Here is a 57,671-nt window from a genome sequence, read left to right as displayed (position 1 = left end):
GAATCAAATGCGAAATTTCTTAGAAGGGACCCGTAGCGAAGCGGCTAAATATTATTCTATCAAATTTGGTTTTTGGGGAACAGTTATCGGATATGTCATCGCTGCAGTTGGGGTGTTTTTAACCAGACGAAAAAATAGAGACATGCGAGTAGAGGTCCCCACAGCATCTGGATAACATTCTCCGTTTTGTCATTGACATTTGCATGTAATGAACTTCCATAGGTAAAAGCGTGGCGTTACTGCCTGTATCGTGGAGGGAAACTCCCCTATGAAATACATCATCGACTTCATTGAGGCCTCAGATTTCTTCATAGATTGGCTGCTGTCCTGGAGATATCAGGGCGCGTTTTTCTTCTTTCTCGTCGGTAAGTGTGGTCTCGCATTCATTTAACCGCTCCAATTGCTTTTACAGATCGGCGACGTGATTTTCGAGTAAAGCGATTTTCTCTTGTGCTTCAACGTTGGTCCTCTTCACGTTCCTGGGACATGCTACGGTGGGTCAGAGGAATACAAAAACCTAAAGTTATAAAAGTGTTTAACTGCTAATTGCAAGCTGGGGGACACATGAAACTAAAATTAGGTGTTCGTGAAATTGATATGGATAGAATAGCAAGAATTAACAAAAAAGGATATAACATAGCAATAATAACTTTGACAAATGGGGATGAAGTCAAAGTTGTTTGCAATTATTCTGCTGAAAACTCTTTGATTTGTTCCTATGCTGGGACATACGAAGAATTTAAATCGTTTGTTGAAATATTTATTGATCTAACTGGATAACAGGGTTGTGAAGTAACAATCTAATTTTCGCGTATCATTTTATTCGGGCGAGAAAAATGTTCCTGCTTTCTAAGGGATCCTGAAGCGAAACGTGTCGTCCGTGACATCAACGGACAAGACACAGCAAAAACTTTAGCACTTTTTCAGAAAGCCGTTGTCGGTGAGCTGCCATGTCCGTGCATTGGAAAAGTCATCAAATACTCTTTTGCCATCTTCGAGGGCTGTGAAGAGGCGGAGAAGGTATGCATCCGCGTCGCTCTGAGACGCGAAACGTATCTCAAAGGTGTCCGTATTGGAAAAGTCGCCTCTGACATAGAAACAGACAAAAACACCCGCTTTGTGCCACTTCTTTTTTGTCAGTATCTTGTGGCAGTGGTCTAAATTGATCGACCAATCAAGGTCTGTGATAATAAACAAAATGTATTGCCTTACTTTATCTCTCCAGCACGAGGACAATCGACAGTAGCAGTGAGCATGCTAAAATGGGGATGAGCGTGCAGAGAGCACAGAAGGACTTTATCGCATCTTCGGGGGTGGGTTTGACACTGCCACCCCCCGTAGCAACACGTCTTAAAGAACGGGTCGTTGCATCTATTTCAGCGTTTTGGTGAGTGCCGAGATCGCAGCGTCCTCGCTCTTGAAATGTTCAAAAATCGTCACCAGCCGACTTAGGACGAGTAAACTCTTAATGTGTCGCCCAACATTGATAATACCGATACGACTTTTCAGCTGTGCAGCGATAATATGTACATTTACCAGCATACCGAGGGCAGAACTATCTATTTTCTGAACATGCTCGAAATTGATGAGAAAGCAGGGCGTTTCAGAAGCATCCAATAACTCTAAGGCGAGTCGCTCTCGCAATTGCGATACCGCAGGACCGACAATTTTTCCATTGGGTTCCAAAATCGGAATGCCATCTTTCAGACGCATTATCATTTTCATGGGGTTCTCCTTTGTCGCTTTTTTCGGATTCCGTAATACACGCCATATTCGGTAACGCAGCCCCCGCTTCAATGAAAGAACGTGTTGCGAGGGACCCGTCGGCGGTGTTCCGCGTCGATCGCCGGTGTTTCGAGTGTCGGCAGATCCATTGAGAGTGCCGCCACCGCATCTGCTTCGTCGTCGAAACACTCAAAGAGACTCGCCAGGCGACTCAAGACGAGTAGATTGTTGATGTGTCTGCTGGCATGGATCACTGCGATGCGCCCCTGCTTCTGCTTTGTTAGCGTATAGGCTTGCATCAGCACGCTCAGTCCGGAAGAGCTCATCCGCCGTGTGTCTGACAAGTTGATGAGGATGAGAGGCTGATCGAAAGCCTTGACTTCGGGTAAAATGGAGTCCTGAAAATCTCTGATGTTCGGCTCTCTATTGAGTTTCCCCTGGGGTTGAATAATGACGACCCCGTTTTCATATCGGACGTGCGTTTCCATAATACATCTCCTTTTTTCTGCGATGGGTATCGCGTCGCTGCGTCGGCATCAGAGCAAATCTGTCTGCAAACGCTCGTAGGCGTTTTTGAGTTTCGAGATCGCACTTTTCAGAATCTGGCTGACTCTACCTTTCGACACACCGAGTACCTCGGCGATGTCTTCACCGATGTAATCGTCAAAGTATTTCAGACGGACGGCTTTGCGCTCCTTGTCTGTCAGCCGCTTGAGCATGAGCGGAAGGCGTTGCCGGAATTGCTGGATGTGAATTTCATTGATGACCGAATCTTCCATAGATTCAGACTCACACGCAGCGTTGTAGAGTGCCGCTGTGAGAGAGTTAAAGCCGGGTGGCGGATCGGCATCGGGGTTCGACACCGACACATCAACGAGCGGGAAGGTGAGATATTGCAGCTCCTGCCGGCGTTGTGCCCAGAGTTTGGTACACACCTTGGCTTTGATGAACGTGATGAAACTCGCGCGACTCGGATGAGCGGGATCGTACTTCGGGGTCTCTTCAAGAATGGTGAGATAGGCGAGTTGTCGAAAATCGTCTTGGCGGGTTTGCAGGCAAGCATCGCCCCGCGTCGCACACGCAACACAGTGGGCGATGGAAGCCTCTGCTGTTAGCACATCGTCGGGATTGATGTAGAAAGGACACTGCCCATGGTTACCTGGATGGCTATAGGCTCTCATACAGCACCTCCTTGAGATGTTTCTGCGTTCCTGAATGTCTTACGAAAGAGCTTTGTTATAATATATACGCACCGCCGAAAAAAGTTTAGTTTTTTTTTTGAATGCGTCTTTTATCGAACTCACAATGTAAGAGTTGGTTGTGCCTCCTGTCTCTCTTTTTCCTTTGCTTCTTCTTCCAATACTTTATCTATCTCATGCAAAAAATAAAAAAGCTTAATCTCTTGCCGTTCCTGCAAACCCAATTCGCTTATATCCGCAATGAGTTTACTGACTTTCTCACGCACTTGATAGAGCCTTACGCGATTAGAACCCGCTTCGCCACTTCTTTCCAAAATAAATCTAATGCTCTCCACCCATTTTCCATCGAAATATTTTTTACTTAACTCTATGACTGTTTCTTTTTCAGCAGTCGCTGTAATCCAGTCTCCTCTCGCAATTCTCATAAGTTCTTCACCTAAGAGTCTTTCGATTTCACCTTCCTTCAATTCTTCAGGCTTGTGTCGCGAATAAAATCCTCTGAAGGGAATATCAGATGTCCCCTCACGATATAAATATAGGTGAACTCTAACAGCGATACGTTTATCCATGGAATTGTGACAAATCACCTTCAGGGCATACGGTGCTCCATCGTCCACGTAGTATATGAAATTCTGTACCAGAAATTCAATGCGTATACGTGCACCGTATGTGGAGATTTCCATCTTTGCTGCAAGAGATTCTGGCTCAGTAAGGGGTGTCACATGAACAATCCCCTTCGTCTCTCTTTCACTGAACGCCTTGAGTGTCTCCAACACTCGGTCAAGCAAATCATAATGTTGAATAAGGTCATAGCCGAGTATTGCATTTTTAGGTGTAAAGTTTTCCCATACAACCCCTTCATATCGTTTTCTGACGACCTGAATCGGGATACGCACCCCTTTCACAGGATCCACTTCCGCCCCAATATCGACATAACCGTAAGGCTCTCGGACGATGACAGATTTGTATTTATTTATTCCGTTTCCTATCCGAAAATCATGAATCGTGAAAGTGGGAATTAACTGACGCAGTTCACCGATAAATCCGGACCATATTTCCCATTCCCGTCCGTCCCATTTTTTTTCCCCTATCTGTTCCATACATGTCCCTCCGATAGGTCATAGCTGCTATAGTAAAGCCCGAAACCAAAGGAAGGGGTAGTTTCCTTTGGTTTATAATCGGCGAAATGCGAGAAAAATCGTTCAACAGGCGATGAGACGTACCATGTGATCGTCGAACCGAAATGGATGTTGTCGTCAAGAATGCGCCGCATGAGTTGTGAGAACGTGAAGAGTTTGAAACGTTTCGCGCCAGCCGTATAGCCTTCATTGTGCAGAAAGGTGGCGTATTCGGCATCCGATTCAGCGAGAAACCGGTAAATCACACCCTTCAACAGGGGGTATAGTTAATCGGGAGTGTGAGTCGATCAGAAACATCTATGATATTTTTCAGTCGCATATTTTCCTCATTCGCATTGTTGCTCCAGATAAGCCTCACTGCGCACTGCAACTATGAGGACAGCTGCAACGTCTTCAGACAATCCCATGTGCTCTCCAAACTTTTTAGGGGCGTAATTGTGTAGCCATTCAATGATTTTCAGGTGCATAATTTTACAAGGTTTCATTCCTGTTTTTCTGCGCCTGTGAATTGCCATTTTCGACGACCACTATCATCGGTATCAGGTATGACGCGTTCAAGTTTACCATCAGCCTGTAAACGGTAAAGTGAATCCCGAATCGTTTGATACGGAAGGTCTGGATCAAGCGATCGTGGAAGTCCGAGTCTGGCACTGACTTCACCCGGATATAAGGGTTCGTTGGTTCGAGAGAATACTTCTAAAACCGCTTCATCTAATTCATCGAGTGCGGATTGTGCTTTCTCGTGTAAATCGTTAAATATCATAGCAGAGTTTCTGTTTGTGTTTTTAGTTAGAGGTTGCATTGTTTACTTAAGCATTGTTTCCCGATTCCATTCGGTAGTGGTAGGGACAGTCTCAAGCGAGGCAGATGGAATTCCCTACTAAACAATGCTTCTCACATTATACACGTTCTGACGGAAAGGGTCAAGAATTCTCACATGCCCTATTTTTCTAAAAGACCTTTAAAAGAACCGTGGCTATGATACTGCTCAAAGAGCATCTCGAGTGCCTCACCTAAGAGGTCTTGAATGGTGGTGTCGGTTTCAAGTGCGATGCGTTTGAGGCGGTAATGCACCTCTTTGTCAAAGTGCCCGGAGATGAGTTTTTTCCCTTGGCGTGTAGAGGTGCGTTTCTGCGGCTGCGCGGGCGTGTCAATGATGGCGAATGTAATGTCGTGTTCAGCGGCTTTCTCGACGACTTGTGGCAGCCGTGAAGCGTGTGCGGAGATGACGATGGGGTATTCACTGTTCGGGGTGTTGGCGTTCTTGAGAATATCGCCCCAGCCAGCGGCATACCCCTGTAGATCGAGGTCAATCAGGGCGGTGGTATGTCCAGCGAGCGTCGCGGCGACAGCGAGATGGATCGAGAGCGTTGTTTTGCCGATGCCCCTTTCTGTCCGACAATTGCGACTGTGGACATTTGATCTTTCATCGGATACCTCCCTTTGTGTGTATTCAAATATACAAGGCTACAGGTATTATTGTCCGATTATATACACATAGTATTGTATTTATGGATACATATACATTACAGAAAATATACGATGGATTTTCGGGGCGTGTTACAAAAAATAGATTTGACTTTTCGGTGTAAGTGTCGTATCCTATTGTTAATTTGAACTTTGGGCGTTCCTGTCCAAAGCCTCATCCACCTCTTCAAGCAGTTTGACGGCAGTGGTAGTTACCCGAAATATTCTTTTCAAAACCCATTGAGGGGCGTGTTTTTACGTTTCTATGTCCATGCGTATTTCAACGATAGATGCTTACGTTATAGAAGTGAGTGATGACTGGATGACGGTCGCGACGGTCCATCAGCGGGTCCTTGATAAAATTCACTCTATCCACGAAAGAGGTGTCTCGATGCCTTCTTTAGAATTGATCGAAAAGCGTTTGCAGGTCATTGCTGAGACAGACATCTTTGAAAAGAAAAAGATCTGGGGCAAATACGGCGGTTTCTACTATATGTGGCGGAAAAACCGTAGGCATCACGGGTGATTCTCAAGCGGGAACGGCGCGGCACTGCGACTGTTTAAATTCACGGTCGCGCCTGTGAAACATGCTGGCATTTAACGCGATCCACAATCCGGCGTACGGAGTGTATCTCGGTGTCTACATCGTCGATGAAATCATCTTCTAATGCGAGGAGAAGCCCGATCAAAGCATCTTCAGCCTCTTTTTTGCGCGGGTATGTTGAAGGAATGGAGGCACAGAGCTCCACACAGAGTGCTACGGCATTCCAGAAGGTTGAAAGCTGTGTAGATCTTGTTTCCGCTTGTAGATGCCCCACGATGACTTCACCGTAAGCTTCAAGTGTTTTTACAGGTACATCGGCGTGGTAGATTCGCAAAACAGTTTCTCGGGGCGCACCGGCAAAAATATTATATCTTGTTCCTTGTTCGATGGCGAACTTTTGCTCGAAGGCAAGTGCTTGGTCAGGGGAGATGTCTGGCAATAAAAAGAAGTTGTAAAACCCATTGGAATCCTCAGAGAGAACGCGAGCTTCGGCGTAGGTGTAAGTTTTTATCTCGGATGTCTCTTTGAACGTGTGGCTCTGTTGGTGAATTGTGCAGCCACAGAGAATCACAACGAGTAAAAGGCACAAAGTTTTAAACATTGGAATACCCTCCTTTGGGTATTATAGACAAAGAGCAATAATTCTACAAGTAGATAGAAAAAAATGACACGAAGTCTCGGTACGCTCGGAGATATGATGGGCAGTGCGCCGTGAATGTCCAAAAATGAACCGATAACGCTTGAGGCGTTAGCGGGTCGTCTCGAAACGCTCGAAGCCGCGATGCAGACTGTAATCACCGAACTCACGACACTTATTGGGATTCAGATGGATCACAGAAAACGGAAAAACGATTAAGGGACCAACCCATAAAAGAAGGAGTCATCATGCAAAAGTTACATGAAACGCCATTCGTTGTAGATGAACTGAAACTTATTCTCAAAGAAGATTATCCGTATTTGGAATATAGTGAGTCCATGTCTAAACGATTGTCGGAAGATTTTTTGGAGCAAGTCAGGAATGATGCGCTCTATGTAAGGATAAAACCGAGAGAAGAAAATACGAAGCGTAGCCGTAGTGTTGTTGACGATATATGTGAGAAGTTATCTAAAGCCATAAATATCCGACTTATGTCAGAAGTGTGTCCATCGGCACGGTTTTACAAAAGCGGTTTGGAAACATCTCGGCAAAATTTAGATACCGAGTGGACAGCGTTTCGTTTATACAAAGCAATGATATACCAAGACCCTAACATTCACCACGGTGCGACAGTGTTTGACGGCACGCGGGTGCCGATACACACGCTCATTCATCACCTAAAGTCAGGAGCAAGCCTTGATGAGTTTCTTGAAGGGTTTCCTTCTGTGTCGCGAAAGCAGGCTATTGAATTTTTAGAATTCGCATTGACAACCGCAATTGAGGCATACGCTGCACAAAGGAAATCAAAGTAATATGCGTGTTCTACTTGATGAAAACTTAGACTGGCGATTGGTCCGATATTTTGATGACGATTTCCAAGTGACAACTGTTTCTCGACAAGGGTGGGCCGGAAAGCAAAATAGTGAACTTCTTGAGCAAGCCGCCGCAACGTTTGATGTGTTGGTGACAATGGACAAGGGATTTAAACATCAACAGAACATTAGCAACTATGCTATCAGTGTCATTATCATCTCCGCCAGAAGTAATAAACTACAAGACATTGAACCTGTTATGCCCAAAGTGAATCAAGGGATCAGAGACGTGCATCCCGGACAAGTCATCTGCGTCAAAGCCAGAGTTTCATAACCTAACTCATCTATCAAGGGGAATTATGAATCGCTTTTACACATTCACAGTTTCGGCTCTTTTTCTACTAAATGTTACCCTATTCTTCGTAGGATGTGATGAAACACTGGGGAGATACTCACCGAAATCGTCCCGTTAAGAGATACAACCGATACCCTCAGTCCGGAGGCGTGGGAAATCATACTCGGTTTATCGCCGTTGCCACTGATGCCACCCCCCAACCCAACGAACCGTTTTGCGGATGATCCCGCTGCAGCTGTGTTGGGACAGCAGTTTTTTTTCGATTTCCGATTTTCAAAGCACGGCACGATTGCGTGTTCGACCTGCCACTCCCCGTTCTACGCGTTTGCCGACATCGAATCAACGTCATTCGCGACCGGACGCGGCACAAGGAATACACCGACAGTGCTTAACGCGGCTTACAACACATGGCAGCTGTGGGATGGCAGGGCGGAGACGATGTGGGCGCAAGCGTTGTTCGCACTTGAAGGTGAAAGCGAAATGGCTGGCACACGGACGCAGTATGCCCATGTCATAAACGAACACTATCAAGAGGCATATCAGGCGGTGTTCGGTCAGCTTCCTGACCTCGATGATGCCAACCGCTTTCCACCGGAAGGGAAACCGGGGGACCCTGCGTATGAAAATATGGCGGCAGCAGACAAGATCGCTGTGAACGCCATCTTCTCCAACATCGGTAAGGCGGTTGAGGCATATCAACGTCTCCTCATCACACCGGACGCACCGTTTGATCGGTATGTCGCCGGTGATGCAGACGCGATCTCCCCGGAAGCCAAGCGAGGGTTGAAAATATTTGTCGGAAAAGCCGGGTGCGCCGAGTGCCACAATACACCGCTATTTTCGGACAACAAGTTCCATAATATTGGGGTTCCAGAAGGCATCGCTGAAGATAAGGGGCGGTTTCAAGGGATACCGAAACTCTTAAACAATATGTTTAACTCCGCCGGTACCTATTCAGATTCAACAGAGAACGCCGAGCAGATGCTGAGTGTTCTGAAAGCGACACCGAAAGACCAAGGCGCATTCCGAACTTCCCCACTCCGAAACGTCGCGATAACGGCACCTTACTTGCACACCGGTGAATTTCCGACGCTCCGCTCGGTGATTGCCTTTAAGAACGCTGGCGGTTACACGAACGCATTCCCGGATATGCCAGCGGTGCGGATCGAACCCTTGGGTCTCACCGAAGCGGAAATAACGGAACTGATTGCGTTCCTTGAAACATTGACGGGTGAGTTACCGCCCGAACATCTGCTCAACCGCACTCCACCTCGGTGAACTGGAACAGATGGATTGAACACCTGAACTGTTATCTTCAAGGGCAGGAAAATATGTACACACATCCAGCCGAAGAAAAAATAGAAAAAGCGCGTAGAGGACCCCGCTTCATAAGGAGAAAAAAATGAATTTACCTTCCGGTCAAAAACAGAATCAAAGGTATTGGGCTGCATTTTTTGAAAAATTACCCTCTGATAAATTAGGTCTGAAAACACCAAGCGTCTATAATTCTCACTATAGAGATTTTCACATGGGAATAAAAGGATGCTAGATCAGAGCAATTCAACGCGTCAATCCTCAAGGCATCTATGCTGCCTTTGTCATGAAAGGATCTGCACAAGAGTCCCTTCATTCACTGAAAGAACAACAGGTAGCGATTGAAAAGGAGCTGGGTGAAAGACTTTATTGGTATGAGGGGATAAAGGGTGAAACGCAAGGACAGATAAAATTAAAATACTGCGATGTTACCGATGAAACAGACTGGTCGGATCAACATCAATGGTTCGTTAGAAAGTTTGAAAAATTAGTTGAAGTTTTCCGACCACGCATTGAGAAACAATGTACTGCCACCGGAAATTTAGACCCCTCTCTCATATAAGATTGTGCTACAATGATAATCTATGAACCACCGAAACCAAATCCGAAAAATACAAACAGGAAGACATGTCTGCTTGTTGTGGATGCGGTCCCTGGCTGAGTGATGAATATAGCGAAATATCTAAAATGTTAAAAGGAGTCTCTTATGGTCAAAGAATTAGAAGGTATCACTCCTCCCGAAAACGATGATATTCTGTGGCGGTTCATGGACTTTGAAAAATTTGTCAATATTTTGACATCAGATTCCCTGTTTTTCACAAGAGCTGATAAGTTTGAGGATCCGTATGAGGGATATAAGCCGGAAGCAATAAAATTGATTCAAAAAGAGGCAGCTCATCAGGTCAAAAACAGTAACACAAGTGAAGTTAGTGAAATTTTCGATGGAGATTCACAAGAGAAGTTCTTGGAAAATTGGCGTAGATATGTCATGTGTAACTGCTGGTATAATGGCGAAGAACAATCAATAGCTATGTGGAAAATATATGCTGCGCGGAAGAGTGGCATCGCCATCAAAACAACCGTGGGAAATTTGAAAAAAAGTTTGTCCAACAAATCTGATGTATTTATTGGGAAAATGAACTATAGTACCGATGAAGCTTATGAACTTCACTACTTGAAGGACCTAGCATTTAGTCCCCGATCAGCGTCGGTACCCGAACAACTTAAGAAAATTCTATATTTTCCTTATTTCCATAAGAGAAAAGCGTACATAGACGAAAAAGAGATACGTCTCATCATCGACTCTGTGCCATTAGTATTCGATCACTTTCATAGCAATTATCCTGAACCCGCTACCCCGGATGATTTGAACACTTTGATAAATACCGGATTTCCAGAGATATGGAAAATAGGTGAGTCGCTTAAGGTTGATATTGAAACGTTAATTGGTGAAGTCATCATATCACCCTATGCTGACGATTGGTTATGAGTTGAAAATAGCATTGACATCCTCGGAGAAATCCGGTAGAATAAAAGGTATCTGAAACGCAACACTTTTTCTGGCGTGATATGTAGTGGGTAAAAACTGATGAACAGTTTTGATGAGGTACTCTCTTTCCTACAAGAACCCCTCGGTACCTTTCCAGACCGGAGTGCGAGATGGCTGTTATCGAACCCCGATAACCTCCACGGATTGCTTGAAATCATCGGGAACGACCTCGTCGGGTCTCTCGATTTTCGCAGGGTCCGCCGCGTCAATACGACTTTTATTGCCGATAACCAAATCATACTGCCAGTTGGTAGTCCCCCAGGTATCTGGGGAATAGCTGAGATAGGCATAAGAGACAGAGCAGGAAATTTGAATACATACGACTTCACAGAAAATGTCAGATTTGAAGTTGATGAGAATATCGCAGCAGCACCAACAATTGCCAGAAATGCATTGCTGCCTAATTTCCCAAACCCATTCAATCCAGAGACGTGGATACCGTATCAGTTGGCAAACGCATCCGAGGTGAGCATATCCATCTATGCGATCGATGGCCAATTGGTCCGACGGCTCAACTTAGGGTATCAACAGGCGGGTGTTTATCACGCGCGTGGCAGTGCGGCTTATTACGACGGTAAAAACGACATCGGAGAAGCTGTCGTCAGCGGTGTCTATTTTTATACGCTGAGTGTCAAAGGCTTTTCTGCGACCCGCAAAATGCTGATATTGAAATAATAGGAGAAACCTATGCGTCAAATGAAACCCAAACACGCTCTTATATTCACATTACTCATTTCTGCGATGCTTGTGTTTGTACCCAACAGTTTTGCACAAAACGCATCAAATGAAAATATCGTGCACATGATCTATTTTCTACCCAATGATAAACAACCCAGCGCAGATATTCAGACACGACTGGTTACGTTAATCACAGAAGTGCAGCAATTTTTCGCCGATGAGATGGATCGGCATGGATTTGGCAGAAAAACTTTCAAACTTGAGACAGATCCGACCGGTAAATCCATTGTGCATCATATTCTTGGAAAACACACCGATGGATATTCTGCTGATAAAGTGGCCGAAGAAATAAGCAAATATTTTGACGTATCTAAGGGCTTCTATCTCGTCTTTGCAGATGCATCGGTAGAAGAAATAGGCTTTTGCGCCCGGGCTCGCTCCCGAGGGAATCGTGCGGGTATAGCGGTTTTCTCTGCCGAAGGTGGTCAATGTAATAACAGTCGAGTTATTGCCCATGAGTTGGGGCATGTTTTTGGGTTAGGTCATGATTTTCGCGCAGATGCCTATGTAATGTCTTATGGCGTTTTTATCGATCCCCATGGGAGTAGAGAAACCGCGCGTGTAGAACCGCATAGATTGTCAGATTCTGCTGCAAAATGGTTGGATGTCCATAATGCGTTCAACCGTCGTCCCCGAAATGAAATCGACACGCCTTCACAAATTAGTTTGGTCTCCCAACGTTTAATTTCCCCGCCAAATACGCTGTCCTTGCGTTTTCAGATAAACGATCCGGAGGGACTCCATCAGGCACAACTCATGGTACACGATGGGATTGAATATGTATTGGTGAGTCATAAATCGATCGATGGAAGTAAAAACGCCACCGTTGAATTTGTGACCTCCGATTTGATCCGATCCGATGCGGATATTGATATTTCTGTCGCGACTATTGATGTATTCGGGAATTTCGTTGAGTGTTCTGCTTATTTTACACTGGACGAGACAATTTTACGTGAGACTTACCTACGCGCCTTAGCAGATCATGAGGGGTGGGTCAAAAGCATAGCATTCAGTCCAGATGGGAAAAAAATTGCTACAGCAACAAGTACACCCGGTCAAGAAAACGGCATGTTGCGTCTCTATCAGACGGATACGGGTCGGCACCTTCAGACATTAGCACCTTCAGCACCCTATGGAGAAGCCGTGGAGTGCATCGCATTCTCTCCAGATGGAAAGCGCATCGCTGGTGGAATCGGGGAAGGTAAAGTTCATCTGTGGAATGTTAAAGGCAAGCATCTACAGGCATTATCACTTGAGACTTGGTGCACCAGCATCGCATTCTCTCCAGATGGAAAGCGCATCCTGGCAGGCGGCCTCGGAAACGCCCATCTGTGGGACACATCCACTGGCAGACTGATGCAAACACTGCACACAGGTGTACGAACCGGAACTTACGTATCGTTTAGTCCAAATGGCGAGCGAATCGCAGCATTAGGAGAAGGTCTTTCTTCATCTGTTAGTATATGGAATATGAATCTTCGCATACGAACAGTAGAGGATCAGGATAGGGTCAATGACATAGCATTCAGTCCAAATGGTCAGAAAATCGCCACGGTAAATGTATTTGCGGTGCCCACTGTTCGTTTGTGGAATGTCAATACAGGCAAGCACCTACAGACCTTATCGCACCCTGTTGCAATCTGGAGTGTCTCATTCAGCCCAGATGGAAAACGCATCGCTACGGGAGACAATAATGGAACAATTCGTTTGTGGCATACGAACACAGGTAGACACCTACGAACCCTCAGAGGGCATAGAAATTCTGTCCAAGTCCAGAGCTTGGCTTTTTCACCCGACGGGGCTCTACTGGCAAGTGGCGATAACACCGGCAAAGTGCTTCTCTGGGAAATCCCCAAGGCTGCTGCTGCACCTGCGGTTCGCGTGCTATCGACTTCCTACAGACAGACAATGTTGCTCCCAAACTACCCGAACCCGTTCAATCCGGAGACGTGGATACCGTATCAGCTATCAGCCCCCGCAGATGTCACCATAACAATCTCTGCTGTCGATGGCACGCGTGTTCGGACGTTAGCGTTAGGACACAAGCCTATGGGTATCTATCAGAACAGAACGCGTGCTGCCTATTGGGATGGTAAAAATGAAATTGGCGAACAAGTCAGTAGCGGAATTTACTTTTATACGCTTACCGCAAAAGATTTTTCCGCCACTCGCAAAATGCTGATCGTAAAATAGTATCAAAAGAGGGGGCTTTACCAACATGAAAAATATTTGTAATTGTGGATTTCTTGCTATTTTCATATTCGCTTTCGGATGTGCCTCAACGAAATCTGTGCATCTGGAATCAATGATAAAAGAATTCGGTTCACCGGAACAGATATTCATAGAAGAAAGAACTATTTATCGTTATTGGGCAGATGTAAGTATGCGACAAATTAAAAACCGCTTCGGTGAACCAGAGGTTGTTACTAAATGAGAAATTTAACCTCTATATCTTTGACAACAGATTGGTTTTTTCTGATTCCAACGAGGCTAAAGGAGTAATCTATATTACCCCATTGAAATAGAGAATATTTGCCTGCTGACGACAACATTCTTTTCGGCATTTTGCACCGTGTTTTCGAGCCTGAAAACGAATCACCCGCTTTGCCGAGTCTTGTGTGAAGTCTTCTTTTACACGACATTGCTTGTATTGATAGGGCTCAGTATATCCCTATACACATAAAAACGGAGGCGAAAATGCGTAAAACACAGAATATAAAATACTGGACTGAATTTTGCGACTACTTGAAGCGACGAGGGAGCCAACTCCACTCTCCAATGCCAACGTCTAAAGAGATGCACCATATATATTTTAGAATAGGCACTGGGTGCGTCGTGAGAGCAAGGCAGGTCATCAAACCCAGCACTGAAATCACTGTTGCGTTTGTCATGGAAAAAACTGCAAAACTTTACTTCCACTCATTGAAGGCGCAACAAGCAGAAATTGAAGAAGAATTTGGTGAACCCCTTCAATGGTGGTTCTTAGAATGGAAACAGGAATCACACATATCCTTGAAAAGAGTAGATATGGATCCCAGGGATGAACAAGATTGGTCGAATCAACATGAATGGATCGCGAGTAAACTTGAACGACTCAATGACGTGTTCCGTCCACACATTAAGAGGCTCACTCGTTTCAAAGAACAAGGAGAATGAATGAAAACCGGTTAAATTCAGATATTAAGGAGGGAATTTTAGGAATGTATTTAACTATTGGAATAGCCAGAAAAATTATACGCGCGGAATTTGCAGGACAAAGCCGTGTACCCACTTGGCATATCATCAATACTGTAGAACAAGAACATTGTAGGGGTAGCAGAAAACTCTCAGAAAACGAAAAGCAAATTGTACATGATGCGTTGAGATCTCTTCGTGAAAAAAGTGAGGCAAACAACTTTGAAAGAGGTTATTGGTCATTTAGTGAATGTAATACGGGGAAGAATGTAGAGAACAAAACAGCATCTAAGGAAGGTATCATATCTAAATTTAGAAAAAAATTTACAAAATGAAAGCCAAGCAAGATGACGGCACGTGGCGCATAACGGATGAAAAACCGTTCTGAGAAGTAGAAAAACCTATCGCCAACTGAAGACCTGAGTTGATACGCAAATGAAATCCAACGCAGAAGGAGTCTAAAAAATGTTACGTGTTCAGGGCGTTCTCGCGAAACTTCAGTTTTTATTTTTCATATTTCTTTGTCTCTTGATTTTTGGGTGTACGACGAAAGAACTTCCACACGCCGATGCCCTGTAGGGGATTCAGGGGTTTCACTCGACGAAAAGAACCGTCTTGATAAGGTCATCAAGCGGACGACGGCTCTGAATGCCGAGATAGTCGTGCTTCAGGAAAGCGCGGAAAAACATGATACGCAACTCAAGATGTATCGTCAGGAGATACAACGCCTTCGCGAACACCTTGCCCCACAGACGGGTGAAGGCAGAAAAGATTTGAAGGCACATATCCAGATACTCAAAGATCTTGCCAATCAACAAAAGAAAGCGAGAAAGCGAGTACGCCTCATGATTCAGGTTCATACCGAACGTGTTAAAGAGTTGGCTGCCGATTTTTATGCGACCCAAAAAATGCTGATATGGAAGTAGCTTTAAACCTCGCCCTGCGGGGGCGTTTGTAAAATTATTGAAAGTTGACTAAAGGATGAGCTATCAACGCCAGGTTCTCATCGCCTTGATCCTCCTTGTCGGTTTGCTCCTGACAGGGACGATCGGCTACCTGATTATCGAAAAAGATAATCCAGCAGAGAAATGGAATCTGCTCGACGCAATCTATATGACCGTGATTACACTGACAACCGTCGGGTATGAGAACCTCAGTATGAGCGATACAGGGCGCATCTTTACCTTGTTTCTACTCATCGGCGGTTTCGGCGTGTTCACTTATAGCATTACCATCGCAACCAATTTCCTCATTCAAGGACAACTCAACAATTTTTTTCGACGACAAAAGATGATGAGAACCCTCAATAAGTTAGCCAACCATTATGTGATTTGCGGACTCGGTGATACCGGTGTGCATGTGCTTGATGAAATGCGAAAGGCAGCCGTTGATTTCGTTATCATTGAACGCGAAGAAAAACGCATCCGACAGATTTCTGAGACCCGCGATTTTCTGGGTCTCCATGCCGATGCGACAGAGGACGAGTCACTCATACGCGCCGGCATTGAGCGTGCGAAGGGACTTATGACCTGCCTTGGTCGGGACCAAGATAATCTCTACGTCGTGATCTCGGCAAGAAAAATCAATCCGCGGCTGAAAATCATCTCTAAAGGTGTTGAAAACAATTCACCCGAAAAACTCATCACAGCCGGTGCGGATGAGGTTGTATTACCCGACCGGATCGGCGCACTCCGCATCGCCGCGGGACTCCTTCGACCGCATCTCGTCGGCTTATTAGAAAATATCACAGAAAATCAGCAGGGGCCTCAATTCACACAATCCAGGATTCAAGCAGGGTCCGAGTTGGACGGAATGACGCTCAAAGCCGCCAACATCCAAGAAAAAACAGGATTAATTATCATCGCAATACAGGATAAGGCGGATCAGTTTTTCTATAATCCGCCCGGAACGAAAAAACTCCAAGCCGGTGATGCTTTGCTACTCATCGCCGACCAGAAAGAGATACAAACTTTGCACAAACTCACTGGAGACCGAGGATAGTTGAAATCGCTAAACTTTCATAGCCGTACGATCAAAGAGACAATGCGCAGCCTTCGCGAGTTTTGCCAAGCTGCTAACGATCGTATCCGCGAAGATTGAGCGATGACTTCTCAGAGGAGAACCTTATGAACCAAATGGACATTGAAACCGTAAAAACACTTTTTTATCAACAGAAAATGGCTTACTCGCCATCGACACCGCCATCCTATGAAACCCGAATGGATCGGCTCAGTAGAATAGAGGATCTGTGTAAAAACCACATCGCAGAGATCACCGAAGCCTTGCAAACAGATTTCGGTAGCCGAGATCCAGATTTAATCTTTCTCGCCGATATTTTCTCGCCGTTGTCTCATGCGAAATATGTCAAACGGCATTTGAAAAAGTGGATGAAGAAAGAGAAAACGTCATCAGGGGTGTTGGCACTCACAGGTCAACGCTCCTACATCGTCCACGAACCGTTGGGTGTTGTCGGTATCATGTCGCCGTTTAACGCACCTGTAAGTCTGGCATTGGACCCCGCGATTGACGCGCTCGCTGCGGGCAATCGTGTGATCCTGAAGCTTTCGGAAAGCACACCACAGACAGCGACGCTGATAAAATCTCTGGTTACTGAATACTTTCAGGCAGAAGAACTCACAGTTTATCTCAGTTTATCCGAACGATCCCCGATTATCCGAAGCCCGGTATTCTGTTTAAAGACATTACACCGCTTTTAGCAAATGGGGCTGTTTTCAACGGGATTATCGGCGAACTGAAGATATCCCAAACCTATTTGACGGACGGAGAAAAATAAGATGTTTCCAGACATTTTCAAAAACAGCAGCTCTATAGGTCTGTTAGCGTTTTTGGGATTGTGTGCTGCAGGTTTTCTGCTTTACATGCATCACCAAAAACACAAAGGGAACGAGATACCGGAGATATCAGTCCACTATGAAGGCGAGGGGGATACCTCAGGAGTCGTTGACCACGTCGTTGACATCCCGGATCCGAACCTCCGCGCCGCGATTGCCGAAGCACTCCAGAAGGCACCGGAGGAGACCATCACGCGGACGGAGATGGAAACGTTGGCTGAACTTCGGGCTCTGGGCGGGGTGTTCGGTGAACTTCAGGGATCGGGCGGGGAGTGGATACTGGACGCGGAGTTCGGTGGGTTTGAGGCACAGGGCACAGCGATTACCGACTTATGCGGACTTGAGTTCGCAATAAACCTCAAATATCTGTACCTCTGGTCCAACAACATCACGGATATATCGCCAGTGGTAAGTCTAACGCACCTGAGAACGTTGTCTCTCGGCATCAACGCGATCTCGGATATATCGCCCTTGGCAAACCGCACAACCCCATTGCTCATGCTGGAACTCAATGGAAACAAGATCTCAGATATATCAGCGTTGGCAAACCTCGACGTGGGTATGCTGTCTCTCGCTGGCAACGCGATCTCGGATATATCACCCTTGGCAGGTCTAACGCACCTAAGAAGTTTGCATCTCCAGCACAACACGATCTCAGATATATCGCCCTTGGCGAACCTCAAAAACCTGCAGACTCTCGATCTCCGGCACAACACGATCTCGGATATTCAAACGCTTGAAAGGCTTATAGAGCAAGGAACAGTTATCTATTTTTCGGGGAATCCTATTTTTCAGACCCCCGGGACTCAGATAGAAGACGGGTGGGTCTGGCTTATTGTGCCAGCAACGAATGTAAACCATGGTTCCGATGCGGCGCACTCTGGGCGAGATTTTCTTAAAGAAGTTAGTGATGGAGCGGTGAAAGAAACCGATGTTGCCGTCAAGGGTGCGACTGCCGAGACGCAATTTGGAAACAGCGTCTGGACACCTGCACCACTCACGGCAGCGGATCCAGACAATCTTAACGCCATCGTGAATGACTACAACTTGGAGACAGATAGCGACGACCCCCTGGTCGTCTATGGTGTGGTGTCTATCCAGTCGAAAACCCCGCAGCAGACGCGGGTGTATATCTCTGGATGTACTGTCCAGGTCTGGCTCAACGGGACGAGGGTTTACAGAAATTCCAATTACCTGAAGGGAATCGATTACGTAACGGCTGTGCCTGTCACACTCAATGCCGGTGAGAATCTGCTGTTTATCAACGCTTATCGAGACACCATAAACAGTCGCTGGGGTGCGTCTTTCGGATTTCAGGACGGCACGGTCTATACAACTGCCAAGTGAACGTTTCGCCTATCGCTCCTGACCTTTAGAGAAAAACGAACAGAACGGATATGGCAACCGATGAAGCCATCACCTTTGTCTACAATCCGGCGTTGAAGCAGAACGTGCCAATGGCGGTCCAAAAAGCCGCGAAAGCCAAAATCATTACCGGCGAACTGAAGATACCCCAAACCTATTTGACGGACGGAGAAAAATAAGATGTTTCCAGACATTTTCAAAAACAGCAGCTCTATAGGTCTGTTAGCGTTTTTGGGATTGTGTGCTGCAGGTTCTCTGCTTTACATACACTACGAAAAACACAAAGCGAAAGGCGTTGACATCCCGGATCCGAACCTCCGCGCCGCGATTGCCGAAGCACTCCAGAAGGCACCGGAGGAGACCATCACGCGGGCGGAGATGGAAACGTTGCATGAACTTAAGGCACCGGGCATGGAGATTACCAACCTACGCGGCACTGAGTTCGCAATAAACCTCAAAGAGCTGACTCTTTTTAACAACACTATATCAGATATATCGCCCTTGGCACGTCTAACGCACCTGAGAACTCTGTTTCTCAGTGGCAACTTTATCTCGAATATATCGCCGTTAGCAAACCTCAAAAATCTACTTATACTGGTTCTCCCGCGCAACTCGATTTCGGATATATCACCCTTGGCGAACCTCAAAAACCTGAAGAAACTCAATTGCCGTCATAACACGATCTCGGATATTCAAACGCTTGAAAGGCTAATGGAGCAAGGGACAGTTGTCTATTTTTCGGGCAATCCGGCTTTTCAGACCCTCGGACCTCAGCACGTCGTTGACATCCCGGATCCGAACCTACGCGCCGTGATTGCCGAAGCACTCAGTAAGCCACCGGGGGAGACCATCACGCGGGCGGAGATGGAATCGGAGATAGAAAACGTGGTTTACCTATCGCATATTCGGGCACAGGGGAGGGAAATTACCGACCTACGCGGCATCGAATTTGCAATAGACGTATTTAACCTGCATCTCCAGCACAACACGATCTCAGATATATCGCCGTTAGTATACCTCACAAACCTATATATCCTTGAGCTCCAGCACAACACGATCTCGGATATATCACCCTTGGCGAACCTCAAAAACCTGCAGACTCTCAATCTCGGGCACAACACGATCTCGGATATTCAAACGCTTGACAGGCTAATGGAGCAAGGGACAGTTGTCTATTTTCCGGACAATCCGGCTTTTCAGACCCCCGGACCTCAGATAGAGGACGGGTGGATCTGGTTGATTCTGCCAACGATACGAGATGAAATGCCAGGGACGGATATCCCCGAATTAGATGAGGCACCCTCTAAGCACGATATTTTTGAAGCCCATATTGCCGTCAACGGTGCAAGTGCCGGGACGCAAGTGACGCAATTTGGAAACAGCGTTTGGACACCTGCACCACTCACGGCAGCAGATCCAGCCAACCTCGACACTATCGCCCGCGACATTATCGGGAGTGGCTACGACTTGGCGATATACGACCTGCTCGTTTATGGTGTGGTGTCCATCCACTCGGAAAAACCGCAGCGGACGCGGATGTATATCTCTGGATTTCTGGTGGATGTCTGGCTCAACGGGACGAGGGTTTACAGAAATTCCAATTACCTGAAGGGAATCGATTACGTAACGGCTGTGCCTGTCACACTCAATGCCGGTGAGAATCTGCTGTTTATCGACGCTTATCGACACAAAGAGATTTGGGATAGTGGATGGGGTGCGTCTTTCGGATTTCAGAACGGCACGGTCTATACAACTGCTGAGTGAACGTTTCGCTGAGACCTCTTCGGATATTTCGCATTCTGGTAGTCTGGGATTCACCGGTGGTGGCGGACTCTCGTTCCGCGTAGAAAAAGGAGAACGCTGGGCGTTTACGCCGTTTTTAGGTGTCTTCTATTCTAATTGGTGGGATTTTTCTGGTCGCCTTGACCATGTTCCGACAGCCGAAGTTGGGATAGAAATTGACGTTTCATCAAAATTGAGTTTCGTCAGGATGTATACCTATTCTTTTGATCCTAACAGAACCGTTAATGCGTTCCAAAGTGGAAAGGCCCCCGATGCAATACGACAAAAACAGATTTGAAATATGGGCAATCCCTCACCCGTTGATCTTATTCTATATCTTGTTCCCAAGCGCAATATTCAGCGAACTAATTTTCGGACAACGACTCCCTAAAGTCATGTTGGTTGATAAAAAGAGCGATAAACCTTGGATGGAACGCACTCACGTGCCTTGTCCGCACTGTGAAACGCTCAATGATGGGCGTTTGTGGACAAAATGGAATGCTTTCGGGCATTGGTTTGGTTTGGTTTGTCCGAGTTGCCATCAAGTGATTCCGTGTTTATGGAACATTTTCAGTCTCGTCGTATTGGCGATGACTTGCCCGCTATGGTATTTCCCTGCACGGTTCTTCCGCCAAAAGTGGCTTGAGTTAGAAAAATCAAGATTGGCGAATGTTCTTAAACGTCCCTTAATTCAAGCGGCGCGCATCAATTGGATTTTTATAGGCATCTTCTATTGGGGTGGATCCACATGGATGACTTTCAACGTTCTGTGGACAGTTTTCAATGGAAGCGAATGGGATTTGATAAGGATGATCGGTAATTTACCCATTTGGTTGGTAGCAGGCTTTGTGTGGGGCGTATGGATGCGTTCTTGGATGAATCGAAAGCGGTAAAGTTGAATCAATTTAAAGGATCGCTTCTGAAGTGGGGTCTTTCAGAAGTGTTAAGTCCTTGACGTGTCTTGGGAGTCGGGGTGCCTATATTGAACAAGCACGGTGAGGTGATCGGTGTTGCGGTGGCAACACTGAAGGTGGGTCAGAATCTCGATTTTGCGATTCCCGTGAAGTATCTGCGGGGTTTATTGGATAAGGTTAGTCGGTGAAGGGTAGCACTTCCACTTCAAAAGTGTATTTTCTGCCGTTGATAATCGCTGTATAGGATCCGGTGGAGAATGTGCCGAGGTCTATGTCTATGTGCTTGTGTTCATATTGATCTGCTGTTATGCCCGAAGGGTCCAGTATAATCTGGCCGTTTTTCTTTGGGATAACTTGCCATGCTTCAATATTGATAACGTCTTGCGTGCGTTCTACGTCTATTTTGAAGATAGGTTCATAACCGATTTCGTAGTATCCTTCCAGATGCATCCTCACTTTGACTTGATAAGTGTTTCGTTTTGGTTCGTCATTGTTGAGGTCTATTGGATCCACCATAAAAACCGGAGTATAGGAGGCAATAAACATATAACCCGTGTCCGGTTCAATACGAAACCGTCCTAATTCTCTGTTATCGTAGATCTCCTTAATTATGTATTCGCCTACTTCCAAGTTTTTTACGGTAACTTTACCCCAAATCTGTCTTGATCCATCATCACAGTCCGCGGAACCGGTGTATCCTTCTCCGTTTATCGTGAGGTAGATGTTATTACTGTTTCGTTCGGCAGTCGCCCCACTGACGTTGTCACAGCCAAAGACCATATACATCCAGCCAATTGTCACTTCAGCGGGTCTACTATCAGATATGGATAGAATATATGCCTCGTGCGGAGATCCCGAGTATTCTTCGTAGTCGTCAAGAAAACCGCAGCCTGTGTAGCAGAAAATGAAAAATGAAATGATAACCGTGTTTGTTGTTGATACAGTGTGTTTCATAAGTGTTATGAGGATTAAGTTGTGATTAGGGGGCGTTTTCTTCAAACAAAATCTTCGTTCAGGATTGTCTCCATATTTCGCTCGGCTAAAGCGGCGATTGTTAGGGATGGGTTTGCAGTGGCACAAGAACCGGGTAATAAGGAGCCGTCTACGACATACAGATTGGGGTAATTATGGACTCTGCCGTGGAAGTCGCAGGCTGTCCCGATGACCATTCCGCCTAATGGATGGTATGTGAAATCGGATGTTACGTCGGGCAGTATGGCGGATATACCGGATTCAGGAGGTCCGAGTGTCCCGCCGTTTGCGGTGTTCAAACGGTCTGCGACATCTACCGCTGCCCGGACTGCTTGCTGGTTACCGTCCGCTGGCCATTCTAATTTGACGGTGTTTGTGCCGGGGTCATAGAAAAATTCCCCGCGTTCTGTATCTAAAGCCAATAAGAGGTGGAGTAAACAGTTGCAATCTTGCCCTATAGGAAAGAAGACGGATTCAATACTATTTGGCGTTTCTGAATTCTGATAATCTAAGATTGTTTTGATAACGGGGCCGCCTTGCATTTTTCCTGTCGCCTCTTTTACGGAACGTGTGAACATGACATTGCCGTTTGTTCCCCATCCTTGTCCGACGGTTTCACTGAGATGGGGCAGTGTGCCTGAATCCCGCGCCTTCACCAATAACTCGGGGGTCCCCACGGCACCTGCTGCTAAAAATAGGGATGTCGTGGTAATCTTTTTGATTTTAATAACTTTACCGGTTTCATCTATATTCTCGACGGTTAATTCGTATTTACCGTTGTTTTTCTGAGATATATCGACCACCCTATGTAACGGATGGATCGTCACATAGCCGGTCGCTTCTGCCATGGGTAGATAGTTTTGGTCCAGGCTGTTTTTACACCCGCTATTGTTGCCATAGATAACCTCTCCTATGATGGCAGATGGTTCTACGGTGCCAGCGATTTCTGAACGGATTATATCCCAGTCTGTCGCCTGCTCAACGGGCGCGATGTCTAAACCTGCTGCACCGGCATGCTTGGTAAACACGCGAACATAGTCATAATATAATTGTGCTTCAATATCGGGGGGTGCTGTTGAGACTCCAAGGATCTGTTTTACGCGTTCGTAGTAGGTAGCCATTGCGGGGTAGGATATTTCACGGGGAAAAATTTGGTAAAATAGATTTTCAGGTGGAGCCACAGAGATGCCGCCGTAGACGATAGAGCCGCCGCCAACCGCTGTGCCTCTGTAGACTTTGATGTTATCATAGTCTATGCGGTCTAATACACCTGTGTATTTTGTGATAGGAAACGCTGGACCGAAAGGCATAACAGTTTTTGTCCGTAGCCACGTTGAACGTCCGTCAGGCGGTATAAAACGGCTAAAGGGTATTTGTGCGATTGGCCACCGTCTGCCTTGTTCTAAGAGCATTGTTTGTATACCGGCTTGTCCTAATCTCAAGGCGGCGACTGCCCCGCCAAATCCGCTTCCGATGATAAGTGCGCGGACTTCATCCGCGGTTTCTACAGGTGTTGGGGGTGCGATAACTGTTTCCAAGGGATCACACCCTGAGAGTGCGGCTCCAGTGCCTATAGAGAGTCCAGTTAAAGCAGTGCGTTGTATAAATTGCCTGCGTGTCAGTTTTAAAGTCATATCTGCATCCCGTGAAAATATTGAAGACGAAACACATTTGGGGGTACGCATCCATTGCGTCTACTGAGTCCTTGAACGTTCTCTGTCGGAACAACCATCTCGCACTTTTATCGGCGAAATGCCCGACCTTTGTATCAAAGAGATCTCGTATTATTGTTAACCTATAGCATAACATATCCGACAAGTATTATCAATATCAACATTTTCCGCGTGGCAGCGAAATCCCTTGCAATTTCGCATGAGTGGACTCATACGCGGTTGCGTGGTTTCTGATATAATCACGCAATGCCGGAGCATCATGATGCCATTCACCTTTATGGCACAAATCTTTAAAATGAGCGTGCAACTTTTTCTCTTGGGTTTTTGCTTCAGATTCAGATGGAAACTCGATAAAGGCGATGACCTCCAACTTAAAAGGATTACCGCGCTGTAACTCACCCACACAATTATTTATTAGTTGTTTTCCGATATTTACCAAAGTTATGCTTTCTACAGCGACCTATTTTGATGAAACCTTTACAGGCAATAAAATAGACGACCGTAGGGATATTATTCATAAATAGTCTCTTTTGTGACTTGGAGGTTCATATTCAGTTCGGTGCTGACGCTTTATCTTTACTTCCGTATCAACATCCTACGCGTTGCAGAGAAATCGCCTGCTCTGAGTGTGTAGAAATAGACACCACTCGCGACAGGTTCACCTACCTCGTTTCTTCCATCCCAGTAAGCCGCACGACTCCGGCTGTGATACATCCCCGCAGCTTGATGTCCTAAAGCAAATGTGCGAACGACTGCCCCGTTTGCTGCATAGAAGGTCAATGTCACCTCTGCCGGCTTCGCTAACTGGTAAGGGATCCATGTCTCCGGGTTGAACGGGTTTGGGTAGTTGGCAAGTAAAGCCATTTCCTCTGGAATCAACACTGCCAAGAGCCGTTGAAGATTCGCGATGCCTTGTTGGAAGGCAAGCGACCCGTCGTTTTCAAGATGGGCTTTTTCTATCCAAGTCTCTATTATCGCAGGTGTTAGTTCACCATTGTTTATTGCTGTGATAACGGCAGGTGCTGCAGCGTCGGTTGATTCACCAAGGTGTTGTGCAACGACGATGAGGTCTTGGATGTTGATAATGCCATCGTTGTTTACGTCTGCCTGCGGGCTCGCAGCTGCGTCTTCACCGAGGTGTCGAGAGACCAGGATCAGATCCAGGACGCTCACCTGTCCGTCTCGGTTTACGTCTCCGGTCGCGAGTTGTCCGTCTATAGTGAAAACAAATTCGTGGGGTCCCGCGTTGATGGCTTCACCCGTGACAGAACCCAATTGGAAGTTGTTGAGCGATAGTCGGGTTTCGCCTGCTGCTTTTGCTGTGAATGTTACAGAGAGTAGTGTGCCTGTGCCGGCAACACCATCTTCGTTGAGCCTCGCTGAACTGAGTTTGATAATCTTGCCTGTCGCGTTATCAATGGTGCCTTTTTGGAAGAAGGTCGTTCCGCTGCTTTCCTTGAGAAAATCGCCTTCGTTGACTTCAATGGCTTCAAGCACTGCTGGATCAAACGCAATATCAAATTGCCATCCGGCTAAATCAAATACGTTCTCTGCACTCAGGTCAAGGGTAAATGTATCGCCGACATGGATTTTAGAATCAGAGAAGCTGTACCCGACACTGGGGTTGAATATCTTATATTCGGTGTCAGGTTCTAATCCGAAAAAGAGAGACAATATATCATTATCCCACTCATCACCAAGTTTTATCAACAACACATTTTTCCCCGGTTGCAGTGTGATCGGAAAAAATGTTTGGTAATCATAAGCCCAGGATCTGGCGTTATGGTCTGCATCGTCTTCATGAACTAACTTGCCATTAAGATAGACTTTTCGAGGCTCACTGGCACCTATGAATATTTTCGTCTGCTGTGTTCTTGGAGCATACAAAGTGATAGAACCGTAGACAACAAAATCCTCGCCGTCACTAAGTTCAATAGCACCTTGAGCGTCTAATAGTCTTTTAAGGTTCTTCACATTGCTCCATTTGCCATCCGCTTTATAAGGCTCAAGTGTTCCAACCGACCACACACTTTCTCCTATAGCAGCTCCGTCCAAGGCACCGAAGGTAGCGATCTGTTGTTCTGTAATTTTACTATTGGATGCTTTTGCTAAGTAATCCGTAAGAAGGATATCCTCACCTCTGTTTGCTGGCAAGGTTAGCCAGAGCCAAGGCCCTGCAATTTTTGGACCGCCTTGTGGAAACCCCGGGTTGCTGTACCAAGTGAAGACTTCTATCGTCTCGCGTATGGGATCCAAGGGTGAGAAGTCTGATATGTTATTCACGTGAAGTTCTAACGTTTTTAGGTTACGCAGAGATGCCAGGGGCGAGACATCTACGATTCGGTTTTCACTAAGTATCAACGTTTCCAAATTAACCAATCCTGATAACGGAGAAACATCCACAATATGAGTATTGAACAGATCAAGATGCCTCAACTCTGTTAATCTTGACAAGGGTAAGAAGTCAGTGATATGGTCGTTATGCGTAAGACCCAGCCATTTCAGTTTTGTCAAGCCTTTTAAGGGAGAGAGGTCGGTTGCTTTGATAGCATAGAGGCGAAGTCTCGTTAGTTTTGTCAATCCTGCCAAGGGGGAAAGATCGGTAATATCAGCACCTACAGTGTCTAATTTTTGTAAATTTTTGAGGCCTGCTAAGGGAGCAAGACTCCTTATACGCGTTTCTGAGACATCTATGATTTCAAGTTCAAGCAATCCCGATAGAGGCGAAAGGTCTGCAACTTCAGTGTCATGAAAATGTAACTCGCGCAATTTTGTCAGCGAAGCAAGAGGCGAAAGGTCTGATAAAGGATTGTCACCGATACCTAATACTATTAAATTCTTTGCGAATTCAAGCCCTGTTAAATCGCTAATGTTCTTGTCCCCAGCGAACAGATATTGCAAAGTGGCCATTTCTTCTGTGGTAATTGGGTCTCTCTGTGTTTTGTTGAGTTCTTCTGCGATTGCGGCGCGGAGGTTCGGATCGGTGAAATAGACTTCAGTCGTAAATATCTCTATATTTGGGTTTTTGAAGAGTTCTTCTAAATGAGAAAGATCTGAGACCGGGTTATCCCGCAAATCCAATTTTCCTAAGTTATTAAGGCCTGCTAAGGGAGATATATCTGAGATTAAGTTGTCTTGTAAATTGAGTTCTTGCAGGTTGGTTAATCTTGCAAGCGGCGATATGTCGAATATTTTGTTATTTTGAAGACGCAGCTCTCTTAAATTTGTTAATCTTGCAAGGGATGATATGTCCGATATTTCGTTTTTCTCAAGGTATAACTTTTCCAAATGTGTGAGTTCTGCCAAAGGTGATATATCCACTAATGGTTCTTGGGTAATCGCTAATCTTTTCAGACGCGTTAAGCCTGCTAAAGGCGTAAGATCTGATACCCGTCCACCGCAAATTTCTACCCACTCCAGTTTTGTTAATTCCGCTAAAGGAGATAAGTCAGATACTGCGTGCCCCCACATCCTAAACCATTCAAGATTGCTGAGTTCTACAAGTATTGATAGGTCGGATACCGAAGTCCAATTAAACTCTAAGTGGGTGAGATTTATTAATCCCTTTATCGGTGAGAGATCAGAGACGCTGTTACTTGAAAAATGCAATTTTTCGAGATTCGTTAATCTTGTAAGTGGTGATATATCAGATACTTGACGGCTTCCTTCAAACCATAAGAATGTGAGGTTCGTTAATTTTGCTATTGGTGAGAGATCCGAAACTGTATTGTGACTGAAAGCTAACCAACGGAGGTTCATCGCAGACTCAAGCCCTGTTAGATCGCTAATATCCTTGTTATTCGCGTCAAGGCGTTTTAGTGTTGCTATCTCCGCCACTGTAATCGGGTCCCCCGGTGCTTTGCCGAGTGCGTCTGCTATTGCGGCGCGTAGGTTCGGATCGGGAAATTGGACAGTGCGACCCGGTGTGGGTGGAATCGGGCGGACGGTGTCAGGTGTCGTCGTGACCGGCGTGTCGGGGGACTGGAGTGCCGTGATGATCTCGGAGAAGTTTTGCGTCCATGCGTCGCGTTTGACGCTCCCGCCGCCTGTCAGTGCCGTGAGACCAAGATTTTGGAGGCTCGACTTCTGGCTAATCTGTGTGAGGAAGACATCGGTTTGTAGACCCACGGCTCCTGCCGCATCCGGTGCCTCTAAAGCATCTTGGAACGCCTCGTAGAACCGGTGGACAGGTTCAATGCCACCGAACACGCCGCCTGTCTCTTCTAATGCGGTCTTGTACCGAGCGGTATCTTCGGCGAGCAGTGCGTCTATCCGCTCTTGTGGCACATACAAAAGCAGGGCGTAATCTTTATCGAACGGGGGGTTCACCGTCTGTTCAATAACCGTTCGGACTTGGTCTGTAATGGTTTTCATGCCTTCCGTATGGCACCCGATGCAGGACAAGCCGTTGTGAACCGCGGGGTCGCTCGCCGCCGGATTAGAGACGATCTCGGTCGGCGCAACGTCTATCCGGTTCCCGGATTTATCTGCGATGTAGTATCCCTGGAGACCGTTAGGCAGGTTGAAGATGACTTCGCCACCGTCACGTTGAAAGTCAAGTGGGTTTGTGAAGATGTTCTGTGTGGCTGCGCTGCCTGCGAAGTCGTGGCTCTTCCAATAGGCACCGTAGCGCGAGGTATGCCGTTCTACGACGCGGTTGTGATTCGAGACACCGGAGTCGTTTGTGCCGGCACGCCAGACGCGGCGACCTGGGTCTCTCAACAGATTCCGTTCGGCATCCACGCCTAAGGCGCGTTCAAGTTCGGGCTCCGTTTCGGGGAGTTGCAAGATGTTGTGGTAGAGCGGCGGTAGCGAGGCGGTGGCGAGAAACCAGTCTACATGGACGAACGGCACCTCTGCGTTCATTGTCTGTTGGAGGGTAGCGAGTTTTGTATGCAGTCCAGCTTGCGTCTGTTCATCGAAGGTGATGGCGTAGGGGTAGACGTTTTCGATCTGTGTCCATGCGTCTCGGATGTCCCATTCGTAGTTGCGGAGGTCGATGTAGAAGATCGTCTCGGCATCATCAATAGGGATCGGATTGTGTATATCAAACCCCCAGGAGAGGCTGTTGACGAGTTTTGCGAGTGCGATTTGATAGGCGTTGTGTGCTTCAAGGGTTTCGCCGGCATTATAGAGATGCGTCATCGTGAAGTAGCGCGCGAAGGGTTGGTCAAAGATGTTCAGCGTCTGGAGGTGTTGTTGGATTTCAGAGAGCAGAGCGTCTGTCGGTATGAACGTCACGTCGTGTTGCGTCTGCCAGTTGGGCGCGCCTGCTGCGATCCAGTCGCTGATGATCTGAAGGGCTGCGTCATCGAGGGGTGGTTGTCCGAGTGGCATGCGTTTTGCTGTGTCTGTTGTGATGAGCCGTGTGTAGAGATTAGAGGTGAGGGGTTGCCCTGGGACGATGGCACCTGTATCGACGAGTCCTGTGGCGGAGTCGATAACGAGGTTTTCTGTGAAGGCACCGTTGGGGCCGTGGCAGTCGAGGCATCTGTTTTCTAAGATGAGATATGCCTGTTGTGCGAGTTCCTGTTGTGCGGATGCTGAGAGTGCGGTTGCGATGAGTATGAAAATGCTGAAAATGGGTTTGATGCCCTTCATTGTTCGTCTCCTATTCTCGTTTAACTGTGTGTTTACCCGTTTTTTTCGGGTCGTTTCGGTGTGAGTCGTTGATTCTACTTTCTTATCAGCATTCTTAGGAAACACTCCTTCTTGAATGATAGAGGCGTGTCTTATTAGTCACGCCTCGTATAAGAGAAATTACTTCCGTTGTGTGTGGACAGAATACTACTCTTTCAATCCAACCAATTTATAACTGAGATCAACTAATTTTTTCGCGGTATCCATGTTTTTGGCATTTGGATTTGGCGATGTCATAGGCCAACCGCCATTTTTGCATTCTTTGTCCCTGTAAAGCACACTTCTTTGGCTAAAATACGCGCCTGAATGTTTTGGCACATCGTCAGAGAGCAGACAGTGAAGTGATGTTTGGGAGGCCTCCTCATTGCTTTCGGTGATAAAAGGGTTCAGTGGTAGCATCACCACTCTCATGATTCTCGTTATCAAACCTTTACCACCAAAGTTTGATCGCGCCCACCCTGGGTGAACGGAAACAGTTGTGACACCTGTGCCTTCAAGTCTCTTTGCGAGTTCCATTGCATACAGTGTAACCGCAACTTTCGCTTCGGCATACGCAGCAAAATTATTGAATTTCCGGGTGTTAAAATTGAGGTCTTCCAAATGCACATCGGGCCGGTTTTTTTCGCTTCCGGCGTGCATAACGGATGAAAGAATCACCATTCTCGATGGTGTACTTTTCTTCAATAGGTCAAGGAGTAATTCGGTAAGAAGGAAATGACCGAAATAACTCACGCCTATTGCGATCTCAAATCCATCTTTGGTGCGTTCTACTTTGTTGCCCATGGTCATGAGTCCTGCGTTGCAGACTAACCCATCGAGTTTATCATATTGCTTTAGGAATTGGGTAACAAAATCCCTAACGGACTGGAGGTCGGCGAGGTCTAATTTCATGATTTCATAAGTGCCGTTTAATCCGTTAAAAGTGTTAGCGACTTCCTGTGCAGCTTCTGGCCTTCTGCAAGCCATTATGACGTGTCCACCTTGCGTGACCAATTGTCTTGTGGTTTCAAGACCGACACCAGAATTAGCACCTGTTACGATATAAACGTTTCCGCTAATGTCTTTTGAGAGGGTCTCTTTGTCAACCCGCAATATATTCTTTTTACCCATTTTTATTTCTCCTTGTAATCGGTATGGATGGTGATTATGCGGTCACCTGTCCCCACGGATAGAGATGGCTCCAGTCTCGGCTGAAGATGGCACGGACGGGTTGATACGCTTCTGTTTGTAGCCTCAAGGAAACGGCATACACCAGTGCCCTATGGTTCCCGTCTTCAAGGTAAAACCTGATTGTCGGTGGATGTGCGGGTTTCTCATAAGCCGTTAAGGGTCTAATCAACAGTTCTCCCAGCAAGCGCGGGTCAAATCTCGCACTAATAATGAAACACCCCTCAAACCACGGTTCATCCGCAGAGAGGTGCTTGAAGACTTGAATCGGACGCTTATAGGGGTATGCCTCCAGAACCCTGTCTACGACCTCTTTCAGCGTGCGGGACTGCCCTGCCGGTGTGAGCCTGTCTACCAATGCTTGATTGTCTGCCCATACATTATCATTCGCTTCCATGAAAACGAGGTCATTAAAGTCTGACTCGCTTAGCATGAGGGTTTGATACACCGCAGCATCTCTCTGCTGTCGGGTGGCTGCATGGTCAACTGGAGATGCGAACAGCCGATTGGCATCCGCTAATAGTAATGTCTTCACGTGTGCCTCCGAGTGTTAGGGCTGGTAACGCCTTTGTATTAACGTCGTCTACAAGATACCACATCCGTTTGTCAAAATCAACCGAAAACTGAATGGCTCTGTGTTAACAGCGGAAACATTGGTTTTTCCGCCTGTCATACTCCATAGGAAGCACCAATACAGCCACTCAGGATTTGACCTAATCCTTGTTTTGAGGTATAATAACACTATGATTCAAGTAAAATCTTAACCGAATTATAGACAGAAATATGAACAAGAAACGCATACTGCCAATACGTTTACTCAACGCAATGGATTTGGATCTAATAGACGCTCGAAAAACACTCGGTCTGATTGAAAAGTTTAGGAGATGGTTATGAACAAATTTGAAGAAAATTATCTATCGTTGCTCGCAGATTTCTATAATGAAGTGCCTGTGTCGATGATGGCGAAAACGTATGATGTTTCGTCTCGACATATTTATCGCTGGCAAGAGGAACTTCAGCCTGTCTTGTCAGCGATCACGCCTGAGATTGCTGAGGCGTGTCTACATTCAGATGCCCGGACACTAAATTATGATCCGGAGCAGTTGGAAGATGGCAGTTATACACTTCGGTGGCGGACACAGATCAAAAGACGGGATACAGATTTACGGAGGGTTATACGGCTGGCGGAACGCTTTGAAAAGAAAACTGTATCTGTCGCGTTGTCAGCGTCGGACCTACCAGATTATCTTGTGCTTGTTGATTTTAAGGACGGTGTTCACTATGTCGCCGCTATGATTGATGAAATCCCTAATGCTATGAAAAAGGTTGATAAAGAGAACTCGTTTATCTCCCTTGATGCGATTTTTGAAGTTCCTGCTGAGACACCCAAGGCGGATGACGGGATTTTACGAGAATTTTTCAGACGTTTGCTGATTGATGCGAGAAAGACTATTTCTGATGGACTGTCCTATTTTGTGCCGACGGTGGTGACGGAGCGGGAAATCCAACTCACCGAGGAAGACTATCAGGATTTTTCTGTCAAGTCTGATGCACTTCAGTTTCAGGCACTTCAAGACTTTGCGAAAAGTGAAGCGTGTCGCGCTTTACCGGAGCGGAAAACTCTACAAGAAAAATACATTTCCGAAATCGATATTCAGCGACTTGAGGCGTATCTCGATAAAGTATTGTCTGAGGATGAAGATGAAGCTTCAGAACCCGAAGATCGTGTGGTGAATGTCTCATCTCAGATCTGTATTGTGGCGTTTACCGATAGAGAGACGTGGTTCTATGCTGAGGAAGGGGGGGCGGAAAAGTCTCTAAGGCAGCAAAAGTCCCGGAGTCAAGAGTGGCGTAAAAGTGAGAACTTGCAGCGCGTCCGTCTTAGTGATGTTGGCTTTTATTATATCCCGCGAGGTAATATCAAAAAGTCTTGGGAATGCTTCGATCGTGAACAACTTCTTCGAGGCGGACGGAACACAGGGAAAACGTTATCAAATGCATGGCGTGGACATATCGCAGCGTGTCAGTACCCAGGGACGCGTATTATTGTCTTTCGGGAGAAACTCTCGACTGTCCATGATTCTTTTGGGAAAACTTTTGAACGAAAAATTGCAGGACTTGATTCTGAGTCAAACTTAACTGAGAATCTATTCATTAGGCGAGTGGGTAAACGCGATGATGATGGCTTTGTGTATTGGAACGGGTCCACAATTACCTATGCCGGTGTACAAGATCGTGGTGATGTGCTTTCGATGGAGTATGATCTCGCGATCAATCCGCAGTCAGAACAGATTCAACTGATGGATTGGGTCTATGTTCTCACAAGTATCGGGCGCGGTGTCGGGAACAATACGCCGTATCATTTCCTTCTCGGGGATTGTAACCCACCTGAAATTGAAGGGGATTTTCATTGGCTGTTTAAAAGACCAGAGATCACAGTCCATGATACGGATCATACGGATAACCCTGAACTTTATGATAGCGAAGGTCAAGTAACTCGACTGGGGCAGAGTTATGTCGGAACATTGGAGTCTTTGCCGACAGATGCAAAGACGCGTTTTCTTGAAGGACGCTCAGCGAACTCTGAGATAAAAGTATTCTCGCAGTTTTCAAAACGGCATATTATTTCGTTAGATGAATTTCATTCTCGACTGGAGATGTTGAGAGTTGAGCGGTGTTTCCTTGGCTTTGATGCTGGCTATAGCCCAAACCCCGGGGTGCTTCTCTTGGGTATTGAAACGGATGGCGGGTTCTTTGTCCTTCGTGGGACTTGCCGAATTGGGTGGCTTGATGAGCAATGGGTTGGACGTGCTCAAGATTACTATCAATTTGTCCTTGAGTCTTTCGATCAACGGATCTATGCGCTTTATTCGGAACATGATCCACAAATCATAGATCGCTTTATCGCGAAAGGGTTCTACGTCACGAAAGCCGAGAAGAGAGATAAACTTCAATCTATCCGGCAACTTCAAGGGTTGATAGCACAACCAGATCAATTCTTTATCGTTCGTGAACATGTCGATGATCCAGATGAACTGATGGCGGTGAAAAATGTGCCACAAGATTTGATCGCTGAACTTATCGCTTATCGATGGACAGACGCACATTTGAGAACTGGCAGTGATCCAGTCCCCCAAGATGGCAACGATCATTGGATAGATGCTTTGCTTTATATTATTCGGACAGCAAAGATCGGCGGTGAGATGCCTCAGGTTATTTTTCAGTCACAGCACATCACGCGGGAACAAGTGTTGGCACAGAAAGAGGGGCGTTGGGAATCAGGTGATAGTGAGATCCTCCCACGTACACCCCGGCATCGGTATCAAGATTCAGTTGATAAGCATAACGATGTTTTGTCGGTATCAGGGTATAGAGACCCTTGGGATGTCGTCTTAGAGCGAGGGGAACGAGGACCGGGTCGATATTTACATTATATCCAGCAAGAAGAATCTCAATTGGGATCGGGCGATGAGGAAGATGATGAGTAATTATGACAAAATGAAAAAAAAGGGTGACATTTATCCCCCTTATTTGTGACATGGAACCCCTAAATTGTCTTTTTTATGCCCATTTTTGTGACATTAACCCCCATTTTTGTGACATGTAAAGTTCGAGAAAGGTTTTCTTGATTTTTTTGGAATTCAACTGGGACGCGGTTTTTCATGTTTTGACCCTATCTGAATTCCGAGCGCGCGCAGAGATTTTACACTCTTTTTGAGAAAGCTTTTTAGAATTTCTTTACTCGTTGTTAAAAAGATTACCGGCGTGCCGAGCGCAGCGAAGGCACGCTTAAGGGGCTAATACATAGACCAAGCCCAAGCGAAGCCTGACCGAATAAGCCTGCTTGCGTACTCGCATGTAGGCGTTTCGTGGCAGGCGTAGCGAAGGGCGTAGTAGCGTAGCCGTCTGCGTTGCGTGGCGTTGCCTGCGTACCCGTAGGCATAAGTCCGCATAAGTAGGTGGCGAAGCGGTGTTCTAACCAGAACACTTTACTTTCACCGATGCTTCCCGCCTCTTTGGATTTAGGCGGGTTCTCTTGCGGGTGTATCCTTTCTTCGCCCGCCTAAGCGTACTCGCTTAACACAACACGGTGCTGTCAGTTGTTAGCCGTCAGATGTCAGCGATCAGCCGTTAGCGATCAGCCATCGATTATTACTGTCAGCGGACTGGGTGCCGTGGGTGTAGCACTGACTGAAAGGTTTGTGCTTATGGAAGCGTGGCAGTTGGGTGGGGACCGCAGCGGAAACGTCAAAACACGCTGGAATAAGCATATTGTTTTCACGAGATGCCCTTTATTGGGTAAGGGTTCCTTCATTGACATCGGAAGTAAACTGTGATAACGCTAACTCTGTTCACTTCCGAGACCATTGACCTTACTAAGGAGATTAAGAATTACCTTTGATGGGTCAGGCGGCTTGAACAAGCCGATGTTCGCAAAGACTTTGGATCCCGTCAAGATTTCCAAGAGATCATCGAGGTGGTCAATGATCTCCGACGGCTTCTCCATTTTCGCCGCGGCAAGCGCAATCTCTAAGGCTTTTTTCTGCGCGCACTCGAGCGTATTCATCGTGTTATCTCCAAAAGATGTTTTTTTGAGACGCTACCGTGTTCTCACAATAGACACACCTAAAAACTTTATGGGGTAGGCGTTGTGATACCATATCAAAGAGGGTTCTCCACAGGGGGGGGGCGTCTCAAATGCGTTGTAGGGCATTCTGTGCAGTTTTTCATTTCGCGTGGCTGTAGCCTTGACTGGAAACTTTTTGTCTGTGTAGCAGTGGAAAATGGGGTGAAGCTGATCAAAAACGTGAATCCACTGCGGAACAGACAAATCATTTACACGAGATGCCCTTTATACTGTAAAAGCCATTACTCGACGAAATAGAGCCTTTCATCCGGATCCGTATTTCCATTATTCTTAACTTTCTTACGAATTCTTCTAAACATGCCTTTCGAGATATCTAACGCTTCTCTAATCTCATCTTCGGTGCACCGCTTCCCATCAGAAAGGTAGGCTTTGAGGCGTTCAAGTGCTTCGGCATTTGCCTGGGCAGAAGCAGATTTTTCTGATTGCACCTTTTGGGGCGGGTTCGCATTCGTATCTCCGGTCGGTTCAGCCCGTTTTGGCTTCATCTTCGGCTTCGGATACAAGGATGATAGATTTAGGTACTTTTTTTTGATCCCATTGCGACGCACCTGATTCCGTTTTCCTTGTATGAATGGATCTAACTGGCGCATCACATCGTTGAGCAGCAGATGTTGGACCCTTACCTTTTTCTTGAGAACCTTGACCTCGGTCTCGAGTGCCTCAATCTTGGCTTGGGCATCGAAAGGCGGTCGCTCTGGGCTGAAGTGTCTCGAGTTATCGTTGTTACGGGACACTTCAGCCGGTGTACTGGAGTCGTCCAATTGTCTGAGTTCCCTATAAATTCGTTGAAAAACGTTAAGTTTAGTGAGAAAATTTAACATAGAGTAATGAATTTCGCCTGAATTGCAGTTATTTGAGGACGGTCTCCTACAGGTGCATTTCATAGAGGGAGACACCAAGCCTGTGCTTCTCCCAGCAAAGCATTCTGTGTGAGCGTTTTATCCGATCTTGACGATTTCCGCGGTGGTGTTTTCTCTCGGGATGGTGACGTTGTATCCGCGTTTTTCGAGTTCACTCCGGAGTGTTTCATCGTCAATGTCTGTGAGTGAGTCTGACGAAAGGTGGTTTCTGTCAGACTCGGTAATTAATGAGATTGCTTCTACGGCTGCCCTCGCATCTGCATAGTTGACACCCAAGTATTTTTGGGTTGTGCTGATATTTCGATGTCCGAGCAGCTCTTGCACCATATAGATGTCGCCGGTCTTGTCGTATAGTCTCTGGGCGAAAGACTTCCGCAGTGAATGCGTCGCTATGTGTCCGTTCAGCCCCGCCTCGATGAAAGCTGTCTTGAGTATCTCGTGCGCGGTTTGGCGGTGCAGTGCCACAGTGCCGGAGTTGTGTCGCGAGGGAAATAACGGTCGTTTTGCGGCGATGGATCGGTAATGCTCCCGGTGCCAATCAACGAGGTCCCGAATTGCGCGCCTGCCATCAGCGTTTACTGGGACACTACGGCTAACCTCGCTACCTTTGACAATCCGTTTCGTGTAGAGCAGATCGGTCACCGGCTTCTTGTTCTGGTACACATCACCGACGCGTAGGCTAAGCAGCTCAGAGATGCGTCCTCCTGTGGAGACTCCGAGCATGAACAGACCTCGGTTGCGTACTTCAAAAATGCCGGTGAAACATCCGGATACCCGGCGGATCTCGTCGTTATCAAGGGGTCTTGTACCTTTCATAGTGTGCTCTCTAATTTTTCTGCTAAATGCTTGTATATAAGCCCATCTTTACGCAGCTTATAGACGACACAGGGGTGTAGTAGTTTCGTGCTTATGCCGTTTTCTGTAATGATTCGTTGCTTGCACTTTTAACGCAATTATTCCGTTTTTAAAGTTTTGTTTATATCATCTTGTAATTTTGTTTGCATATATTCAAAGAATCCATTAATAGGTTTGGTTTCGCAAATTTGGCAAAGTTCAAATCCAACTTTCGTTAATGTTACACTTCCAAGATTAACACGAGCTTTGCCATCATCATAAAGATATTCACCTTTAGGAACTTTTAATATTAGTTTTTGACCGTGATATGTAATAGATAAACTTTCTATTGGTTCTGCCAAAATCCTATAATTGTGAAATGCACCCAGGAGATAACGAAACTCTATTAATCCAATATCGTTTTGAATATGATTCAACATATTGTGGTGAATTCCATGTTGTGCATATATTTTATCGTTCGGATTAAGTACAATTGGGACAAAATCCGAAAATGAGCCCTCTCTGTCTATTCTTACGATAAAGTTGCATAACCTTGTAAAATATTCGGCCTCTTTTTTATCAATAGATTTTAAAGCGTTAAGCGTTCTGATAGAAAAACCACCAGGGTTATTAGCTTCGCTGGCTAAAATATTTGCCCATATATTTTGCACTTCATCATCAGATATTAATCGGGTTATATCAAAAAATTGGGCAATCCAGTCGTTGTCTATGGCATGAGGATCGGCATCTTCGTTTAACTGATGGGTTGCTTTTTCAGTGATGTCTTCCATGTTCTTCTGATATTGTGCTTCTTCTTCAATCCATCGGTGTATTGCTCGTCTGTGTAAGTCGGTTATCTCAATTCGGGATTCCGCTTCAATTACTGCCGCCTCCGCTTTCGCTTTTGCGACCTGTTTGATCCGGTAAGATTCACCAAAAAGGATATATCCAGCATCTGCTATCTTCTCAATTAGAGTAGTAGCAGGTTTTGCTAAGTCCCCGATGTTCATGATAGGATTATCTGACATACTTTACCTCTCATCCTTACGATATTATGATTGCGGGCATCTAAATTATCTCTTTTTCCTTAAGTCGTTGTATTGTGTACTGCCATCGGAAATTCGGGGCACCCTCTAAACCAAGATTCTGATACACTGCTCGGCGTTAGGTGTTTTGAAACCCGTTGAATGCGACCAACAACACTTGTCTTAACTTTGCTAATATTCGGTCTGAATAAACGTTGGCACTTCAGATGCTGGCATCAACAACTTCTTTAACTGCCCGTCTAACTTCCTTTCTTGAGATATTTCCTTGCTTGGGAGGGTATTTGACTGTCCTCTGTTTTGTCTGCTTCGCCATTCTAACTATTTCCTTGAACTCCGACTTCTCCGAGGATTCTTGCCTTTTCGTCTTCATACACAGCAACAACTGGTACCAGCAGGTCTTGACAGAACTCTTCAGCGAGGATGCCATCAATTTCTGCTTTTATCATACCGCCCTTCTGATATGCCTCTATAGCAGAATCATGTTCAAGGAGGCGGTCCCGGACCATATAAGATTGTATTCTTTCCGCGGCACGCTCAATGAGTTCGGGCTGTGCGTGGACGGCTTGGCGAAGGATATTATCGCGTTTGACTTTGAATTCTGCCGTCAAGTCTTCGAGTTCTTTTTCTTTGGCTTTTTCGGCGCGCAGTTCGCGTTCCTTCTGCACGGCGGGATCAATATAGTTTTCACGGATCGCCTCAACGATGAACCCGCCACGATTCTTGACATCTGCGGCATTAAGCGAGATCTCAACCTTCTCAGCGACATACTCCAGAAAATCCGAGTAGGTACCGGGAGGCGGCAACTTTTGGGAGTTGATGAAGTCCCATTCGTGGTTGGCAATGTTCAAGGCGACTTTCCGATCAACATCGGCTTGGACAAGTTCAATGGCAACAGGGGGAAGGTTCTCTATATCAGGAAAGAGGGATTCCTGAATGGAGATTTGTTTGACCTTAGTAATTCGGAATTTGAGTTCACCGACCCGACGTTTGACGCGTTTCTGCTCGACTCCGACGAAATAGTCTGTTTCTTTGTTGATTTCCTTGATAGCTGGCTTGATAACAGCTCGGTTGAATATACTGAATGCTGGATACTCATCACTTTCGATTCCGAGAAGTTCTCTAAACGTTTCGAGTGAAATGAAAGGAGTTTCGCCTTGGTCCCGATCTGTATCAAAATAGTCAAAACAGAGTTCCCATAAAACCAACGCATACTGGCTTTTGAACCGATTTTGGAGCCGTAAGTTCAACTTGGCGTAGACGCGTGGATTATAGAGTTTTAGACGAAGATGCGGTGCAAACGCATAGGTACAGATGCCATCTTCGATTTCGACAGAAGCCAATAGACCCGCTACGCCCCATACTTGTTTGTTGTCCTTGTTAAGGAGATTCCATTCGACTTCACAAAAACGGAGTTCTCTTAACACTTCTTTTAAGTAATCCTCGTTCTTGCTATCAAAACCAAGTTTCGCTGCTAATTCAACCATACTCACACAATGAATTTCTTGGTTTGGAAGTTCGTTGTAGGCATTCGCCAACAAGACATTCCATGCCCGCCGTTGCAGTAGCGAAATTTTGCTCTGAATTTGAATCGCTGGACTTGCCTTCACGACTTCGGTGATTTTCGCTAAGTTCATGAGACCTCCCTCTACGTTTGGAATATATGTTACATAGCATAAAGTAAGTTCCATATAAGACTTTAGGAGTCGTAGGGCATTAACTCCAAATACGCATAAGCATTCGTTGGTTTGATGTTTGGCTCAACCTAACTTATATCTACACTCGCATTTTTATTATGGAACTTATGTTAGTATACAATTAATATGAACCTTTATCAATATAATTTTTCATATTTAACCCCATAAACGTTCATATTTAATCCCATAAACTCTCATTTTAAAGTCGAAAATCTGTATTTTCTGTATCGCTATAAGCCGCATCCACAAGTAATATCATAGGTTCTTAGGCTGCTCCCCATAAACGTTCATGTTTCTCCCCATAAACGTTCATGTTTCTCCCCATAAACGTTCATGTTTCTCCCCATAAACGTTCATGTTTCTCCCCATAAACGTTCATGTTTCTCCCCATAAACGTTCATGTTTCTCCCCATAAACGTTCATGTTTAAATCTACAAACACAGATGTAGCATGGGTTCGTGGCACCCTTAAAACAATTAAAGGAGTATATATTAAAATGGTTAAACAACAATTAGGGATGAAACACTTTCTTAGACGCGTGAAATTTTTTGTTTTTTTGTTGTTTAACAATAAAAAATTTAATTAACAACCAAAATATGTCTAACTCGCGGCAGTGTCCTGCCATCGGTACAGTTTTTAGATTTTACATATTATGGAAAGTTTTTATGCCATTCTTGGCGGGTTTGTGCTATTGATAGATGCATTTTTGGCGTTGCGTCATGCAAAACTTGCATACTCGGACATTCTTTTGTTTTTTTGTTGCACATATTTTGTATAGGTATTAAAATATATCTGACGTTAAGAAAATTCACGGTCTCGCGTGAGTTACGTCAGGGCAGCTTCCTAATTCATTAAGTGCGCCGCAGGTATGTAGAGTACCCGCGACGCTTCAGCGCTGCCATAGCATGAGTATGACAGTGCTGGTTTCTATTGTATCACAACGCACGCTTTGCATGCGAGATTAATGGGAACCAGCACTCTATAGGGAAGGTGGTTTCCGAATACCTTTCTATTCCAATCGCGATGCGCCTATCCGCGCACTGGCCCCTATAGTCCTGTCATTTTTATTCGACCCAGAGAAAAGGGTTTTCTTTCACTCTCATGTTGCAGCCTGTGAAGTGAACTTCAGCAGCAGCATATCAACTTAGAAGACATCAGAGGAACGCTTGCAGAAGGGGGGTCATTCTTTGCGGGATACCCCCGCCTCTTTTGGTTATCAAGAATTATGACATACTTGCTATACATTTGTCAAGGATAAAAGCAACCGATGCGTTGATTCACCAACGCCGTTCCTCATATTTGAACCAGATATGCTGCCTCAACTGCTCCTACCAGCGAAGACTTTTCCAGTTGCGTTGCCTCAAGTCTCTGGTGAGCGATTGCCACTGCCAGTCGAAGTTTTCCTGCCGGTGTGCATAGATATTTGTTATCATGTTGCCTAACTTGGCGAGTATAGAATGAAAAACACAGCAAAAAACCCTTTATTTACGCGGTTTTTTTCGCAATTTTTCCCGAACATCTTGCGGTCTCATACGCATTGATTTGATGTATAGGCTTAAAACAGCCACCTACATGTACTAAAACATTTCTTTCGGCAGGACCTTCATCTCAATTTTCTTTTCCAGTTCTGACACTTACCCGAAGTGTCTAACCTTACCCTCAATCCCCACGATTGCAAGCTTCGATCACAGAAGAGCTTGTCCCCTGCACCGGATACGGCGAGTCGGGATGTTTGTACTGTTCGCGTGCTTCCGCTTCACAGCGCGGGCAGTACAGCGTTACATCGCCACCATTGAAATCGGAATAAGCCGTATACGGCACCTCGCCATGTTTCGGGCATTTCACAAGAATATCGCGGACTGTAACCTTCACAGAACACACCTTCGGAGATAAAAATAACGGAGGGTTCGACGTAAATCTGAACATTTGATATTATAGCAGAAACCTGAAAAGAAGACAACCACCTGATGAACCAAATCGCAAGGCAAAAGATACTGCTTGAATGCAAGCAAATAACAACTTGCAATGTCTCGTCCTATATGTTATACTATTCAAACCAGTTCGGGTGGCACCACCACGAATCGGACCCATTCCGATTCTGCCACCCTCCAACCGTGGTGGATGGATAAAGGACTGGGCTGGTAAATCCAATAAATTTGCTTTTCAATAAAAAATGACCGAAGTGTTTTGGTTAAAATGCCATTGGGTTTCACAAGGCATTAGTTTAAAAGGGAGTTTTCTATGGCAAAACCAGAAAAGGTTGAAAAATTTACAACATCTGCATTAGATGAACGGGTGGAAGACCTAAAAGAGTTGTTTCCAGAGTGTTTTACTGAAGGTAAGGTAGACTTTCAGAAACTCCGTGAGGTCTTAGGAGAGGTTGTGGAGGACGAATTTGAACGCTATAATTTTACATGGGCAGGAAAACGTGATGCAATACGTATGCTTCGAGTTCCTTCTTCTTCAACTTTGATTCCGATGCAACAGGAATCTGTAAATTTTGATGAGACGCGGAACCTTTTTATTGAAGGCGAAAATTTGGAAGTATTGAAATTGCTATGTAAGCCTTATGATCGTCGCATCAAGGTAATTTACATTGATCCGCCCTATAACACTGGTAAAGAGTTTGTTTATCCTGATAATTATAGGAGTCCAATGGATACCTATTATCAACTTACTGGACAAAAAGACGCAGATGGCAATTTGCTTACTAATAACGCTGAAACGAACGGACGTTACCATTCAGACTGGCTTTCGATGATGCATCCTCGTTTATTTACAGCGAAACAGTTGCTGCGCGATGACGGTTTAATTTTTGTCAGTATTGACGACCATGAAGTGCATAATCTACGGATGTTAATGAACGAAGTTTTTGGAGAAGAGAATTTTATCTCAAGCATCATTTGGCAAAAGAAGTATACAAGGAGTAACGATGCAAAATGGTTCTCGAATAACCATGATTATATCTTGGTTTTCGCGCGCAACAAAGAAAAACTTAAGCTTAATTTATTGCCCCGCACTGATGACCAAAAAGTAAGTTACTCGAATCCCGATAATGATCCAAGAGGCGTATGGAAAGCGACGCCGCTTCACGCAAAAAGCGGAAAAAAACAATCGCTTTTTAAATATACATTTAAGAATGGTGTTGTTTGGTCGCCCCCTCCCGGAAGATTTCCACGCTATTCAAGGGAAACGCTTGATGAACTTGATGCAAATAATGAGATTTGGTTTGGTAAAGAAGGGAAATCTACACCGTCTAAGAAAAGTTACCTCTCCGAGGTTAAGTCTGGAATTACACCTGTCACTATATGGTTAAATGATGAGGTCGGAAATACCCATGAGGCGAATAATGAATTAAAGGCTCTTCTTGGCGGTGGGATTTTCGATAATCCTAAACCGACCACCTTGATAAAGCAGATATTACAACTCTCAACATCACCTTCCGATGGAGATATTGTTCTTGATTTTTTTGCTGGATCTTGTACGACAGCAGATGCCGTATTAGACTTGAATCGAGAAGATGGAGGTAATAGAAGGTTTATTTGCGTTCAATTGCCCGAACCACTGGAACCGCCAAAAAAATTGGAAGATGGTCCTATCTTATCCAGTGTTGCTGATATTGGCAAGGAACGTATTCGACGCGCTATTACGAGGATACAACAGAAAGACGATCATGATGAAGCATCTAATCAAATCGGAGTCAAAATGTTCAAACTATCACCTTCCAATTATCGTTCATGGCAGGGCTGCGACGAAAAGGATTTTGATGCATATACCCAAAAAATGGCTCTGTTTAATGACCCTTTGGTAGACGATTGGAGTGTAGAAGATGTCATTTATGAAATTGCTATAACGGAAGGCTATGGTTTAAATTGTCGTATTGAACTTCTGGAAAATATCTGCGTGAACACCGTTTATAGTGTGACCGATTTTGACAAAGAGCAAACTTTCAAAATATGCTTAGATGACACGATTGATCCCGGGATTTCTAAAGAACTGAATCTTGATATACAAGATCTCTTTATTTGCCGTGATGTCGCGCTAAATGACGGACAGAAAGCGAATTTAGCCTTGCAAGGTCGTTTGAAAATTATCTGAATGAAGTAGTAAAGTAGTCCCTTCAAAGATATATGGGAAACACAGAAATGCTTCTTAAGCCAACATTAGCCTACTGTAACAATCGAGCAAGTCCAGCATCGACCCACCCGCATAGTGGAGAGCCAGATGAGTGGTTGGCAGATACCTATTTAGAGCCACATGGTCTGGTGGGATTTACATTTGACTTTTTTGTTAATTGGCGCACCCGTTCAATTTCAAATCGACTGTGGATAAAGCGAATTGTAGAGCCCTCTTTTACACCGTGGCCTGTGTTGTCTCATGACATCTCGGACGCGGTATATCAATGTGATGACGAAGGGAAGGTAAAACAACTTTGCGGATTCGCTGATAGATATGGTATGTCTTGTCACTATTTTTTATTTAAGGAATCCGACGATTGGGAAAATTCCCCATCACCTATTGTTGCAGTAAGTTTTGGTGCGGATGGTTTGGTCACAGATGTTCGAGAGGTTGAATTATCTATTCTGATGGGTCGTATTCAGGCGCATGCAGGAGGGCCCGTTCCTGTTGGTGCTAAAGGGTTAATTTTGGGCTTATCAACCCTTGAGTGTTACTTGGCCAACGACAAAAAAGACGAAGGAGCGGCTTGGCCCGGCGACGCGGATTTGGTTTTGGTGGATTCCAACTTTACTCCGCATGCGATTATAGAGTTCAAGAAGCACACGCCCAGCGATCGTAGGTTTTCTTTTGATGATCAGAAGCTCTCAAATTATTATCGGCGGGGTAACAACTGGAGTCGGGATGGTAGAAAATATAATAGGCTAGCTATTTTCAATGATTACTTGAGTGGCAACGGACCACCACTTCCTATTATTGTAGTCTATTATCCAGTTCAAGAATCTATTGAGCAAGTGCAGTTAGAACGTGTTGAAGGTGGGGATCAAGAGTTAAGAACAATAGAGTCGGAGTTTATCCCGCTTCCTAATGTCAGAAATGAGGAATCTTGTAGAGATTTCGTCGCGTCGTTACTGGAAATGATAGAATCATGAAATTTAAATTTGAAGCGAATCAGGATTATCAACTCAAGGCAATAGAATCCGTGACGAACCTGTTAAAGGGACAATCCCGTGTTGAAGTTGAATTACAGTTCGAGAACGGAACGCTGTTTGCTGCTGTGCCGAATTGTATAGATTTGGACGATGAAGCCTTGTTAAGTAACCTAAAATCGGTACAAGCAGAAAATAATTTAGATGAGGATGTGGAAATTGAGTATATTGAGGAAAAAATAGTTACAGCTACTGGCGACAAGACCGTTTGCTTTCCTAATTTTTCCGTTGAAATGGAAACTGGAACTGGCAAAACCTATATCTACCTGCGAACTATACTGGAACTCTTTCGCTTTTACGGCTTGAAGAAATTCATTGTTGTCGTTCCTTCAGTTGCTGTCCGCGAAGGTGTACTGAAAACGTTGGAGATTACCCAAGATCACCTTTGCAGACTTTATGATAATACGCCCTATCGCTACTATGCCTACGATTCCGCGTATCCGGCACAAGTGCGCCAGTTTGCACTTTCAGATAGCGTAGAAATTATGGTGATGACGATTGACTCTTTTAATAAGGCATCAAATATCATTCGCCAGACTACTGACCGTTTACAGGGAGAGACCCCCATTCACCTTGTGCAGGCAACTCGACCGATATTAATTCTTGACGAACCGCAGAATATGGTCAGTGAATTACGCGTTAGGGCACTCGCAGCACTTGATCCACTCTTTACGCTACGTTATAGTGCAACACATCGAGTTTCATACAACATGGTTTATCGTCTAACACCTGCTGAAGCATATAGGCAAGGGTTAGTCAAACGGATAGAGGTTGACGGAGTTATACAGGAAGATGACGTTAATCAACCCCTTATCCGAGTGAACAACATTCAAAGCAGAAAGAATAGCCTAACGGCTCGGTTATCCGTTCATAAACTCATGCGTGATGGAACAATAAAGGAGCAATCCATAACGGTGAAGCCGGGGGACAACCTCTCTGAAGAAACAAACCGACCAGAATATAACGGTTACATTGTTGAAGAAATAAATCTGTTCAGTGATTTTGTTCGGTTTACTAATGGCGTTGAAGTTGAACGAGGCGAGTCAAAGGGCGAGGATAAAGAGGCGATCTTTGAAACACAGATCCATCTCACGATAGAGGAACATTTCCGTAAGCAAGAGCGTCTTAAGCCTCTTGGCATTAAGGTTTTATCACTCTTTTTTATAGACCGTGTTGATAATTATGCCCTCGAAACAGGTGTAATTCGTCGTTTGTTCAAAAAAAGTTTTAACAAGCTAAAACAAAAATACACGGGTTGGAGAGACGTAGACGTTGAAAGTGTGCAAGCCGCTTACTTTGCTAAGCGGCAAACAAGAAGCGGGGAAATTATTTACGAGGATAGCAGCACCGGTGAGGCAAAGAAAGATGTTGAGGCTTACGACTTGATTATGAGAGATAAGGAGCGATTGTTATCCTTTGATGAACCGACATGTTTTATTTTCTCACACTCTGCACTTCGAGAGGGATGGGATAGTCCTAACGTGTTTCAGATATGCCCCTTAAACCAGACGGCTTCTGAAATGAAGAAACGACAGGAAATCGGGCGTGGTATTCGGTTAGCAGTTGATCAGTCTGGGAACCGTGTTTATGACACACGGGTGAATGTTCTTACCGTTGTCGCAAATGAGAGTTACGCAAGTTATGTGGATAGCCTCCAAACGGAAATGCAAGAGGCATACAGCGATCAAGAGTTGCCGCCGGCTCCCGTTGACAAACGAAAACGAGGCGTTTCCAAGTTAAAGAAGGCGTACATAATGAAGCCGGAGTTCAAAGAATTGTGGGAACGTATCAAGCACAAAACCCGCTATGCTGTTCATGTGGATACAGATTTGCTCGTTGACAAGGTTGTTGAAGCCTTAGAAGAGTCTGAAATCCGTCCGCCACGTATTACAGCAACGAAAGCACTCGTTCAACTTGACGAGCAAGAAACCTTTTCAGCCTTACAAATGAGTGGCGCTAAAACTATGATAGACTTAGCAGGACGCTACCCGTTGCCAAATTTAGTTGATATGATGACACACCTACTGGAGAACACAACGCCCCCGACGCGTCTGACAAAGAAAACGCTTCTTAAGATTTTCAGTCGCATCCAAAGAAATCAGCAAGCAGTGCTGGACAACCCCCACGAATTTGCTTCCGTTGCGGTTCGTGTTATCAAAGAAAAACTCACCGACCAGTTGGTAGACGGGATAAGATACGAAAAGATTGGTGAGTGCTATGAGATGTGTCAATTTGAGATAGAAATAGATAGTTGGGAAAATCACCTCATTCCAGCAAAACGGTCACTCTATGAGAAAGTGATATTTGATTCGGAAGTTGAGAAAGAATTTGTTGAAGGCTTAGAGAAACTTAACTTTGTGAAATTTTATATGAAACTCCCAGCTTTCTTCAAAGTTCCTACGCCGATTGGAACATATAACCCCGATTGGGCTATCGTTGTGGATTATCCTGATGATGAGGGCCAGAGGTTATACCTGGTGCGTGAGACAAAGGGAACAACAAATCTTGACGATTTACGTTCGGATGAGCGCAGGAAAATTGAATGTGGTAAGCGACATTTCAGGGAGGCACTCGGTGTCGATTACGAAGTTGTTGACAGCGCGCAGGATTTACGTATTAAGTCTTAATACGTAAGTTCATAACCACGCGAGTTAAAAATCACATAATTTGGGAGGTACACATGGCACACCACTACGTCCCCAGATTTTACTTGAAACATTTCACTTGTAACACCGCTGAATCTCATGTCTTTTCGATGGGTAAGGATTTTACAATCCATGATGAATTAAGCCCAATAAGCAATATTTGTGGAAAGAAAAATTACAACACGCCTGATCAAGAGCAAACACAAAGTCAACTTGAAAGAAGGTATGCAAAAATACTAAGAGAACTTATCGAAGCAGTAGACCAAGGAGAATACAATGCTTCTGCTGTTGATAAGTTCATAAAGTTTTTTAGTTTGTACTGCCTACGGTTTTTTAGACCACTCCCTAAAGGAAGATTGTTGTACTGCCCCCGGAAATTTAGACCACTCCCTAATATAAGATTGTGCTACAATGACAATCTAACTGAAAGGAGCATTCCGATGGCGAAACGCAGAAAATTCACACCTAAGTTTAAAGCAGAGGTTGTGCTTGAGGCCCTCCGCGGTGAAACTTCACAAGCGGAACTCTGTAGACGCTATAACCTCAGCGAAAACCAAGTCTCCACATGGAAACGCCAACTTCTTGAAAATGCCGAAACCTTCTTTGAGTCGGAAACCGATAAGTCGTCAAGCGAGTCAGCGGAACGGATCGCTCAACTTGAGCAACTCGTTGGACGGTTGACGCAGGCACTGGAAATTCAAAAAAAAGCATTGACCTTGTTGGATTGATGCCTTCTCAACAGTGCTGTCTCGTTGAGACATTGCGCAAGGAGTATTCCATGCGGCAGATTTGTCAGGTGCTGGGTTTCAACAAGAGCACCTTATCATAAGGAGATAAAAATGCTTGTTTTAGAAACAATCAACACATACTTAAAAGAGTATCCAATGCTGGTAGCTTTTGTATCTGCAATGGCAGCTGTTATATCAGCAATCATGGCTTGGAATGCTAACAAACTAAGCCCAAAAGACAGATTTGAAATAGTCAAATATGAATGGATTACATATAATACTGAAAGTTTTGATATTCCCAAAAGCTTTCCAATTAAATTTGGTGAAGTAGACAAAAATGCCGATTTCCTAAATTCAGAAAGAACTAAAGCGTTATTCCCTTCCTATCTAAGAAAAGGGTTTTTAAAACACATATTCAAATCTCGTAGATATAACCGAAATAAATGGAAGATATTTCTAAAAGGTGCTTATTTACAGGCTCGTATAGAACTTGTCGTTAATGATTTTGAAAGAATATAAAATGTAAAAATAGTATTAACAAAGCCCAAAACTACTTATTGCGAAACTTTATTCAATCTCCTTTGGTTGCTCCTCCGAAAAGTCTCTGGGGATAATCAGCAAGGGGTTCCAAACAGTTGGTTACCGCAACCATTGGTCGTTGAAGTACTGGATGCCCATGGTGATCCAGTAGTAGATGTTGAAGTTCTATTTCGTGTGACCGGTTATCCCGAAGAATCTTTTCCAGAAGGAGAAATCCGTACCGATTACGGTGTACTCTCCGATCCAAATCCCCGGACTGATGCCAATGGACGGGCCCGGAACTTGCTGCGCCTTGGATATCAAAGTTACCACGACCCCGTAGTCCACGTGGGTGCCGTTGGCGTTTCCGAGTGGGTTCACTTTACCAACTTTTCGGTGTTTCATCCCCATCCTTTAGGTTGGGGATGAAACACCGCCTTTTTAATTTGACAAAGCACCGATTAGATGCTACAATTGTGGAAACTATTGGCAAGGTTAAGTTCAACCGCACTTTGGTAATACTTCAATGTTCAGAGTATTCCTTATCGATTTTTTCTAAAAATTCTTCTGCGCTAATTTCATCAAGGAAGTTGAAAACATCGAGACTTAAGTCAGGGACTTCATCTTTGCCACACCATTCTTGATTATAGGCTTTAGCGATTTCAAGTATGTTGTGAAATTGTTCAGAATTGATAGCACCATCAGCGGAAGTAAATACGTCGTATGTTGCTCCAGCAAAAGGGAGCGAAACAACAGATTCAGTCATATTCGTAGTTGCTTCAGAGTTAATTGTTTCAGAAGTTTGTATGTCATCAGAGTTAACTGTTGTGTCAGTCATTATATCTACGACATTGGTGCCGCGGTCTTGATGGCAACCTATCAGTAAAATAGATGTGATACATAGAATCAAAAATAATCTAAACATTTTTTTCTCCTTATAGGTGAGTTTACAAGTGCGTTATGCGTGTGCCTTGTAGATTCTCTTATGCAAAATCTTAGGGTTTGAAGTTTTATTTTGCGAAGTTTTGAAACCTCTTGCAAAGGTATTTGGTGGTATTGGTGGGAGGTCGCGGGGGCATCCTTCACAAATCCACGGTCAAAGCTTCACTGCTAATTATAGCTAATTATACTAAAAGTTTGATTTAAATTCAAGTAACAAAAAGCGTGATTAAAAAGTCTAAGTTGCATATCAATGGCTCCGAACCTGATTTTATTATTAGTTAAGTTTTAGGCTAATTTCCAAGTCCAAAACTACTTATTGCGAACTTTAATGGTACAGATATTGAAGATGTGGTTACAGGGTTGATCGCACCGGGACAACTCATTTTCGGTATCCACGTGACTAAAGATGAAGAACGCGCCTACCCGGCTTGGGATGTGAATACCGATGGGATTACGAATGTTCTCGATCTGATAGCTGAAAATGACGGATCGCTTGCATTCCGACACGGCATAGAGAATCTCCGACGACTTCTGGCATTGATGCTCCCCGAAGAGACAGCGTTACTGCCGAACTATCCGAACCCGTTCAACCCTGAAACATGGATACCGTACCGCCTTTCGGAACCTGTAGATGTGACGGGGCATATCTATGCTACAAATGGTGTCTTGGTTCGGACGCTGGCGTTAGGACATCAAGTTGCCGGTCTCTATGAGAGTCGGAGCCGTGCGGCATATTGGGATGGCAAAAATGAGGTCGGCGAAGTTGTGGCGAGTGGTGTCTATTTTTATACATTGACGGCAGGCAACTTTACCGAGACACGTAAAATGTTGATTCAAAAATAGGTATCATCACTGGAAAAAAGGAGGTATGTTATGAAAATTTTAAATCCTATGCCTTATGCTGCGCTGCTCATGATCTTTTCCCTCTTAACCTGTCAATTGCTAATATTCAATGGTTGTGACGCGTATGAAATTTGGACAAACGATCCACCCGAGATCAATACTTTCACTGTCCCGAAAGAGGTACGCTATGGGGAAAGCGTTGAACTCAAAGTTGGCGTTTTCGATCCTGAAAACGACGAGTTAACCTACACATGGGAAGTATCAGCTGGGACATTAACCACTGAACAAGGTGCAGAGATTCAGTGGACGGCTCCGGAACTTCCCGCTTCTGAAATTGAGCCTGACCAAACGGTTACGGTTCATGTGTCTATCAGGGACCAGGGTGAGGAAACAGTCTCAAAGTCGGCTTCGATTATCGTCTTTTCAAAATCATACAGGGTCGCTGAAGCACTCAGTGGTGTCTACGAACTCGTGCGCACCCAATTAGCCGGTGAAACGACGGAGATATTCGGATCCATGCGGCTGACAACAGCAACATTTACAAGAGAATATCAGAGTAACGGGGCATTTTTCTTCGGTTCCTATAAATTGATTGAACCGTTTGACGCACAAAAAGGAATAATCTACTGGTTCTCTGACGGGAGCACTGAACCAATTGTGAGTACGTATACTTGGGACGGTGAATTATTGGTGCTTTTTTGGACAGCGACTTCTACCGGACATGTCTACCAGAAACTCAATTAAAACTGTGTTGTTTTTTACGTAAAAACGAATCAAACTTGTTGCTGGCAGACACATCTAAGGGAGAAAAAATAGTGAAAGCAACGTTACATTTCGTCTTATATATATTTCTAATACTCACCTTCAGCTCTGGGACAGTTTTTTCCGAAGAAAATGAGCGGATCACTGCGGAAGTTGATGGCCGTCCGAAAAAATATGATGTTATTGAAACAAAACGCTACGAGATTGTTGAGGTCGAGGACTCACCTGTTACACCCGCTGCGCTAAAGTCTGTTGCTGAGCAAGCCGTAGCGGATGCTGAAAAAGATGCGGCAGCGCATCTCAATAGAACTTTGTGGTTTAGTACTGGCTGTTTTTTCCCTCTAATCGGTCCTATACTTTCGCAGCGCTACCAACCTTTTATGCCTACTGCCCGAGTCCTTGGTAAGTCCCCGCAATATGTCGCTTTCTATTACGATGCCTATAAGGTCAAAACGAAAAAACTTCAGTTTAATTGGGCACTGGCGGGTTGTCTCATTGGTGCCCCTGTAGAGGCGTATTTAATCACGCTGCTATACAGGGCCACTCGCGATTAAACAGCATGATAGAAAGCACAAGAGGAGAAAAGAACAAGTAAAAAATATCATCCCTGTCCGAACTCTAATCAAATTCGTTTAGAAATGCTACACATTTTCAGCGACATATATCCTTTCTCTTTAAAACTGTATGGCTTTTGAAATGTGTGAAGTCTTTTGAAAAGAGCAACCGTTTAACGTGGAAATGACCCCGATGCAATACGACAAGAACAGATTTGAAATATGGTCACTCCCTCACCCTCTGATCTTATTCTACATAGTGTTCCCAGGTGCAATCGTCAACGAACTGATTTTCGGACAACGACTCCCCAAGGTCATGTTGATTGATAAAGAGAGCGATAAACCTTGGATGGAACGCACTTACATACCTTGTCCGCACTGTGAAACGCTGAATGATGGCCGTTTGTGGACAAAATGGAATGCTTTCGGGCATTGGTTTGGCTACGTTTGTCCGAGTTGCTATCAAATCATTCCGTGTTTATGGAACATTTTCAGTCTCGCCGTATTAGCGATGACTTACCCGCTATGGTATTTCCCCGCACGATTCTTCCGCCATAGGTGGATAGAGAGAGAAAAAGAGAGATTGGCGAAGGTCATTGAACGCCCTCTAATTCAAGCAAGGTCCATAAATTGGCTTTTGAGAGGTGTTTTCTATCTCGGTGGACTCATGTGGTTGGTCCTCGAGGTTCTTCCGCAGGTGTGGGAGGTTATGAATGGAGAAGAATGGAATTTGCTAATGATGTTTATTGCATTGCCAATTTGGTTGACAACGGGTTTTGCATGGGGTTTATTCATGCGTTTTTGGATGAATCGAAAGGGAAAAAGGGACAGATAGAGATACTCTCGACGTTTCACCGGACACTGTTCTTTGTAAATTTGTGTCTTTTTTCGTGTGATATTGAGTTTTTTCAACGCATACCAAATACCATGTTTTGAGACCCCGAAATGGGCAGCACGCTCTGGTTGTGTGGCATCTGGAAAATCGGCAACGTGTTGCTTGAGATCTTGGTAATCAATGTTTTGAGGCCCTTGAGGTTCCAGTTTCTTAGAAGTCAACGGGTCTTGAGCATCCAACCACTCATAGATGATGCCTTGAGAGATGCCAAATCGTCGTGAATTTTCTGCTTGACTACCGTCATTATTTGGATTTACCCCCAGTTTTTATACACTTACCATGGTGGAGGGGCAGCAGAAACAGGATAGGTACCCGATTCCTTGTAATGCCACCGAAAACTGGTTAGAATAGTATATCAGAGAGTAAAAGATTAAGCAGGTTTTTTGGGGGGTAAGTTTTTCCAGTGTTATCCCGAAATCATCTAAAAAGATCGCAATTAGTCGTTTTTGGATTGGTTAATTTTAGTATTACAAATGAAATTTGACATTTTTTTGCATAAATTGTATTCTATTTAGAACGTCACTTGGTAGGGTTATGCTATCTGTCTCACTTGAGGCAGACCCTACCTTAACCGAATAGCATCGGGAAGTGACGGGCTGTTAAAGTGGTGGAAATCCAGTAAATTTGCACGGACATAACCTTTATACAAAGGGAATATCATGGCTTTAGCTGTGTTTATTATTGTCCATGCCATTGCATATCGCGGGGCATGCTCATTAGTCAATAATACACTAAACGGAGTAGATGCATTATACAATCCAATGTGGACAACGACTAAAAGTGGATACCGATTTGTGAAAATCTACATGTACTTAGGATTACCCATTGCTTGTCTTAATGGGTTCTTGATGTTTGGATTCATAGGTCTCCTTGTTGCTGGTGTTGGTACTTGGATCGGTATGCCTATAATCAATCTCATACTCCGTTCTAATCCGGGAAACCAGTTTATGATAGGTGGAACTATCATAATAGTTTGGACTTTTGTAAACATCGTAACAAGATTCTAACAACGACTTAAAATTGCATTTATTGCATGGTACTTAGAACGTCATTTGGTACGGCATTTCGGTTTCCTCACCTTGTGGCAGTCCCTACCCCAACCGACCGAAATCGGAAAAGTGGCGTTTGTGCTGAAGTGACGTATACATTTTAATTTTCTTACAATCAAATTATAAAATTCAGCGGCATATCACTTTGTATTTTGCTATATCGTTGAATCCTCTCCCTTTTTTATCGGAGACCTATTATGTCTTACTTTTCAAAATGGAACGAACGCAGAAAGCGAGACAAGTGGCTCATTAATGAATTTTCCAGAGTAGCATTGGCACAGTTTGAAACCTTGCGTGATCTAAATTCGCTTGATACTCCCAAAGAGAAGTTGTATGAAATAATGATTAAGGGTTTTGCTACCACTTTCGGTGTGGCTAATGAAAACAGCGATGAATTTGCTAAACATATTTTACATACAGCAACTCTTGCTGAACCGTCTGAACCCTTTGGTTTACGCATGGTTGTTGTCTCGCTTATATGTGAAACTTGGAGCTTAAAGAGCGAACTATCTATTGCTGTGGCGATAAGTAGTGTATCGGAGATAATACCTGAAAACTTATAACAATTCAACTGTAAGAGGATTCTACCTTTCCAATCTATAAAGGAATCAACTGTGTTTTTAATAACACCATACGATAGAATTATGAATCTCAATCAATAGACACACATAAATATTGAGTATTTCGTCATTATTGATAGAAAAGCCGAAGACATTCCCTATGGTGTATCACCCGTTTATGCGATTGGTGGCATGCCATGCTTCTCAAATAACAGATTCAGCCCGTCCCCCAATACCTGCTCATACGTTTTATCTTCCTTTGCCGCGATCAACCGTACCTGCTGATGGGTTTTAGGGTCAAACCAACCTGTTAGGCATCGCTTGCCTTGTCGCGATGGCGGTAACTTCTCATTGGCGTTGGCAACGACTGATTTCGATTCGTTTTCGAGTGCTGCCTTTTCCTGTTCCCTTTTTTCGTTGAAAATGTCGGTGAGGTCTTTTTTCTGATTCATCTTATCCCCCCATTTCCTTGCTGAGATATGCATAAAGTGCTGTAATTTCGTCCGATGATTTCGCGCGCGGTTCAAATTCCTGAACGCCTGTGCCGTGATTGAAGGCATGTACAAAGCCGACGCGCTGCCCCAATTGACACGGTGCACACTCGACATCGTATTGACGGATCACTTGACGTGCCTGATTGCCGAGATCACTACGGGCATCGACGCAATTCAACACGACCCGTGCCGGAACTTCCGCTATTTTCGCTATTTTCACAGTGTTTTCAATCGCGTCTAAATCTACCATAGACGGCTTACACGGGATCAGGACGATAGACGCAGCCCGTGCGATGTCGAGTGCGTCGGGTCCCGAATTCGGGGCGGTATCCAAAATAACCAGCGTCGCGCCGTTTTCCTCTGCTATCTGTAGGTAGTGTGTCAATCGAGATACGGGTGTCGCGATAATCGCTGGTGTTTTCGCTTCGCGATAATCGCCCCATCTGGTTGCACTCGCCTGCGGGTCAAGGTCAATCAGGGCGGTGGTATGCCCTTCGCGTTCTGCGGCGACACAGAGATTCGTTGCTATTGTCGTCTTGCCGGTGCCACCCTTCTGAGAAAGGATCGCTACTGTTTTCATGTTTGCCTCCATGACATGTTATCTGTGTTAATATGTTAATAGCGTGAACATGTTATCTGTGTTAATATACCATCTCTGTAAACATGTTAACACGGTTAACATGAAAACAAACGTTCACGACTCTGGATCGGTTACAGGTATTATACGGATAAAACAGAATGTCTTTTCAAAGGGCATGCTTCTATGCAAAAGTGTAGAAGCACAGAAGCACACCAGATATTCGCAATTACCCTACTTCCGTATCAACATCTTGCGTGTTGCTGTAAAGTCGCCTGTGGTAAGCGTGTAGAAATAGAGACCGCTTGCGACAGGTTCACCGACTGCGTTTCTGCCGTCCCAGTACGCCGCACGCTCCCGACTATTATAGAAACCTGCGGATTGGAAACCGAGCGAAAGCGTCCGAACCAACTGACCAGTTGTATCATAAATCGATACCGATACCAGACTGTCTTCGGAAAGTTGATATGGAATCCACGTCTCTGGGTTAAACGGATTCGGATAATTCTGCAATAGGAGGTTCTGTGTCGGTTGACTGATGTTATCAAGCCGGACAGATAAGACCGCGTTTGCGAGGTGCTCAGGGGTCACTCTAAAAGTGAGAGTCTGTGATTCCACATTGCCATTCGGACCGATGACGCGCAACTCAACCACGTCTCCAACTCGAATGACGCTCCGTCGATTCAAGTCTGCAGTTGCAGCCGTGAAGTAATCCCCTTGTACCGAGGCGGTTATTGTGCTATTTGTTCTGAGGTTACGGACGCTTACTCGGTAACCATCAAATGCGGGTTTGCCTGCTAAGTGTCCACTGACTACGAATGCCCACGCTTCCCGTGGCATCTCGGTGGATATGGCGGGTGCTGCGGGAGCACTTTCCTCCATTTGATCCATCCAAGGGGCACCGACGAAGGCAAAGTTGCGAACCTGTGGAACATTGACGATATAGCCTTGTCCACCTTCAATTGAGAAACCATCGTCGGGTGCACTGGGTGTCCAAGCAATGAACCGCTGAGTTGTGGCATCAAGGGTGATGATGGTTGTCGCTCCTGTGAGCGCGACAAGACTCTTAGCAGTCATAGGTGTCCAGGGTGCCAGTGGCACAGAAAGCATGTTCAACCCTTTAGACAGCGTGACGGTGTAGGCGTTGCTGAAAGCATCACTCTCTTCCTCGGTACCGAGTCTGGCAATAAATCCGTGTCTGCGCCCATCAGGAGAGTCATAGTGCCCAACGACAGAAGCGTCCTGATTGATATTGTAGCCTTCCGTTCTAACGCTGCCTGGAACTTTCAATTCATGGAGCCCACCAAGGAATGTACCGACATAAGTGCGGGTAACCTCACCTACCACTTTGCCTCGGGAAACGGAAATCTTTGTATCGGTGAGACCGTGCACATAAAAGAATTCATAAGTTTCTTGGGTTGGAGGGGTGAAAGATACATACCTGCCATCCCCAGAGCCTCCAGAGCGTAGGTATGGCGTATATGTACCCTCGTCATCTACGTAACTGCCGATCATACCCCCTGACGCGTTGATAAAATCGGCATAAGTTTCCGATGCACCCGGATACTCAACGATGATGTCCCCCGTGAATCCGCGACGCACGCCGGAAGCATCTATCCAATTACCCGTCAGATTCCCCGTCTCATCACTGATACCCCATATCTCCGTTTCAACGGAGCCCGGAAAATCGTATGGGCGCAACTCGCCATTTTGTAGGATGATACCGCGGTGGTGCCCCTCGCTATCCTCATAGTGTCCGGCAGCACGCCCATCATTACCGAGAGCATAGAAATAAGTGTTCTGTGAACCCGGAAAATCATACGTCTTAAAAACACCAT

Annotated in this window: 63 protein-coding genes (1 of these 63 running past the window's edge); 35 read left to right on the top strand and 28 right to left on the bottom strand. The window is 45.1% G+C overall.

The window, feature by feature from the left end; translation table 11 throughout:
• From OXH00_16905 to OXH00_16895, 3 genes are all read left to right on the top strand, one after another.
• Window positions 1–175: the 3' portion of a hypothetical protein gene (locus OXH00_16905; protein MCY3742696.1), read on the top strand. The gene continues 749 nt to the left of window position 1, outside the view; the window shows 175 of its 924 coding nt (coding positions 750–924); the start codon falls outside the window, past its left edge; it ends in the stop codon at window positions 173–175.
• Window positions 176–268: 93 nt separating this feature from the next.
• Complete coding sequence (locus OXH00_16900) at window positions 269–391, top strand: hypothetical protein (GenBank protein ID MCY3742695.1); 123 nt, start codon at window positions 269–271, stop codon at window positions 389–391.
• 173 nt (window positions 392–564) lie between these two features.
• Window positions 565–780: a hypothetical protein gene (locus OXH00_16895; protein ID MCY3742694.1), complete on the top strand. Its 216-nt coding sequence runs from the start codon at window positions 565–567 to the stop codon at window positions 778–780.
• Window positions 781–912: 132 nt separating this feature from the next.
• On the opposite strand, the gene OXH00_16890 is transcribed toward OXH00_16895, so the two are convergent.
• From OXH00_16890 to OXH00_16850, 9 genes are all read right to left on the bottom strand, one after another.
• A complete protein-coding gene (locus tag OXH00_16890) occupies window positions 913–1,197 on the bottom strand; it encodes a hypothetical protein (protein MCY3742693.1) in 285 nt (94 codons plus the stop codon).
• A gap of 174 nt (window positions 1,198–1,371) precedes the next feature.
• Window positions 1,372–1,725 carry an STAS domain-containing protein gene (locus OXH00_16885; protein MCY3742692.1) on the bottom strand — a complete coding sequence of 118 codons (354 nt, stop codon included), beginning with the start codon at window positions 1,723–1,725 and terminating at the stop codon, window positions 1,372–1,374.
• Window positions 1,726–1,793: 68 nt separating this feature from the next.
• The gene (locus tag OXH00_16880) at window positions 1,794–2,213 is read right to left on the bottom strand and encodes an STAS domain-containing protein (GenBank protein ID MCY3742691.1); all 420 of its coding nucleotides are present in this window, start codon (window positions 2,211–2,213) and stop codon (window positions 1,794–1,796) included.
• A gap of 48 nt (window positions 2,214–2,261) precedes the next feature.
• A complete protein-coding gene (locus OXH00_16875; protein ID MCY3742690.1) occupies window positions 2,262–2,906 on the bottom strand; it encodes a sigma-70 family RNA polymerase sigma factor in 645 nt (214 codons plus the stop codon).
• Between the two features lie 119 nt (window positions 2,907–3,025).
• A complete protein-coding gene (locus OXH00_16870) occupies window positions 3,026–4,024 on the bottom strand; it encodes a hypothetical protein (protein MCY3742689.1) in 999 nt (332 codons plus the stop codon).
• On the bottom strand, window positions 4,012–4,308 hold the full coding sequence (locus OXH00_16865) for a hypothetical protein (protein ID MCY3742688.1): 297 nt from the start codon (window positions 4,306–4,308) through the stop codon (window positions 4,012–4,014). The genes OXH00_16870 and OXH00_16865 overlap by 13 nt, the downstream gene beginning before the upstream one ends.
• A gap of 81 nt (window positions 4,309–4,389) precedes the next feature.
• On the bottom strand, window positions 4,390–4,548 hold the full coding sequence (locus OXH00_16860; protein MCY3742687.1) for a hypothetical protein: 159 nt from the start codon (window positions 4,546–4,548) through the stop codon (window positions 4,390–4,392).
• Entirely contained in the window at window positions 4,545–4,826 is a 282-nt protein-coding gene (locus tag OXH00_16855) for a hypothetical protein (GenBank protein MCY3742686.1), read from the bottom strand. Before OXH00_16855 ends, OXH00_16860 begins: the two co-directional genes overlap by 4 nt.
• Window positions 4,827–5,005: 179 nt before the next feature.
• The gene (locus OXH00_16850; GenBank protein ID MCY3742685.1) at window positions 5,006–5,137 is read right to left on the bottom strand and encodes a hypothetical protein; all 132 of its coding nucleotides are present in this window, start codon (window positions 5,135–5,137) and stop codon (window positions 5,006–5,008) included.
• On the opposite strand from OXH00_16850, the gene OXH00_16845 reads away from it, so the two are divergent.
• Entirely contained in the window at window positions 5,132–5,275 is a 144-nt protein-coding gene (locus OXH00_16845; protein MCY3742684.1) for a hypothetical protein, read from the top strand. The two genes, OXH00_16850 and OXH00_16845, sit on opposite strands and share 6 nt — an antisense overlap.
• Before the next feature lie 520 nt (window positions 5,276–5,795).
• A complete protein-coding gene (locus OXH00_16840) occupies window positions 5,796–6,056 on the top strand; it encodes a hypothetical protein (GenBank protein MCY3742683.1) in 261 nt (86 codons plus the stop codon).
• Between the two features lie 40 nt (window positions 6,057–6,096).
• Here OXH00_16840 and OXH00_16835 read toward each other — a convergent pair whose 3' ends face one another.
• Window positions 6,097–6,675 (bottom strand): hypothetical protein, encoded by a 579-nt coding sequence (locus tag OXH00_16835; GenBank protein MCY3742682.1) that lies wholly within the window; start codon window positions 6,673–6,675, stop codon window positions 6,097–6,099.
• A 114-nt stretch (window positions 6,676–6,789) separates the two neighbouring features.
• Between OXH00_16835 and OXH00_16830 the strand changes: the two genes are divergently transcribed.
• The 18 genes from OXH00_16830 to OXH00_16745 all read left to right on the top strand — a co-directional run bounded on the left by OXH00_16830 (window position 6,790) and on the right by OXH00_16745 (window position 21,545).
• Complete coding sequence (locus OXH00_16830) at window positions 6,790–6,930, top strand: hypothetical protein (protein ID MCY3742681.1); 141 nt, start codon at window positions 6,790–6,792, stop codon at window positions 6,928–6,930.
• A gap of 374 nt (window positions 6,931–7,304) precedes the next feature.
• Window positions 7,305–7,523, top strand: a complete 219-nt coding sequence (locus OXH00_16825; GenBank protein MCY3742680.1) for a DUF433 domain-containing protein — start codon at window positions 7,305–7,307, stop codon at window positions 7,521–7,523.
• Window position 7,524: 1 nt separating this feature from the next.
• On the top strand, window positions 7,525–7,857 hold the full coding sequence (locus OXH00_16820; GenBank protein MCY3742679.1) for a DUF5615 family PIN-like protein: 333 nt from the start codon (window positions 7,525–7,527) through the stop codon (window positions 7,855–7,857).
• Between the two features lie 207 nt (window positions 7,858–8,064).
• On the top strand, window positions 8,065–9,156 hold the full coding sequence (locus OXH00_16815; protein ID MCY3742678.1) for a hypothetical protein: 1,092 nt from the start codon (window positions 8,065–8,067) through the stop codon (window positions 9,154–9,156).
• A gap of 742 nt (window positions 9,157–9,898) precedes the next feature.
• Window positions 9,899–10,681 carry a DUF2971 domain-containing protein gene (locus OXH00_16810; GenBank protein ID MCY3742677.1) on the top strand — a complete coding sequence of 261 codons (783 nt, stop codon included), beginning with the start codon at window positions 9,899–9,901 and terminating at the stop codon, window positions 10,679–10,681.
• A 99-nt stretch (window positions 10,682–10,780) separates the two neighbouring features.
• The gene (locus OXH00_16805) at window positions 10,781–11,416 is read left to right on the top strand and encodes a T9SS type A sorting domain-containing protein (protein ID MCY3742676.1); all 636 of its coding nucleotides are present in this window, start codon (window positions 10,781–10,783) and stop codon (window positions 11,414–11,416) included.
• A gap of 12 nt (window positions 11,417–11,428) precedes the next feature.
• Window positions 11,429–13,672 carry a hypothetical protein gene (locus tag OXH00_16800; GenBank protein ID MCY3742675.1) on the top strand — a complete coding sequence of 748 codons (2,244 nt, stop codon included), beginning with the start codon at window positions 11,429–11,431 and terminating at the stop codon, window positions 13,670–13,672.
• A 25-nt stretch (window positions 13,673–13,697) separates the two neighbouring features.
• Window positions 13,698–13,913 carry a hypothetical protein gene (locus tag OXH00_16795; GenBank protein MCY3742674.1) on the top strand — a complete coding sequence of 72 codons (216 nt, stop codon included), beginning with the start codon at window positions 13,698–13,700 and terminating at the stop codon, window positions 13,911–13,913.
• A 263-nt stretch (window positions 13,914–14,176) separates the two neighbouring features.
• Window positions 14,177–14,635, top strand: coding sequence for a DUF4268 domain-containing protein (locus tag OXH00_16790; protein ID MCY3742673.1), 459 nt, complete (start codon window positions 14,177–14,179; stop codon window positions 14,633–14,635).
• The gene (locus OXH00_16785) at window positions 14,632–14,988 is read left to right on the top strand and encodes a hypothetical protein (GenBank protein ID MCY3742672.1); all 357 of its coding nucleotides are present in this window, start codon (window positions 14,632–14,634) and stop codon (window positions 14,986–14,988) included. Before OXH00_16790 ends, OXH00_16785 begins: the two co-directional genes overlap by 4 nt.
• Before the next feature lie 204 nt (window positions 14,989–15,192).
• Window positions 15,193–15,579, top strand: coding sequence for a hypothetical protein (locus tag OXH00_16780; protein ID MCY3742671.1), 387 nt, complete (start codon window positions 15,193–15,195; stop codon window positions 15,577–15,579).
• A gap of 55 nt (window positions 15,580–15,634) precedes the next feature.
• The gene (locus OXH00_16775) at window positions 15,635–16,654 is read left to right on the top strand and encodes a potassium channel protein (protein MCY3742670.1); all 1,020 of its coding nucleotides are present in this window, start codon (window positions 15,635–15,637) and stop codon (window positions 16,652–16,654) included.
• 176 nt (window positions 16,655–16,830) lie between these two features.
• Window positions 16,831–17,370, top strand: a complete 540-nt coding sequence (locus tag OXH00_16770) for an aldehyde dehydrogenase family protein (GenBank protein MCY3742669.1) — start codon at window positions 16,831–16,833, stop codon at window positions 17,368–17,370.
• Window positions 17,371–17,448: 78 nt separating this feature from the next.
• Window positions 17,449–18,852 carry a leucine-rich repeat domain-containing protein gene (locus OXH00_16765; GenBank protein MCY3742668.1) on the top strand — a complete coding sequence of 468 codons (1,404 nt, stop codon included), beginning with the start codon at window positions 17,449–17,451 and terminating at the stop codon, window positions 18,850–18,852.
• 50 nt (window positions 18,853–18,902) lie between these two features.
• On the top strand, window positions 18,903–19,049 hold the full coding sequence (locus OXH00_16760) for a hypothetical protein (protein ID MCY3742667.1): 147 nt from the start codon (window positions 18,903–18,905) through the stop codon (window positions 19,047–19,049).
• A 1-nt stretch (window position 19,050) separates the two neighbouring features.
• On the top strand, window positions 19,051–20,634 hold the full coding sequence (locus OXH00_16755; protein MCY3742666.1) for a leucine-rich repeat domain-containing protein: 1,584 nt from the start codon (window positions 19,051–19,053) through the stop codon (window positions 20,632–20,634).
• Entirely contained in the window at window positions 20,585–20,950 is a 366-nt protein-coding gene (locus tag OXH00_16750; protein MCY3742665.1) for a hypothetical protein, read from the top strand. The genes OXH00_16755 and OXH00_16750 overlap by 50 nt, the downstream gene beginning before the upstream one ends.
• Complete coding sequence (locus tag OXH00_16745; GenBank protein ID MCY3742664.1) at window positions 20,925–21,545, top strand: hypothetical protein; 621 nt, start codon at window positions 20,925–20,927, stop codon at window positions 21,543–21,545. The genes OXH00_16750 and OXH00_16745 overlap by 26 nt, the downstream gene beginning before the upstream one ends.
• A gap of 198 nt (window positions 21,546–21,743) precedes the next feature.
• Here OXH00_16745 and OXH00_16740 read toward each other — a convergent pair whose 3' ends face one another.
• The 6 genes from OXH00_16740 to OXH00_16715 form a co-directional block, all read right to left on the bottom strand.
• Window positions 21,744–22,565 carry a hypothetical protein gene (locus OXH00_16740; GenBank protein MCY3742663.1) on the bottom strand — a complete coding sequence of 274 codons (822 nt, stop codon included), beginning with the start codon at window positions 22,563–22,565 and terminating at the stop codon, window positions 21,744–21,746.
• On the bottom strand, window positions 22,562–24,172 hold the full coding sequence (locus OXH00_16735; GenBank protein ID MCY3742662.1) for a GMC oxidoreductase: 1,611 nt from the start codon (window positions 24,170–24,172) through the stop codon (window positions 22,562–22,564). The genes OXH00_16740 and OXH00_16735 overlap by 4 nt, the downstream gene beginning before the upstream one ends.
• Window positions 24,173–24,368: 196 nt before the next feature.
• Window positions 24,369–24,650 carry a GIY-YIG nuclease family protein gene (locus OXH00_16730; protein MCY3742661.1) on the bottom strand — a complete coding sequence of 94 codons (282 nt, stop codon included), beginning with the start codon at window positions 24,648–24,650 and terminating at the stop codon, window positions 24,369–24,371.
• 137 nt (window positions 24,651–24,787) lie between these two features.
• Complete coding sequence (locus tag OXH00_16725; GenBank protein MCY3742660.1) at window positions 24,788–29,812, bottom strand: leucine-rich repeat domain-containing protein; 5,025 nt, start codon at window positions 29,810–29,812, stop codon at window positions 24,788–24,790.
• Between the two features lie 186 nt (window positions 29,813–29,998).
• On the bottom strand, window positions 29,999–30,961 hold the full coding sequence (locus tag OXH00_16720; GenBank protein ID MCY3742659.1) for an SDR family NAD(P)-dependent oxidoreductase: 963 nt from the start codon (window positions 30,959–30,961) through the stop codon (window positions 29,999–30,001).
• Window positions 30,962–30,995: 34 nt separating this feature from the next.
• Complete coding sequence (locus OXH00_16715) at window positions 30,996–31,553, bottom strand: hypothetical protein (GenBank protein ID MCY3742658.1); 558 nt, start codon at window positions 31,551–31,553, stop codon at window positions 30,996–30,998.
• 355 nt (window positions 31,554–31,908) lie between these two features.
• On the opposite strand from OXH00_16715, the gene OXH00_16710 reads away from it, so the two are divergent.
• On the top strand, window positions 31,909–34,506 hold the full coding sequence (locus tag OXH00_16710) for a hypothetical protein (GenBank protein ID MCY3742657.1): 2,598 nt from the start codon (window positions 31,909–31,911) through the stop codon (window positions 34,504–34,506).
• 269 nt (window positions 34,507–34,775) lie between these two features.
• Here the strand turns inward: OXH00_16710 and OXH00_16705 are convergent, their stop codons facing one another.
• Window positions 34,776–35,006, bottom strand: coding sequence for a hypothetical protein (locus OXH00_16705; protein MCY3742656.1), 231 nt, complete (start codon window positions 35,004–35,006; stop codon window positions 34,776–34,778).
• Between the two features lie 112 nt (window positions 35,007–35,118).
• On the opposite strand from OXH00_16705, the gene OXH00_16700 reads away from it, so the two are divergent.
• Window positions 35,119–35,355 (top strand): hypothetical protein, encoded by a 237-nt coding sequence (locus OXH00_16700; GenBank protein ID MCY3742655.1) that lies wholly within the window; start codon window positions 35,119–35,121, stop codon window positions 35,353–35,355.
• A 5-nt stretch (window positions 35,356–35,360) separates the two neighbouring features.
• Here OXH00_16700 and OXH00_16695 read toward each other — a convergent pair whose 3' ends face one another.
• From OXH00_16695 to OXH00_16670, 6 genes are all read right to left on the bottom strand, one after another.
• A complete protein-coding gene (locus tag OXH00_16695; protein ID MCY3742654.1) occupies window positions 35,361–35,585 on the bottom strand; it encodes a hypothetical protein in 225 nt (74 codons plus the stop codon).
• Window positions 35,586–35,887: 302 nt separating this feature from the next.
• Window positions 35,888–36,487, bottom strand: coding sequence for a hypothetical protein (locus tag OXH00_16690; protein ID MCY3742653.1), 600 nt, complete (start codon window positions 36,485–36,487; stop codon window positions 35,888–35,890).
• Window positions 36,488–36,604: 117 nt separating this feature from the next.
• Window positions 36,605–37,342, bottom strand: a complete 738-nt coding sequence (locus OXH00_16685) for a site-specific integrase (protein MCY3742652.1) — start codon at window positions 37,340–37,342, stop codon at window positions 36,605–36,607.
• 137 nt (window positions 37,343–37,479) lie between these two features.
• The gene (locus tag OXH00_16680; protein ID MCY3742651.1) at window positions 37,480–38,388 is read right to left on the bottom strand and encodes a DUF2806 domain-containing protein; all 909 of its coding nucleotides are present in this window, start codon (window positions 38,386–38,388) and stop codon (window positions 37,480–37,482) included.
• 332 nt (window positions 38,389–38,720) lie between these two features.
• Window positions 38,721–40,040, bottom strand: coding sequence for a replication initiation protein (locus tag OXH00_16675; GenBank protein ID MCY3742650.1), 1,320 nt, complete (start codon window positions 40,038–40,040; stop codon window positions 38,721–38,723).
• Window positions 40,041–41,759: 1,719 nt separating this feature from the next.
• Window positions 41,760–41,972 carry a hypothetical protein gene (locus OXH00_16670; GenBank protein ID MCY3742649.1) on the bottom strand — a complete coding sequence of 71 codons (213 nt, stop codon included), beginning with the start codon at window positions 41,970–41,972 and terminating at the stop codon, window positions 41,760–41,762.
• A gap of 369 nt (window positions 41,973–42,341) precedes the next feature.
• Between OXH00_16670 and OXH00_16665 the strand changes: the two genes are divergently transcribed.
• The 5 genes from OXH00_16665 to OXH00_16645 all read left to right on the top strand — a co-directional run bounded on the left by OXH00_16665 (window position 42,342) and on the right by OXH00_16645 (window position 49,157).
• Window positions 42,342–44,198: a site-specific DNA-methyltransferase gene (locus tag OXH00_16665; GenBank protein ID MCY3742648.1), complete on the top strand. Its 1,857-nt coding sequence runs from the start codon at window positions 42,342–42,344 to the stop codon at window positions 44,196–44,198.
• A 134-nt stretch (window positions 44,199–44,332) separates the two neighbouring features.
• Window positions 44,333–45,208: a hypothetical protein gene (locus OXH00_16660; GenBank protein MCY3742647.1), complete on the top strand. Its 876-nt coding sequence runs from the start codon at window positions 44,333–44,335 to the stop codon at window positions 45,206–45,208.
• Window positions 45,205–47,892, top strand: a complete 2,688-nt coding sequence (locus OXH00_16655) for a DEAD/DEAH box helicase family protein (protein ID MCY3742646.1) — start codon at window positions 45,205–45,207, stop codon at window positions 47,890–47,892. Before OXH00_16660 ends, OXH00_16655 begins: the two co-directional genes overlap by 4 nt.
• A gap of 53 nt (window positions 47,893–47,945) precedes the next feature.
• A complete protein-coding gene (locus tag OXH00_16650; GenBank protein MCY3742645.1) occupies window positions 47,946–48,638 on the top strand; it encodes a DUF4238 domain-containing protein in 693 nt (230 codons plus the stop codon).
• 111 nt (window positions 48,639–48,749) lie between these two features.
• Window positions 48,750–49,157, top strand: a complete 408-nt coding sequence (locus OXH00_16645; GenBank protein MCY3742644.1) for a hypothetical protein — start codon at window positions 48,750–48,752, stop codon at window positions 49,155–49,157.
• A 186-nt stretch (window positions 49,158–49,343) separates the two neighbouring features.
• Here OXH00_16645 and OXH00_16640 read toward each other — a convergent pair whose 3' ends face one another.
• Both OXH00_16640 and OXH00_16635 read right to left on the bottom strand, forming a co-directional pair.
• Window positions 49,344–49,562 carry a hypothetical protein gene (locus OXH00_16640; GenBank protein MCY3742643.1) on the bottom strand — a complete coding sequence of 73 codons (219 nt, stop codon included), beginning with the start codon at window positions 49,560–49,562 and terminating at the stop codon, window positions 49,344–49,346.
• A gap of 118 nt (window positions 49,563–49,680) precedes the next feature.
• Entirely contained in the window at window positions 49,681–50,082 is a 402-nt protein-coding gene (locus OXH00_16635; GenBank protein ID MCY3742642.1) for a hypothetical protein, read from the bottom strand.
• A gap of 365 nt (window positions 50,083–50,447) precedes the next feature.
• On the opposite strand from OXH00_16635, the gene OXH00_16630 reads away from it, so the two are divergent.
• The 5 genes from OXH00_16630 (at window position 50,448) to OXH00_16610 (ending at window position 54,765) form a co-directional block, all read left to right on the top strand.
• Window positions 50,448–50,942 carry a T9SS type A sorting domain-containing protein gene (locus OXH00_16630; GenBank protein MCY3742641.1) on the top strand — a complete coding sequence of 165 codons (495 nt, stop codon included), beginning with the start codon at window positions 50,448–50,450 and terminating at the stop codon, window positions 50,940–50,942.
• Window positions 50,943–50,972: 30 nt separating this feature from the next.
• On the top strand, window positions 50,973–51,686 hold the full coding sequence (locus OXH00_16625) for a hypothetical protein (GenBank protein ID MCY3742640.1): 714 nt from the start codon (window positions 50,973–50,975) through the stop codon (window positions 51,684–51,686).
• Window positions 51,687–51,757: 71 nt separating this feature from the next.
• The gene (locus OXH00_16620) at window positions 51,758–52,258 is read left to right on the top strand and encodes a hypothetical protein (GenBank protein MCY3742639.1); all 501 of its coding nucleotides are present in this window, start codon (window positions 51,758–51,760) and stop codon (window positions 52,256–52,258) included.
• Window positions 52,259–52,451: 193 nt separating this feature from the next.
• Window positions 52,452–53,093 (top strand): hypothetical protein, encoded by a 642-nt coding sequence (locus tag OXH00_16615; protein MCY3742638.1) that lies wholly within the window; start codon window positions 52,452–52,454, stop codon window positions 53,091–53,093.
• Window positions 53,094–54,399: 1,306 nt separating this feature from the next.
• Window positions 54,400–54,765 carry a hypothetical protein gene (locus OXH00_16610; protein MCY3742637.1) on the top strand — a complete coding sequence of 122 codons (366 nt, stop codon included), beginning with the start codon at window positions 54,400–54,402 and terminating at the stop codon, window positions 54,763–54,765.
• Between the two features lie 173 nt (window positions 54,766–54,938).
• On the opposite strand, the gene OXH00_16605 is transcribed toward OXH00_16610, so the two are convergent.
• The 3 genes from OXH00_16605 to OXH00_16595 all read right to left on the bottom strand — a co-directional run.
• On the bottom strand, window positions 54,939–55,214 hold the full coding sequence (locus OXH00_16605) for a hypothetical protein (GenBank protein ID MCY3742636.1): 276 nt from the start codon (window positions 55,212–55,214) through the stop codon (window positions 54,939–54,941).
• A 1-nt stretch (window position 55,215) separates the two neighbouring features.
• On the bottom strand, window positions 55,216–55,836 hold the full coding sequence (locus tag OXH00_16600) for a ParA family protein (protein ID MCY3742635.1): 621 nt from the start codon (window positions 55,834–55,836) through the stop codon (window positions 55,216–55,218).
• Between the two features lie 231 nt (window positions 55,837–56,067).
• On the bottom strand, window positions 56,068–57,671 hold a 1,604-nt coding region (locus tag OXH00_16595; GenBank protein MCY3742634.1), incomplete at its 5' end, for a T9SS type A sorting domain-containing protein.

This window comes from Candidatus Poribacteria bacterium, from assembly GCA_026706025.1.
Lineage (GTDB): Bacteria > Poribacteria > WGA-4E > WGA-4E > WGA-3G > WGA-3G.
Note: the sequence above shows the minus strand (reverse complement) of the source record. Positions and strands in the feature narration are given on the sequence as shown.

What these genes read in the sequence shown, in the direction of transcription:
- OXH00_16645 (MCY3742644.1), top strand. Translation starts at nt 48,750, where the DNA reads ATGCTTGTTTTAGAAACAATCAACACATACTTAAAAGAGTATCCAATG.
- OXH00_16720 (MCY3742659.1), bottom strand. Translation starts at nt 30,961, where the DNA reads ATGGGTAAAAAGAATATATTGCGGGTTGACAAAGAGACCCTCTCAAAA.
- OXH00_16770 (MCY3742669.1), top strand. Translation starts at nt 16,831, where the DNA reads ATGGCTTACTCGCCATCGACACCGCCATCCTATGAAACCCGAATGGAT.
- OXH00_16860 (MCY3742687.1), bottom strand. Translation starts at nt 4,548, where the DNA reads ATGAAACCTTGTAAAATTATGCACCTGAAAATCATTGAATGGCTACAC.
- OXH00_16610 (MCY3742637.1), top strand. Translation starts at nt 54,400, where the DNA reads ATGTCTTACTTTTCAAAATGGAACGAACGCAGAAAGCGAGACAAGTGG.
- OXH00_16665 (MCY3742648.1), top strand. Translation starts at nt 42,342, where the DNA reads ATGGCAAAACCAGAAAAGGTTGAAAAATTTACAACATCTGCATTAGAT.
- OXH00_16840 (MCY3742683.1), top strand. Translation starts at nt 5,796, where the DNA reads ATGTCCATGCGTATTTCAACGATAGATGCTTACGTTATAGAAGTGAGT.
- OXH00_16755 (MCY3742666.1), top strand. Translation starts at nt 19,051, where the DNA reads ATGTTTCCAGACATTTTCAAAAACAGCAGCTCTATAGGTCTGTTAGCG.
- OXH00_16625 (MCY3742640.1), top strand. Translation starts at nt 50,973, where the DNA reads ATGAAAATTTTAAATCCTATGCCTTATGCTGCGCTGCTCATGATCTTT.
- OXH00_16805 (MCY3742676.1), top strand. Translation starts at nt 10,781, where the DNA reads ATGAACAGTTTTGATGAGGTACTCTCTTTCCTACAAGAACCCCTCGGT.
- OXH00_16800 (MCY3742675.1), top strand. Translation starts at nt 11,429, where the DNA reads ATGCGTCAAATGAAACCCAAACACGCTCTTATATTCACATTACTCATT.
- OXH00_16605 (MCY3742636.1), bottom strand. Translation starts at nt 55,214, where the DNA reads ATGAATCAGAAAAAAGACCTCACCGACATTTTCAACGAAAAAAGGGAA.
- OXH00_16675 (MCY3742650.1), bottom strand. Translation starts at nt 40,040, where the DNA reads ATGAACTTAGCGAAAATCACCGAAGTCGTGAAGGCAAGTCCAGCGATT.
- OXH00_16655 (MCY3742646.1), top strand. Translation starts at nt 45,205, where the DNA reads ATGAAATTTAAATTTGAAGCGAATCAGGATTATCAACTCAAGGCAATA.
- OXH00_16710 (MCY3742657.1), top strand. Translation starts at nt 31,909, where the DNA reads ATGAACAAATTTGAAGAAAATTATCTATCGTTGCTCGCAGATTTCTAT.
- OXH00_16895 (MCY3742694.1), top strand. Translation starts at nt 565, where the DNA reads ATGAAACTAAAATTAGGTGTTCGTGAAATTGATATGGATAGAATAGCA.
- OXH00_16635 (MCY3742642.1), bottom strand. Translation starts at nt 50,082, where the DNA reads ATGTTTAGATTATTTTTGATTCTATGTATCACATCTATTTTACTGATA.
- OXH00_16880 (MCY3742691.1), bottom strand. Translation starts at nt 2,213, where the DNA reads ATGGAAACGCACGTCCGATATGAAAACGGGGTCGTCATTATTCAACCC.
- OXH00_16815 (MCY3742678.1), top strand. Translation starts at nt 8,065, where the DNA reads ATGCCACCCCCCAACCCAACGAACCGTTTTGCGGATGATCCCGCTGCA.
- OXH00_16765 (MCY3742668.1), top strand. Translation starts at nt 17,449, where the DNA reads ATGTTTCCAGACATTTTCAAAAACAGCAGCTCTATAGGTCTGTTAGCG.
- OXH00_16790 (MCY3742673.1), top strand. Translation starts at nt 14,177, where the DNA reads ATGCGTAAAACACAGAATATAAAATACTGGACTGAATTTTGCGACTAC.
- OXH00_16640 (MCY3742643.1), bottom strand. Translation starts at nt 49,562, where the DNA reads ATGAAACACCGAAAAGTTGGTAAAGTGAACCCACTCGGAAACGCCAAC.
- OXH00_16745 (MCY3742664.1), top strand. Translation starts at nt 20,925, where the DNA reads ATGCAATACGACAAAAACAGATTTGAAATATGGGCAATCCCTCACCCG.
- OXH00_16695 (MCY3742654.1), bottom strand. Translation starts at nt 35,585, where the DNA reads ATGAATACGCTCGAGTGCGCGCAGAAAAAAGCCTTAGAGATTGCGCTT.
- OXH00_16680 (MCY3742651.1), bottom strand. Translation starts at nt 38,388, where the DNA reads ATGTCAGATAATCCTATCATGAACATCGGGGACTTAGCAAAACCTGCT.
- OXH00_16775 (MCY3742670.1), top strand. Translation starts at nt 15,635, where the DNA reads ATGAGCTATCAACGCCAGGTTCTCATCGCCTTGATCCTCCTTGTCGGT.
- OXH00_16885 (MCY3742692.1), bottom strand. Translation starts at nt 1,725, where the DNA reads ATGAAAATGATAATGCGTCTGAAAGATGGCATTCCGATTTTGGAACCC.
- OXH00_16875 (MCY3742690.1), bottom strand. Translation starts at nt 2,906, where the DNA reads ATGAGAGCCTATAGCCATCCAGGTAACCATGGGCAGTGTCCTTTCTAC.
- OXH00_16690 (MCY3742653.1), bottom strand. Translation starts at nt 36,487, where the DNA reads ATGTTAAATTTTCTCACTAAACTTAACGTTTTTCAACGAATTTATAGG.
- OXH00_16845 (MCY3742684.1), top strand. Translation starts at nt 5,132, where the DNA reads ATGCACCTCTTTGTCAAAGTGCCCGGAGATGAGTTTTTTCCCTTGGCG.
- OXH00_16870 (MCY3742689.1), bottom strand. Translation starts at nt 4,024, where the DNA reads ATGGAACAGATAGGGGAAAAAAAATGGGACGGACGGGAATGGGAAATA.
- OXH00_16760 (MCY3742667.1), top strand. Translation starts at nt 18,903, where the DNA reads ATGGCAACCGATGAAGCCATCACCTTTGTCTACAATCCGGCGTTGAAG.
- OXH00_16685 (MCY3742652.1), bottom strand. Translation starts at nt 37,342, where the DNA reads ATGAAAGGTACAAGACCCCTTGATAACGACGAGATCCGCCGGGTATCC.
- OXH00_16810 (MCY3742677.1), top strand. Translation starts at nt 9,899, where the DNA reads ATGGTCAAAGAATTAGAAGGTATCACTCCTCCCGAAAACGATGATATT.
- OXH00_16825 (MCY3742680.1), top strand. Translation starts at nt 7,305, where the DNA reads ATGATATACCAAGACCCTAACATTCACCACGGTGCGACAGTGTTTGAC.
- OXH00_16830 (MCY3742681.1), top strand. Translation starts at nt 6,790, where the DNA reads ATGTCCAAAAATGAACCGATAACGCTTGAGGCGTTAGCGGGTCGTCTC.
- OXH00_16650 (MCY3742645.1), top strand. Translation starts at nt 47,946, where the DNA reads ATGGCACACCACTACGTCCCCAGATTTTACTTGAAACATTTCACTTGT.
- OXH00_16615 (MCY3742638.1), top strand. Translation starts at nt 52,452, where the DNA reads ATGCAATACGACAAGAACAGATTTGAAATATGGTCACTCCCTCACCCT.
- OXH00_16855 (MCY3742686.1), bottom strand. Translation starts at nt 4,826, where the DNA reads ATGATATTTAACGATTTACACGAGAAAGCACAATCCGCACTCGATGAA.
- OXH00_16900 (MCY3742695.1), top strand. Translation starts at nt 269, where the DNA reads ATGAAATACATCATCGACTTCATTGAGGCCTCAGATTTCTTCATAGAT.
- OXH00_16600 (MCY3742635.1), bottom strand. Translation starts at nt 55,836, where the DNA reads ATGAAAACAGTAGCGATCCTTTCTCAGAAGGGTGGCACCGGCAAGACG.
- OXH00_16795 (MCY3742674.1), top strand. Translation starts at nt 13,698, where the DNA reads ATGAAAAATATTTGTAATTGTGGATTTCTTGCTATTTTCATATTCGCT.
- OXH00_16820 (MCY3742679.1), top strand. Translation starts at nt 7,525, where the DNA reads ATGCGTGTTCTACTTGATGAAAACTTAGACTGGCGATTGGTCCGATAT.
- OXH00_16835 (MCY3742682.1), bottom strand. Translation starts at nt 6,675, where the DNA reads ATGTTTAAAACTTTGTGCCTTTTACTCGTTGTGATTCTCTGTGGCTGC.
- OXH00_16735 (MCY3742662.1), bottom strand. Translation starts at nt 24,172, where the DNA reads ATGACTTTAAAACTGACACGCAGGCAATTTATACAACGCACTGCTTTA.
- OXH00_16725 (MCY3742660.1), bottom strand. Translation starts at nt 29,812, where the DNA reads ATGAAGGGCATCAAACCCATTTTCAGCATTTTCATACTCATCGCAACC.
- OXH00_16785 (MCY3742672.1), top strand. Translation starts at nt 14,632, where the DNA reads ATGAATGAAAACCGGTTAAATTCAGATATTAAGGAGGGAATTTTAGGA.